40 protein-coding genes and 2 pseudogenes (1 of these 42 cut by a window edge) are annotated in these 57,671 nt (G+C 47.1%); 10 read left to right on the top strand and 32 right to left on the bottom strand.

Annotation, left to right across the window (positions count from 1 at the left end):
* Both JRJ22_RS13460 and JRJ22_RS13455 read right to left on the bottom strand, forming a co-directional pair.
* A protein-coding gene (locus tag JRJ22_RS13460) for a ZIP family metal transporter (RefSeq protein WP_054940689.1) crosses the window boundary here: on the bottom strand, nucleotides 1-1,062 show its 5' portion. The gene continues 138 nt to the left of window position 1, outside the view; only the first 1,062 of its 1,200 coding nucleotides appear in the window; its start codon is at nucleotides 1,060-1,062; its stop codon lies beyond the left edge, outside the window.
* A gap of 18 nt (nucleotides 1,063-1,080) precedes the next feature.
* Nucleotides 1,081-2,124 (bottom strand): multicopper oxidase domain-containing protein, encoded by a 1,044-nt coding sequence (locus JRJ22_RS13455; RefSeq protein ID WP_054940688.1) that lies wholly within the window; start codon nucleotides 2,122-2,124, stop codon nucleotides 1,081-1,083.
* Between the two features lie 802 nt (nucleotides 2,125-2,926).
* On the opposite strand from JRJ22_RS13455, the pseudogene JRJ22_RS29235 reads away from it, so the two are divergent.
* Nucleotides 2,927-3,965, top strand: a pseudogene (locus JRJ22_RS29235) (MFS transporter); the annotation flags it as partial.
* Here the strand turns inward: JRJ22_RS29235 and JRJ22_RS13440 are convergent.
* Nucleotides 3,949-4,278 carry a hypothetical protein gene (locus JRJ22_RS13440; RefSeq protein WP_054940687.1) on the bottom strand — a complete coding sequence of 110 codons (330 nt, stop codon included), beginning with the start codon at nucleotides 4,276-4,278 and terminating at the stop codon, nucleotides 3,949-3,951. The pseudogene JRJ22_RS29235 and the gene JRJ22_RS13440 sit on opposite strands and share 17 nt — an antisense overlap.
* Nucleotides 4,279-4,680: 402 nt before the next feature.
* Nucleotides 4,681-5,976, bottom strand: coding sequence for an IS110 family RNA-guided transposase (locus JRJ22_RS13435; RefSeq protein WP_054940686.1), 1,296 nt, complete (start codon nucleotides 5,974-5,976; stop codon nucleotides 4,681-4,683).
* A gap of 290 nt (nucleotides 5,977-6,266) precedes the next feature.
* Between JRJ22_RS13435 and JRJ22_RS13430 the strand changes: the two genes are divergently transcribed.
* Nucleotides 6,267-7,523: a hypothetical protein gene (locus JRJ22_RS13430; RefSeq protein WP_206104891.1), complete on the top strand. Its 1,257-nt coding sequence runs from the start codon at nucleotides 6,267-6,269 to the stop codon at nucleotides 7,521-7,523.
* Between the two features lie 57 nt (nucleotides 7,524-7,580).
* Here the strand turns inward: JRJ22_RS13430 and JRJ22_RS13425 are convergent, their stop codons facing one another.
* The 7 genes from JRJ22_RS13425 to JRJ22_RS13395 all read right to left on the bottom strand — a co-directional run bounded on the left by JRJ22_RS13425 (nucleotide 7,581) and on the right by JRJ22_RS13395 (nucleotide 15,306).
* On the bottom strand, nucleotides 7,581-7,766 hold the full coding sequence (locus tag JRJ22_RS13425; protein WP_054940736.1) for a hypothetical protein: 186 nt from the start codon (nucleotides 7,764-7,766) through the stop codon (nucleotides 7,581-7,583).
* Between the two features lie 236 nt (nucleotides 7,767-8,002).
* Complete coding sequence (locus JRJ22_RS13420) at nucleotides 8,003-8,353, bottom strand: four-helix bundle copper-binding protein (RefSeq protein ID WP_068724072.1); 351 nt, start codon at nucleotides 8,351-8,353, stop codon at nucleotides 8,003-8,005.
* A 915-nt stretch (nucleotides 8,354-9,268) separates the two neighbouring features.
* Entirely contained in the window at nucleotides 9,269-11,698 is a 2,430-nt protein-coding gene (locus JRJ22_RS13415) for a heavy metal translocating P-type ATPase (protein ID WP_206104890.1), read from the bottom strand.
* Nucleotides 11,699-11,778: 80 nt separating this feature from the next.
* Nucleotides 11,779-11,979 (bottom strand): copper ion binding protein, encoded by a 201-nt coding sequence (locus tag JRJ22_RS13410; RefSeq protein ID WP_054940735.1) that lies wholly within the window; start codon nucleotides 11,977-11,979, stop codon nucleotides 11,779-11,781.
* Between the two features lie 24 nt (nucleotides 11,980-12,003).
* Nucleotides 12,004-12,321 (bottom strand): metal-sensitive transcriptional regulator, encoded by a 318-nt coding sequence (locus tag JRJ22_RS13405; RefSeq protein ID WP_054940734.1) that lies wholly within the window; start codon nucleotides 12,319-12,321, stop codon nucleotides 12,004-12,006.
* Between the two features lie 436 nt (nucleotides 12,322-12,757).
* Entirely contained in the window at nucleotides 12,758-14,434 is a 1,677-nt protein-coding gene (locus JRJ22_RS13400) for a methyl-accepting chemotaxis protein (protein ID WP_068724076.1), read from the bottom strand.
* A gap of 431 nt (nucleotides 14,435-14,865) precedes the next feature.
* The gene (locus JRJ22_RS13395) at nucleotides 14,866-15,306 is read right to left on the bottom strand and encodes a hypothetical protein (RefSeq protein WP_054940732.1); all 441 of its coding nucleotides are present in this window, start codon (nucleotides 15,304-15,306) and stop codon (nucleotides 14,866-14,868) included.
* A 179-nt stretch (nucleotides 15,307-15,485) separates the two neighbouring features.
* Between JRJ22_RS13395 and JRJ22_RS13390 the strand changes: the two genes are divergently transcribed.
* Nucleotides 15,486-16,079 carry a hypothetical protein gene (locus JRJ22_RS13390; protein ID WP_054940731.1) on the top strand — a complete coding sequence of 198 codons (594 nt, stop codon included), beginning with the start codon at nucleotides 15,486-15,488 and terminating at the stop codon, nucleotides 16,077-16,079.
* Nucleotides 16,080-16,376: 297 nt separating this feature from the next.
* On the opposite strand, the gene lgt is transcribed toward JRJ22_RS13390, so the two are convergent.
* Together lgt and JRJ22_RS13380 are read right to left on the bottom strand one after the other, a co-directional pair.
* A complete protein-coding gene (lgt, locus tag JRJ22_RS13385; RefSeq protein ID WP_068724081.1) occupies nucleotides 16,377-17,162 on the bottom strand; it encodes a prolipoprotein diacylglyceryl transferase in 786 nt (261 codons plus the stop codon).
* A 21-nt stretch (nucleotides 17,163-17,183) separates the two neighbouring features.
* Nucleotides 17,184-18,290 carry a YncE family protein gene (locus tag JRJ22_RS13380; RefSeq protein WP_232381134.1) on the bottom strand — a complete coding sequence of 369 codons (1,107 nt, stop codon included), beginning with the start codon at nucleotides 18,288-18,290 and terminating at the stop codon, nucleotides 17,184-17,186.
* Between the two features lie 231 nt (nucleotides 18,291-18,521).
* Between JRJ22_RS13380 and JRJ22_RS13375 the strand changes: the two genes are divergently transcribed.
* The gene (locus tag JRJ22_RS13375; RefSeq protein WP_232381133.1) at nucleotides 18,522-19,079 is read left to right on the top strand and encodes a C40 family peptidase; all 558 of its coding nucleotides are present in this window, start codon (nucleotides 18,522-18,524) and stop codon (nucleotides 19,077-19,079) included.
* A gap of 134 nt (nucleotides 19,080-19,213) precedes the next feature.
* Here JRJ22_RS13375 and JRJ22_RS13370 read toward each other — a convergent pair whose 3' ends face one another.
* The 4 genes from JRJ22_RS13370 to JRJ22_RS13355 all read right to left on the bottom strand — a co-directional run bounded on the left by JRJ22_RS13370 (nucleotide 19,214) and on the right by JRJ22_RS13355 (nucleotide 30,030).
* Nucleotides 19,214-20,434, bottom strand: a complete 1,221-nt coding sequence (locus tag JRJ22_RS13370) for an IS256 family transposase (protein WP_068722586.1) — start codon at nucleotides 20,432-20,434, stop codon at nucleotides 19,214-19,216.
* Between the two features lie 1,243 nt (nucleotides 20,435-21,677).
* Nucleotides 21,678-27,740 carry an S-layer homology domain-containing protein gene (locus tag JRJ22_RS13365; RefSeq protein ID WP_206104889.1) on the bottom strand — a complete coding sequence of 2,021 codons (6,063 nt, stop codon included), beginning with the start codon at nucleotides 27,738-27,740 and terminating at the stop codon, nucleotides 21,678-21,680.
* Complete coding sequence (locus JRJ22_RS13360; protein WP_206104888.1) at nucleotides 27,737-28,042, bottom strand: hypothetical protein; 306 nt, start codon at nucleotides 28,040-28,042, stop codon at nucleotides 27,737-27,739. Before JRJ22_RS13360 ends, JRJ22_RS13365 begins: the two co-directional genes overlap by 4 nt.
* 314 nt (nucleotides 28,043-28,356) lie before the next feature.
* Nucleotides 28,357-30,030: a glucuronoarabinoxylan endo-1,4-beta-xylanase XynC gene (locus tag JRJ22_RS13355; RefSeq protein ID WP_206104887.1), complete on the bottom strand. Its 1,674-nt coding sequence runs from the start codon at nucleotides 30,028-30,030 to the stop codon at nucleotides 28,357-28,359.
* 194 nt (nucleotides 30,031-30,224) lie between these two features.
* Here JRJ22_RS13355 and JRJ22_RS13350 point away from each other — a divergent pair, with 194 nt between their 5' ends.
* Nucleotides 30,225-31,178: an AraC family transcriptional regulator gene (locus tag JRJ22_RS13350; RefSeq protein ID WP_206104886.1), complete on the top strand. Its 954-nt coding sequence runs from the start codon at nucleotides 30,225-30,227 to the stop codon at nucleotides 31,176-31,178.
* Nucleotides 31,179-31,231: 53 nt separating this feature from the next.
* Here JRJ22_RS13350 and JRJ22_RS13345 read toward each other — a convergent pair whose 3' ends face one another.
* Entirely contained in the window at nucleotides 31,232-33,208 is a 1,977-nt protein-coding gene (locus JRJ22_RS13345; RefSeq protein WP_206104885.1) for a hypothetical protein, read from the bottom strand.
* Nucleotides 33,209-33,356: 148 nt separating this feature from the next.
* Between JRJ22_RS13345 and JRJ22_RS13340 the strand changes: the two genes are divergently transcribed.
* Nucleotides 33,357-34,214 carry an AraC family transcriptional regulator gene (locus tag JRJ22_RS13340; protein WP_206104884.1) on the top strand — a complete coding sequence of 286 codons (858 nt, stop codon included), beginning with the start codon at nucleotides 33,357-33,359 and terminating at the stop codon, nucleotides 34,212-34,214.
* Between the two features lie 53 nt (nucleotides 34,215-34,267).
* On the opposite strand, the gene JRJ22_RS13335 is transcribed toward JRJ22_RS13340, so the two are convergent.
* The 6 genes from JRJ22_RS13335 to JRJ22_RS13310 form a co-directional block, all read right to left on the bottom strand.
* Nucleotides 34,268-35,887 (bottom strand): response regulator transcription factor, encoded by a 1,620-nt coding sequence (locus tag JRJ22_RS13335; RefSeq protein ID WP_206104883.1) that lies wholly within the window; start codon nucleotides 35,885-35,887, stop codon nucleotides 34,268-34,270.
* A 99-nt stretch (nucleotides 35,888-35,986) separates the two neighbouring features.
* Complete coding sequence (locus tag JRJ22_RS13330; RefSeq protein ID WP_206105124.1) at nucleotides 35,987-37,723, bottom strand: sensor histidine kinase; 1,737 nt, start codon at nucleotides 37,721-37,723, stop codon at nucleotides 35,987-35,989.
* 100 nt (nucleotides 37,724-37,823) lie between these two features.
* Nucleotides 37,824-38,669, bottom strand: a complete 846-nt coding sequence (locus tag JRJ22_RS13325) for a carbohydrate ABC transporter permease (RefSeq protein ID WP_206104882.1) — start codon at nucleotides 38,667-38,669, stop codon at nucleotides 37,824-37,826.
* On the bottom strand, nucleotides 38,666-39,628 hold the full coding sequence (locus tag JRJ22_RS13320; protein ID WP_206104881.1) for a carbohydrate ABC transporter permease: 963 nt from the start codon (nucleotides 39,626-39,628) through the stop codon (nucleotides 38,666-38,668). The genes JRJ22_RS13325 and JRJ22_RS13320 overlap by 4 nt, the downstream gene beginning before the upstream one ends.
* A gap of 171 nt (nucleotides 39,629-39,799) precedes the next feature.
* Nucleotides 39,800-41,875: an alpha-glucuronidase family glycosyl hydrolase gene (locus JRJ22_RS13315; RefSeq protein ID WP_206104880.1), complete on the bottom strand. Its 2,076-nt coding sequence runs from the start codon at nucleotides 41,873-41,875 to the stop codon at nucleotides 39,800-39,802.
* Between the two features lie 94 nt (nucleotides 41,876-41,969).
* Nucleotides 41,970-43,310: an ABC transporter substrate-binding protein gene (locus JRJ22_RS13310; RefSeq protein WP_206104879.1), complete on the bottom strand. Its 1,341-nt coding sequence runs from the start codon at nucleotides 43,308-43,310 to the stop codon at nucleotides 41,970-41,972.
* Nucleotides 43,311-43,573: 263 nt separating this feature from the next.
* Between JRJ22_RS13310 and JRJ22_RS13305 the strand changes: the two genes are divergently transcribed.
* Nucleotides 43,574-43,990 carry a VOC family protein gene (locus tag JRJ22_RS13305; RefSeq protein ID WP_206104878.1) on the top strand — a complete coding sequence of 139 codons (417 nt, stop codon included), beginning with the start codon at nucleotides 43,574-43,576 and terminating at the stop codon, nucleotides 43,988-43,990.
* A gap of 270 nt (nucleotides 43,991-44,260) precedes the next feature.
* Here JRJ22_RS13305 and JRJ22_RS13300 read toward each other — a convergent pair whose 3' ends face one another.
* The 3 genes and pseudogenes from JRJ22_RS13300 to JRJ22_RS13290 all read right to left on the bottom strand — a co-directional run bounded on the left by JRJ22_RS13300 (nucleotide 44,261) and on the right by JRJ22_RS13290 (nucleotide 48,628).
* On the bottom strand, nucleotides 44,261-45,853 hold the full coding sequence (locus JRJ22_RS13300) for a glycoside hydrolase family 43 protein (RefSeq protein WP_206104877.1): 1,593 nt from the start codon (nucleotides 45,851-45,853) through the stop codon (nucleotides 44,261-44,263).
* A gap of 2 nt (nucleotides 45,854-45,855) precedes the next feature.
* Nucleotides 45,856-47,823, bottom strand: a pseudogene (locus JRJ22_RS13295) (YjhG/YagF family D-xylonate dehydratase).
* 46 nt (nucleotides 47,824-47,869) lie between these two features.
* Complete coding sequence (locus JRJ22_RS13290) at nucleotides 47,870-48,628, bottom strand: IclR family transcriptional regulator (protein ID WP_206104876.1); 759 nt, start codon at nucleotides 48,626-48,628, stop codon at nucleotides 47,870-47,872.
* Between the two features lie 97 nt (nucleotides 48,629-48,725).
* Here JRJ22_RS13290 and JRJ22_RS13285 point away from each other — a divergent pair, with 97 nt between their 5' ends.
* Nucleotides 48,726-49,643: a dihydrodipicolinate synthase family protein gene (locus JRJ22_RS13285; protein ID WP_206104875.1), complete on the top strand. Its 918-nt coding sequence runs from the start codon at nucleotides 48,726-48,728 to the stop codon at nucleotides 49,641-49,643.
* Between the two features lie 136 nt (nucleotides 49,644-49,779).
* Here JRJ22_RS13285 and JRJ22_RS13280 read toward each other — a convergent pair whose 3' ends face one another.
* On the bottom strand, nucleotides 49,780-50,778 hold the full coding sequence (locus tag JRJ22_RS13280) for a sigma-70 family RNA polymerase sigma factor (RefSeq protein ID WP_332461383.1): 999 nt from the start codon (nucleotides 50,776-50,778) through the stop codon (nucleotides 49,780-49,782).
* Between the two features lie 125 nt (nucleotides 50,779-50,903).
* Here JRJ22_RS13280 and JRJ22_RS13275 point away from each other — a divergent pair, with 125 nt between their 5' ends.
* A complete protein-coding gene (locus tag JRJ22_RS13275; RefSeq protein ID WP_206104873.1) occupies nucleotides 50,904-51,383 on the top strand; it encodes a ferritin-like domain-containing protein in 480 nt (159 codons plus the stop codon).
* A 17-nt stretch (nucleotides 51,384-51,400) separates the two neighbouring features.
* Here JRJ22_RS13275 and JRJ22_RS13270 read toward each other — a convergent pair whose 3' ends face one another.
* Nucleotides 51,401-52,222 (bottom strand): acyltransferase domain-containing protein, encoded by an 822-nt coding sequence (locus JRJ22_RS13270; RefSeq protein WP_206104872.1) that lies wholly within the window; start codon nucleotides 52,220-52,222, stop codon nucleotides 51,401-51,403.
* 154 nt (nucleotides 52,223-52,376) lie between these two features.
* Here JRJ22_RS13270 and JRJ22_RS13265 point away from each other — a divergent pair, with 154 nt between their 5' ends.
* On the top strand, nucleotides 52,377-53,594 hold the full coding sequence (locus tag JRJ22_RS13265; RefSeq protein ID WP_206104871.1) for an NAD(P)/FAD-dependent oxidoreductase: 1,218 nt from the start codon (nucleotides 52,377-52,379) through the stop codon (nucleotides 53,592-53,594).
* 130 nt (nucleotides 53,595-53,724) lie between these two features.
* On the opposite strand, the gene JRJ22_RS13260 is transcribed toward JRJ22_RS13265, so the two are convergent.
* The 3 genes from JRJ22_RS13260 to JRJ22_RS13250 are packed head-to-tail and all read right to left on the bottom strand — an operon-like array spanning nucleotide 53,725 to nucleotide 57,426.
* Nucleotides 53,725-54,933 (bottom strand): Ger(x)C family spore germination protein, encoded by a 1,209-nt coding sequence (locus tag JRJ22_RS13260; RefSeq protein WP_206104870.1) that lies wholly within the window; start codon nucleotides 54,931-54,933, stop codon nucleotides 53,725-53,727.
* Nucleotides 54,923-56,335 (bottom strand): spore germination protein, encoded by a 1,413-nt coding sequence (locus JRJ22_RS13255; protein WP_206104869.1) that lies wholly within the window; start codon nucleotides 56,333-56,335, stop codon nucleotides 54,923-54,925. The genes JRJ22_RS13260 and JRJ22_RS13255 overlap by 11 nt, the downstream gene beginning before the upstream one ends.
* Complete coding sequence (locus JRJ22_RS13250) at nucleotides 56,332-57,426, bottom strand: GerAB/ArcD/ProY family transporter (RefSeq protein WP_206104868.1); 1,095 nt, start codon at nucleotides 57,424-57,426, stop codon at nucleotides 56,332-56,334. Before JRJ22_RS13250 ends, JRJ22_RS13255 begins: the two co-directional genes overlap by 4 nt.
* Between the last annotated feature and the right edge of the window lie 245 nt (nucleotides 57,427-57,671).

Here is a 57,671-nt window from a genome sequence, read left to right as displayed (position 1 = left end):
TTGAACAATTGCACCGGCACCAATACCGAAGAACAGAGCCGCCAATGTTTGATTAAAGACAAATCCTCCTATCCAGGTACCTACGATTGCTGGAGCCCCTCCTAAAATGGCCAATGCAAGAAAAGTTTTAATAGTCGGTCTTGCCTTCAAGAGTGGAGCTGCTATTCCGATGCCTTCTGTTATATTATGAAGTGTGAATCCGATAATGAGGAATGTACCCAGTGCTGCCTCACCCGCGGCAAAGGCTGCACCAATCGCAAGACCCTCACCGAGATTATGGAGACCGATCCCGCCTGCTATTTTGTAGGAAACTTGCTTGCCATAATTACGCTCAACTGTATTCTTCTTAATATTGGTCTGATCAACTGCAAGTAAAAATAAAAAGCTGAGTAGAGCTCCAAACCATACGAGTCCCGTTCCTTGAAACACGCCTGGAGCCTCCACTCCCAATTCTAATCCCTCTTGAATCGTGTCAATGGCAAGAAAGAACAACAAACCTACAGTAAATGCCAAAACGCCCTGAATCCCCTTAGAGGAAAAACGACGCATAAATGGATACCACATCAAACCGAGACCAACTGGAATTACTCCTACGTAAATTCCGATTAACGAGTATTGCATAAACCGGTTGCTATCTGCCTCAGGCGTTTTCATGGCTGCCGCTACATCACCTACAAAGATTAGACCGTTTTCTGTAATGAGCTTTATTTCATGCGGATCGCCTTCAACCCATGGATAAGGGACATAGACTGTTGCATTTCCCAACCGTTCAATAGTTGAGCTTGGTGTATAAGAGGCATTCCAAAACGAGCCGTCCACTACAACCTGTGCAATAGTTAGTGGTTCAGGTCCTGAATTCAAAACCCTCACCTCAAATCCCTCATCTGTCAGTATTATACGTTCGATATTCAATACTTCAATTGGAGCAGCTTGCTGTTCATCAACACCTGTTCCCCAATTGCCAAAAACGTAGATCATCCCTGCCAAGAGCAACAGCGGTAATATCCCCAATAACCACACCGTTCCGTAATTTCGTTTTTTATTTAATGGTTCGGTCTGCACAATATACCCCTCCTAATGTCACTCAACTTCGAAAAAACCCATCCATCCGAGCTCAGTAAACTCACTCTGATGGGCATGAAACATGTATCTACCTGGAGTTGGAAAGGTAATCTCAATAATGCCCCTTTCGCCTTGGCATTGCATGATCGTATCCGTAAACAACGGACGCGCGTCAGGATCAGCACCAGTGGGGTAATAGTGAAAATAATTGGAATGCAGATGAAATGAATTGATAGGATCGAATTCCGTCAAGTTGCTCAAATAAATCCGAACTAATTCTCCAACCTTTACTTTAATCGGTCTGGATTGATAAGCGAATGCGTATCCGTTCACCGTGTATACTTCATTTTCCCCATCTAAATCCAAATCGAATCCATTCATGACCATGCTTAACTCTTTTGCCTGTTTTCGTGGTTTCTTTGGATCAATAATAAAATGACCATATAATCCCTTATGAATATGCCTCGCAAGAGGCGGTACGTGACAATGATAAGGCTGCAATCCAGCGGGTTTGGCTTCAAACTCATAGACGAATTCTTTCCCGGTAGGGACAGGCTCCAAACCGTCCATATTAGTTGGATGTATGCCATGCAGATGTATGGAATGCGGATGCGCTGATCCGTTCCCGAACTTTATTCGAATAATGTCCCCTTCTGTACATCGTAAGGTTGGGCCAGGAATCGTACCGTTGAATGTCCATCCCGGAAAATTAATACCTTTTGCAATTTCCACCTCTGCATCCCAGGCAAGAATATTATATTCCCTAATGGTTCTGCCATCAGGCGCTTTACTTACTACCCCATAATCGAATGCGGTTAGCGCTTTAACCGCTGCTTCCAGCCCTGGAGTTGAATCCGTTCCTGGATCATAACCGTGAACCATCCCCTGATTCATTTGACTTTTCAAAGTGTGATGCATTTCCTTCTTATCCATGGCATTAGCTGTCTTGGTGAATAATGAACTAGTGTTAAAAAAACTAGTTCCTAACACCCCCACTACTCCTGCTGCGCCCATTTTCAAAATACTTCTTCTTGATAAGTTCTGCTTATTATTAGAAGACATTCCTATTCACCTCCGAGTTAATTTAAGTTAAAACCTTTCCTTAGGGCAAAATGGTTTAAATTAAAATCATTTTACCCCTAATCTAAAAATGTTTCCTTGAGGAAACATTTATCTTGGTTAGAATATATGATACAGTGGGCACTTTGTAAAGAATTATTTTTGTTGGATTGTCCTTATCTTATATAGGTTGCTTGACTAACAGAAAAGAGTCGACCAATTGAATTGATCGACTCTTTTCGTACATTAATAAACTCAAGCCTAGTGAGCTAGCAATAAGTTTTGTCACTTTAAACCTTACCATCATTAACCAATCGCCATTACTGATATCCCATAGCTGTTAATCTACATGACTTCGAATTCCTTGCTGCAAAAAAGGCTTTACGAGTCCGACCGATACTAACTTTTGAAGTTCCTTATATATCTGAACATTGGCAGCATAGGACTTCCACTTATAAATTCATACGAAGGATCAGGTTTATGTTCTTCTTCAGGAGAATTAAACCAAACTCCAATTTACCTTAAAACTCCAGCACCCTTTAGTTCTACTGCCGCTCATATGATCTACTGGCCGTCAGTACAGTGCCCTCTTCCCTTCTCCTAGTTGTGCAATATTACCACCTGATAAATTTACAACTCCATATCCATAAAAATACAGTAGTGCTACATCATTTGAACCACTAAATAATTTGTGAATAGATTGCCTCACTTGAGCTTTGTTAAGACCACTGGTGAGTTAGTAAGTAATCAGATTGAATAATTAGGTGTCCCGTCACTTCACGATTCAATACACTTGACATCTCGATTACTGGTCGGACAACTTTCCCAACGTTATGGACGACGTCTGGGTCTTGCTAGTGGGTTCTTGACCGGTGGCATAGGTGCCGTTGGAGTTGTGCTTGCAGTATATACGAATAATATTGTATTTTTCTTCCTTTCACAGCTCATTTATGGTGCAGGAACTGCAACAAATTTACAGGCACGTTATGCAGGTACAGACCTAGCGAGTTCCACCAAGCGTGCGACAGCGGTTAGTATCGCAATGGTATCAACCACCCTTGGTGCTGTCGCAGGTCCAAATCTGGTTGAACCTATGGGCCGCTTTGCTGTGGCACTTGGAGTCCCTGCTCTGGCTTGCCCTTTTATTCTTGGAGCTGCAGCCTACATTCTTGCCGGTTTAGTGCTTTTAGCTTTTCTTCGTCCTGACCCTCTTCTCGTTGCAAATGCAGTAGCAGCCAGAAAAAAGTAGATGGGGCGATCTCTCAGAAGAGCACTCGGGAAGCCTAGCCAAGAATAAGCGCGGAGTAATCGTTGGGGCAACCGTAATGATTTTAACGCAGATCGTCATGGTTGATGACAATGACACCTGTACATATGAGACATTATGGGCATGGGTTAAGTGAGGTCGGGCTGGTGATTGTCATCCACATTGGTTCTATATATCTTCCTTCTTTAATCACAGGGATTCTCGTAGATAAGATTGGACGAACTGCAATGGCATTTGCAGCTGGCGTAACACTTTTTGGCGCGGGTATTCTTGCTGCTGTTGCCCCTGCTGATTCTTTGTCGGTTCTGATCATTGCTCTTGCTTTGCTTGGATTAGGATGGAACTTCGGTCTAATTAGCGGTACAGCACTCATTGTGGATTCAACGACTCCATCCAATCGCGCAAAAACACAAGGTTCTGTAGATGTCTTGATTGCTTTGGGAGGAGCATTTGGGGGAATAATGTCCGGTATGGTTGTGGCCATTCCAGCTATACGTTACTGTCATTTGCAGGTGGAATTCTCGCACTACTGCACATTCCGAGGAGTTACTTCTACTCTTTTACACAAACTTCTTGACGCTACCTAATAAACGTTCTCTTGTCCATCCAAAGCAATAACAAACAGGTACATCCAACGCATCGTCTTTTTGGAACACCGAGACTTTGAGCATATCTTTGCCAAAGGTCTGCACATCGCTAAAATAGACAACTTCACAGACTGAATTAGTACAAAAAGTGTAAGTCGATTCAGTGTGAATAGTTTCTAAAGCTCTTGGTTTAAGCAATGCTTTGAGGGTAATCAATTGAACACCTTTCCCCTTTTGTTTGCAAACAGGACATTGAGTAGGCGTTGTTGGCTTTTTGAGAGGTGTCTGACAACAGCCAGCCATTCGTTATCACTCCCACTATAAATTAATATTTTCTCTCGTTTACTCACTCGTTCTTAGATTTTCAGCCATTGACTTGATGAGGGCTGGAGAAGTCATGTAAGGATGACAATATTTTCTGGTGGAGCCGGTGGCGGGAATAGAGATTGGGGAACCTTGTCCCCAGCCCATGGATACTTCCACTGATCGCACTTTGGATATCCACACCTTCTTTTGACGGCTTACCCTCCCATGTCACGCGGGGTCGTTGCCCTTACATTCCTTCGTTCTGCCTCTCAAAAGGTGGACGCCGTTTCTTGCTCCTTTACAGGGTCTTTGCCCTTATGGTGAAAAACCTACGGCTGCTCCGTGCTTCCATTGTCTTTGGTCATTTCAGTCCGGTGAGAAACGTGATTTCGGTTTTTCTTAAGCTGCCATCTGTAACTGGGCCTGACGTACCGGCCCTAAAACGTCGTTTGCATCGTACGGAATTTGCTTGGTGCCCAGCGTATGCAGGACACGTATGAGTTTCCCACACAACGCCACAATGGATTGCTTTTTCTTCAGTGGATTCTGACTTCGTTTGGTGAAGTACTGGTGCAGCGCCTTAAACTCGGCGTTCTTTGCTACCATGGGCATCACTGCCCGGAACAGCAGGGCCCTTAGCCTTGCGCGTCCACGTTTGGTAATGCTGGATTTGCCTTTTTTCTTTCCTGAACTGTTCTCTTTGAGATTCAGTCCGGCGAGCCGAATAATCTGCTGTCCATGCTCGTAACCGCTCAGATCCCCGACTTCCGCCAGGAACCCCGCCAAGGTGACCACGGCCACGCCCGGCACGGTGAGCATCTCCTCCGTTCCTGGGATTTGAGAAAGTAGACGCTCCACCTCGGCCAGAATCTCTTCGAGTTGTCTTGCGAACATTTCGTACTGTTCCAGAAGCATTTTAATCTCTATTTTTGCTGCAGGAAGTCCTTCGGTTAGACCGATGGAACTTCTCGCCGTTTCCATGAGGTACTGAGCTCGTTTGGCTCCTACGGCTCGTTTCACGTCTTTCTTCCACCGCTGTACAATGGCCTCTGTGCCCATCTCTACGACTTCACCTGGCGTTGGAAACTCGCCAAGCGTAATGCGTGAAGCCTTGCCTTCCCAGTCTTTAAATACCTGCGTGTACTCCGGAAAAAAGCGATCCAGCCAGTTCTGCACCCGCCTTTGCACCTGTCCGAAGTTCACCATGATTTTCTCCCGAAGATTCATGAGAATCCGCAGGTCGGCGTAAACGCTCGTCGGCAGTTTAGGTTCGCTGTACTTCCCGTTTCGCACCAAATCAGCAATGACTTTGGCATCTTTATAGTCGTTTTTGGTGGGTGAATTGTCTTCAAGTTCTTTACTTTTGTGTACGTGATGGGGATTCACAATGACCAAAGGAATGCCCTGCCGCCCTAAATATTCCGCCAGTGTAAACCAGTAGTGTCCGGTGGGCTCAATGCCGAAGAGGACGTCGCTCTTGGCATGCTCCCGCTGAAGCTCCTTCATCCACTGAACCAGTTGCTCTAGCCCGGTACGGGTATTGGAGAACACACAATCCTTCCCCAGTTCAATCCCGCGAAAATCGATAGCGCGGGCCACATGGGTTTCTTTGGCGATATCTGCGCCGACCACAAGGGTATTTTCGGAAATTCGAATGATTCGTTGATTCTGTTTCTTCGATTGTTTATACTTCATAGTGAGCGTACTCCTTTTAATTCGGGCATGAATGTGACTGCATTCGAGACCCAGCATACAGGAGGCGCTTTTTTTGTTCAAACCTCAATTTAATTCATTACAGGAATGGCTCCTTTAATATTAATGTTATTTGTTTTCTTTGATGTAGCCTAAGGATACCAACTGACTTTGGGGAAAGTATGTAGAATTGATGGGCATAACATGTTTTTATAACGAACAAATCGCACAGCAACTCTGTTAAATCGACATTATAATCCTAGATATGATTTGAATATGGGGGCGACTTCGACATGAACCGAGAGTTACAGCAGCTTATTTTGGATTATAAAACTGATCAGGAATCGGTATACCACACCTGGTTTTTAAACAACAGCGATCGGTTAAAGGCTTTTCGGACCATTAAAACCGGTGTGAACGATGTTATAAAAGCGATTGAGGCACGAGTTTTTGGAAACGACTTTGAGGGCTCTCCACTGGAGGATGTTCTTGCGGCGATTTGTGAACAAAAACAAGTTTTTGAAGGTGCTGCACACGCGTTTTACTGGAAACCTAAACTGCGTATTCCCGACATTTATGAAAATGAAGAGAACCAGCTGGCTTTTGGCCGTTTTTTGAAGGCCGTGTTACAAGCCTCTGACGAAAAACAATTGTTGACCGAGATTGTGAAACTGGATCAATACCATATCAAAGGCCTTGGTCCTGCGGTAGCTAATATCTTGTATTTTTTGCATCCTACACTTTTCCCCCCGTTCAACACAGCCATCGTGAATGGGTTTAACTCCCTGCTGGATCGTAAGATAAAGCTCGGCTCCTGGCCGGCTTACTTGGAGATGCGCGAGACATTGATGGACATCAACACGGCTTACCGCTCATCCTTATCCAAGGACCTGGGCGCCATTTCCGGCTTATTGTTTGAAATAGGCACCGGGCGCTTGATTGTTAGCGGGAATGCTGAGGCGTTTCTTCAAGAGGAGGAAAAGAAACGGGAAAAGGGGCGGTATAAGCGGCATCTGGAGGTGCTGAATGATACTAACGAAGAAAGTGAACATTCCGAAATGCAGCTGTATTTGGCGAGACTGGGACGGTCCTTTGGGTACAACGTCTGGATCGCCCAGAACGATCATCAGAGACAATGGCAGGACGAGCCTCTAGGGCGGTATTCTCTTTCTGTATTTCCAGCCATGGATCTCCCTAAATCTATTGCGGATACAATCGCTTTTATCGATGTTCTTTGGCTCAATGAACATAATGAGATTGTATCGGGATTTGAAGTTGAAAAGAGCACCTCCATCTACTCCGGCATTCTCAGGCTGCATGACTTATCATTATCCGTAGGAAATGCAACGTCCAGGTTGTATCTGATTTGCCCGGATAAACGGGAAAAAGAAGTGCGTGCACAACTGCTTCGTCCTTCTTTGCAACAAACGCAGTGCGGCCCTATCTCATACATTCGTTTTTCGGATTTACGAAACGACTGTAACGCCATGTGCAAATACGGAAAATCGGTTGAAGCGCTCGACGCCATTTCGAACATCTGTACTTGTTAAAGCAAAAAGGAACTGATGGGATCAGTTCCTTTTTTCATAATGATCATTTTATAAAACTTAGCGTAAGCTGGAAAGTTCTCGTTTTAATTGTTCATTCTGTACCGCTGCCTCGAAATAGTCTGCGTGAATGGTCCAATCCGTTTCTATTTGTTTAGAGATTACTTTATTCACTGTCTTTTCCCCAAACAAAACCGATCCTATACTTAACGGCACTATATATACCCGATTCCATGACCATGCCATTGCCTTATTCCTCCTCTGAATTCTTAAATGTGTAATCTTTGATTGACTTTATTTTAAGAGATTAATATGTAAGATTCGTGTTCTTTATTTGAGTTTTGTGTGTGATTTTGCTCATAAGGGAGAAAACACCCTCCAACTGCTTAAATAAAATCCGATGCACACCAATACACCTAACCTAAAAAAGCAGGGTATCTCTTGAATTCGAGATACTCCTGCTCGATGTTTCATTGCACTCGTTACGCTCTTGCCATCTGCCGGCAAGCTTCTGCACATTCGCGGCAGAATTTTGCGCATTCTTGACAATGGGCATCTTTAAACGCTTCACAATCTTTGGCGCATGCTTCGCAAACCATGGCACACAGCTCGCAACTTGCCTTCGCAAACATACTGTCTCTGCTCATTAATTGAGCTGCCTGAAGGCAGATTTCTGCGCAATCGTTCAGCATCTTGATCATTGAGGTTCTTGCTTGAACATCAGTCTCTTTTAGGCATGCTGAAAAACATTCTTCGCAAGCCTGTGCACATTTTAGGCAGGCTTCAATACAATGCGTATAGTGCTTTGGAGTAGCGGAGTTGGCAAGTAACATTTTCATTCCCTCTCTTTTCATTATTTGAATGTTGTTTGATCGTTAGTTATTATCTAAATAAAGACGCAAATATATACACGTACATGTCAGGAGACTTCGCTTTCTAATAATGCAATTGAATTGCTCTATGGACCAGAGTTATACGTACTCAGATTAACGAATCTAAGCATTACCTTTGACTTACTATGAAACTGAGCCATCTAGGGGGGAGTAGCTTAAAATCTTATCTGTAAGCTGCTAAAGATATTCCTAAAAGGTGTTAGAATCGCAGATAACGATGAATTAGTAAAGACAGCTTATTAGCTTACAGAGCGAATGATCCCCTGATTGAAATTTACTTTATGAATGCTATGCACGACAAACAGCGTCATGCCTCGTTATTCTAATTTATGTATAGTGGTTTCTGACCGCAGACCTCAGTATCGGCCGGCAACATATGGGATGTGCTCATTGACAACTAGCACTTTTCCCCGTATGCCGTACAGTTAACCTTGGGCCGCCTCAACGGGAATTATCTCAGAAAGAGGGAAACTGGGATTGGCCTCTCATTAAACTCAAAAGTGATTTGATTTCGATCTCAGAAGGGTAATCCTAACGTAATCCGAGGGGTACTGCCATATTCCTCGTAAGCTGTTGAACCCGTAGAAAAACCGTTCGATTAATTTTTTTCAAAGGACACTCGCTAAATATCATGGGTCTCCATCGGGTATGTTTGCGTAAACAACCGGACTTTCGTTTTGAAATAGTGCTCCAATGAAAATTCAAACGTACTTACTCCTTAGTTAGATAGATCACACCACATTACAACCACAAATTGTAGTTGTTAAAAATGATAAGGGGAGACGATTGAAATGGCATGATCCATGATTGGATTATACCCTTCTTCTCTTTCTCCCCATTATTAATACAATAAGTTTACAATTTAACACGCTGCAACCGAAGCGCATTCAGAACCACGGAAACCGAACTTAATGCCATAGCTGCTCCAGCAACCCAAGGTGCAAGTAAACCAATCGCTGCTATCGGGATACCGATAGAATTATACGCAAGCGCCCAGAACAGGTTTTGCCGGATATTCCCCATTGTTTTTCGACTCATATAGATCGCATCCGGGATACTATTGAGATCTCCTCGCATGAGCGTCACGTCAGCAGCTTCCATCGCTACATCGGTTCCTGTTCCCATCGCCATCCCAATATCTGCCATGGCAAGGGCGGGAGCATCGTTTATACCGTCTCCAACCATAGCAACTTTTTTCCCTTGAGCCTGCAATTTCTTTACTTCATCTGCTTTACCTTCGGGGAGAACTTCAGCCAATACACGAGCAATTCCAACCTGCTTGGCAATTGCTTCAGCTGTTCGCTGGTTATCACCCGTAATCATAATGACTTCGATCCCCATGTCCTTAAGCCGTTTAACAGCCTGTGCCGAGGTTTCCTTAATGGTATCTGCAACCGCTACTATACCGGCATACTGCTGATCTACGGCAATCAGCATGGCTGTTTTGCCTGCCTGCTCCAGCTGGTCCATCTTATCTTGCGCATGATTGATGGACACTTGAAACTGAGCCATGAGTTTTCTCGTACCCACAAGAACCTCCTTGCCCATCACATTTGCCTTAATACCATGCCCAGGTATCGCTTCAAAAGTGTCCGTTCTCGGCAATTGGATACCCTTAGCGATAATCCCAGCAACTATAGCTTCAGCCAGAGGATGCTCGGAGTTCTTCTCTGCCGCGCCGACAAGGGCCAGCAGATCTGTTTCCATCCAGCCGGAAACCACGACGTCAGTCAGTTCCGGTTTGCCTTTTGTCACCGTTCCGGTTTTATCTAAGATGATGGTATTAATGCGGTGGGTAGCTTCTAGGTGTTCACCGCCTTTAAACAGGATTCCCGACTCTGCGGCTCTTCCTGAACCTGCCATAATGGAAGTCGGTGTCGCAAGTCCCAGGGCACAAGGACAAGCAATGACGAGTATCGCAATCGCAATCTCCAGTGCGTTTGCAAACTCTCCTGGCGTAATCCAAACAAACCAAGCGATAAACGCAAGAACCGAGATCGCTACGACGATCGGAACAAATATACCTGAAATGGCATCTGCTACACGTTGAATAGGAGCTTTGGAACCTTGGGCCTCTTCAACCACTTTAATAATCTGAGCCAGGGCCGTTTCTTTTCCGACTTTGGTCGCTTGAATTCGAAGTACTCCGTTCTTGTTAATCGTTGCACCAATGACAGGATCTCCCGTTCTTTTCTCAACCGGCAGGCTTTCTCCAGTTAACATAGCCTCATCTACGGAAGAAGCCCCCTCCACCACCTCGCCGTCAACCGGGATTTTCTCCCCTGGTTTTACGATTACGATGTCACCGGCCACGACTTCTTCGACAGGGATAGTCATTTCCTGTCCATCGCGAACAACCAATGCCGTCTTGGCTTGAAGACCCATCAGTGTTTTAATCGCTTCAGACGTTCTTCCTTTGGCAAGAGCCTCGAACAATTTCCCGAGGATGACCAGTGTAATCAAGATAGAGCTGGTCTCATAGTACATTTCCGGTCCATGAGCCCCCGCACCGGCTTGAACCCATTCGAGCGTCAAATAGAGGCTATAGAAGTATGCTGCCGAAGTCCCGAGGGCTACCAGAACGTCCATATTGGCACTTTTATTACGCAGCGCTTTATACGCACCAACATAGAAATGGCCACCGATATAAAATTGAACTGGTGTAGCCAAAATCAGTTGGAACCAAGGGTCCATGAAAATCATAGGCATCCAAATCCAAGATAGGAACGAGAAGTGGCTGATCATGGACCATAGTAATGGTAAAGAGAGAAGGGCTGAAATGATAAACCGTCTTTTTTGTTTAGAGATTTCTTTTTGTTTATGTGCGGAGGCGTCCTGCTGCCCTTCCTTCGGCATGGCCTTATACCCGAGTTGCTCCACCTTTTTTTGCATGTCTTCCAAAGTAACAGTCGCTGGGTCGTACTCGACCCGGGCTGTTTCAAGGGCAAGATTAACATTCGCCGTTACAACACCGGGCATTTTGTTTAATCCCTTTTCAATCCGATTGGCGCAAGCGGCGCATGTCATCCCAGTGATTTGGAAATCCGTGGTTTGCTTTACAGTGCCGTAGCCTAAATGTTCAATCTGTTCTTGCATTTGCGGAATGGTTGCACGTTTGGGATCAAACGTCAAAGTCGCCCGTTCCAAGGCGAAATTCACATTTGCTTCCGTCACCCCATCCATTTTTCTTAATCCTTTCTCGATCCGGTTGGCACAAGCAGCACAAGTCATTCCTGTGATCTGTAAGGTTGTTTGCTCCTCACTTTTAGATATCGTTGAACTCATTATCTATCCCTCCCTCATACCCCCAGGGGGTACATTGTGTTGAAAAAAAGGAGCCATCTTGACGATGGCTGCTTACGGACTTAGACGACATCGTAACCTTGCTCTTCGATGGCATTCTTTATGGCTTCCAAGGATACACTAGATTCATCAAAAACGACCTCAACTGTCTTTTTCTCCAGGTTCACTTTTGCATCAGCCCCAATGTTTTTAACGGCTCCTTCAACACTTTTTACACAATGTCCGCAAGACATTCCTTCTACATGTAATGTTTCGTTCTTCATCTTTCATTCCTCCATATCGTTTGTTTATTTCATTAATTTATTCATGGTAACCAGAATCTCATCAATCACTTCATGTTCGCCGGATTGGATTCGTTCAATCACGCAGCTTTTCATATGACCTTCCAGAACCATTTTCCCTACGCTATTGAGAGCCGACTGAATCGCCGCAATTTGATTTAGAACGTCATCGCAATAGGTATCTTTTTCTATCATCCCTTTAACCCCACGAATTTGACCCTCAATCCGGTTTAACCGGGTCATTAGATTGGCCTTCGTTTGATCAGAATGATGACTTTTTCGATGATGTCCATGAGATGCAGTCTGTTCCACTGATTGTTCCATTTGCCTCACCTCTCACCATCAATATACCATACCCCCCTACTGTATGTAAACAGGGGATTAGGAAGTACTTCATCTCCTTTTTTAGTCTGTTCATTTAACCTCTTTGTTTATGCACCTGTATATAACCTCTGCCTTTTGTAATTTTTGCAGAAACTGTGGTTAATTACAGCCCACAATGATCCTCAGTTTGATCACGATAGACGAAGTCACGGTCTTCGGAAACCCTTGAAATCATGTAAATGATAATTGGCTTTTAGCTGAGATAATTATAGTGTGCCTCATATTGATAAGCTTCGCTTGATCGTCTTTCTAATGGGATAGGAATTTGACTTCCTGAACGGCACCATCAAATAAAGACTGTCAAGCCCGTGGTATATATCAACGGGCTTGTTCTATATATCATTAAGGTAAGTCTAGTGATTGGCCGTACATGATGCTACAGTTTGAAGATACGGATAGACTTTAGCAATTGGTCAACCGATTGGGACATGTTTTCAAGAGCCCCTGATATCTGGTTAACCATTTGACTTTGCATATCCGAAGTTTGGACCACACCTTGAATACGAGAAGAAGTGTGTTCGGCAATCGTAGTCACATCCGCAACAGAATCAGAAATGTAGTGAGAATCTGTTGACATTTGTCTTGTTGCTTGATATACATTTTGATTCTGAGAAGCTACATGTTGAGAGGAGATAATGATCTGTTCGAAGGATTTCCCTGCAGAGATTAGGTGCTGGTTCCCCGCTGTTAATTGAGCTAAACTTGTGTTCATCCCTTCGGCTGCTTCACTGGTGATATGTTGAACCTTTTCAATGAGTATTCTTATTTCTTGGGCTGAGTTTTCAGACTGCTCAGCTAGTTTTTTCACTTCATCTGCAACCACAGAAAATCCTCTCCCAGCTTCTCCTGCACGCGCAGCCTCAATGGAAGCATTCAACGACAGCAAATGGGTCTGTGAGGATAAATCGGTAATAACGGTCGCAATGTTCCCGATACTGCCTGAGCTATCCGATAATTGTTGTATTTTACTAGCTACATGTGTGATGGATGTGTTCAAATGGTTGATTACAGAAATGATGCTTAGAAGCCAATCGTTGCCTTGATCCGCATGCACAACCATATTTTCCGATGCACTGGCGACTTGTGATGACCTTTGAACGATTTCTTGTATGCTAATTTGGATATGTTCAACGGCCTCCATACTTTGATTCATGCCCTCAACCTGTTTGGATGCACCTTGGAGTATGGATTGCAAGGTACGATCGATCTCAAGTGATGAATCTCCTACGCCATTGATATGCATTTGAACAACACCAGAAACTTTATGTACCTCATCCGCGGCCTGCTGAGCCTTAGACACTAGTGTATGTAAGTTATGAGTCATTAGATTAAATGCTCTCGAAAGGATACCCAACTCATCCTTAGAAGTGACGGGGATATCTGTGATACTAAGATCGCCATATGCAACTCGTTCCGCCATGATAGTGACTTGTCTTAAGGGTGCGGTTAATTTTCTTGTGAAAAGAGCGGTGAGGAATAAAGCGATAAGGAGTCCGATCATCGTAAATACAATCATTTTTACTTTAAAACGACTAATTGCCTGATTATACATTTCCTTGCCCATACTAATATGGAACGCCCCAATTACAGTTCCGTCTGAGGATCTAATGGGTTCATAGACCGCCATTTCAGTTCCATCATGCGCTTCACCTACATACGACTTTCCACCTAAGACGATGGATTTTACGTTCGACTCAAGTATTATTTCTGTGATGTTCATATTATGGCTACCCTTAGACGATGCAGCTACACCCTTCTCGCCTTTAAAAATTACAATATCATCACCAGTTAATGCTCCAACGAACAAAGCAACGTCATGATTTCCCTCTATAGAGACCTCGCCTTTAAACAACTTCCCATCCTTCAGCGTCCATTCTCCGGGAAATTTAACATCTAGCAGTGCAGTCGCTAACTTTGTGTTAGACACCATCTTTTGTTCTGCGAGGTGGGTAACCTGGGCATTCATATTCGCGATGGCATAAGTACTGAAGGAAACGATGAGTATTAAAATGAAAAGGCTTATATATAGAATCAGTTTGCTGGATAACTTCATTTCGTTCCTCCACCTTTGTTATTCACATGAAGATAGCTCTAATAAGGCTAGTTAAAAAAGGAGACCGCCACCCCAACTTAGGAGTGCGCGATCTCTCAGACTGACAGTTATTGATCAGAATAAATCGGTAAAATCTCACTTGATGCAGTACAATTAGTGTTTTTTGTTTCGCATCATTAAAGGCATAAGTACGAGATGTGAAAGCGGGCATAACAACAATACACTATAGGCAAGCATATTACTTGTTGAACCACTTACATTATTAGCAATGATTAAAATAACGAACAGCACGATCGGAAGTATACAACACATCATCATCATCAGACGATGGGCTGGGCCTTTTTTATGATGATTGTTATGACTGTCATGCTGGTTATGGTTTCCGCAACAACTCATGAAATAACCTCCTTAAACTTTAATCATATAGTCTATTAAATACTTACGCTCTGCCCAGGGATATCTGTCCTATGGTTTCTTTGCATCATTTCATCCATATTGGAATCCCGCATCATCTCATCCATTGTGGTACCTTCCATCATGTCCACCATATCCGGTTTTTTCATCATTTCACTCATGTCTTTATCTTCCATCATTTTTTCCATATCAAGTCCATTCATCATTTCGTCCATGCCTGGCTGCTTCATCATTTCAGACATATCGGTATTGCTCATCATATCCGTCATAACTTCATCGTTCATTGTATCGTTCATGTTCGCCATATGGTGAAAATACGTCTCCTGCTGAGCTACCTCTTGCTTGGAAGAAACATCCCCTTTGGAGATGTCGGAATCAACTCCTGTAGCGTATACTGCGGAACCGATTCCCAACGTCAATATAAAAGCACCCAAGCCAGTTAATAATTTCGCATTCATTTTTCTTTTCGCCTCCTGTAACTCCATGGTACAAGAGATCCTTGTGGAATTTATGTAGCATTTATGGGCTTTTAATGGAGAATACATTTTAATCCTTTCTCATATCACTGTTTGTAGGTAGAGGACACGCTTTACAAGTAGCTTATTCAACCAAACTCACATTAAAAGGAGGGATTAAAGTGTCATCCTTAGGACTTGCAGTTGTTTTTTATATCTTCATTTTGGTCTGGTCTTTTGTCATTATCCTGCGATTTAAGGCGACAGTTACAGAATCGATTCGAATGGTTTCGCCTATGGTAGTCGGGATGATTGTTGGTTTTGGAGGCGGTACTTTGAGCGGCCTCTATATTGCCGGCCCTGTTCAATCTTTGGTGTTAGGTGTCCTTCTAGGGATCTTTTCTGGAAGCATAATAGGAGGACTGATGGGTTTGGGGGCGTTCTTAAACGGAGCATCGTCTGGGATGATGGCCGGATTAATGGGGGTTATGCTGATACAAATGTTTCCTCAATCAGAATGGAAAGATGTTCTATTCTTTTTTATGGTCGTATCCGGATTCTTGCAATTTGCCCACACTTTATTGTTGCAGCGCTTATCTAGCGAGAACGTAATCGAAGGTACTTTTAAGGTCTTGAGTTCACCGCTATTCATGTTCCTCTTCATTTCAACAGTCCTTATGGTATATGTCACCGTTGCAAATCATAACGATCCTGAACAAGCGAAGCCGCTAAGTTTACAAAAAACGATTCAGAATACGAACCATACAAATCATTAATCTTTGAGGATCGGGTTCAATGTTCACATAAGATAGCTACCAGACAGTTTTAAAGTGGTAATATGAAGAGTTGGCCTTATATAAAAAAAAGCCACCATGGCGTTCCCATGGTGGCAGATACAACTGTACTCCGCCATAACTGAAGAACACGGCAGAGCCGGTTTTAATCCATTCACCCCAGGCAAATGACTACTAGTTACTTGCGGAGCTATATCAATGATATCAACACTACCTATATGGTAGATCCAAAATAGCTATGCGATAAGCACAAAGGATGTTCTCTTCCACTCATGCACCTTACACCCTATGTACTGTCTCTTTCACCTGGTTCCTTGTGAAGAAATAAAGGAACACAGACAGAGAAATAACAAGAATACTCATACTCGTCCACTGACCTGCTGTCCAGCCTAACGCATAACGCGGTGAATCTCCACGCAGAAATTCCATAGAAAACCGGACCAGGGCATACATAATATTATAACTTAAAAATTGTCCACCTTTAGGCAACTTTATATTCTTCAAGACTAGAAGAATACCAAAGACGATTAAGTCAAGCTGACCTTCCCATATTTCAGCAGGCCATAACGGAACTGAACCATAGCGCTCGAAAGCTATAGTCCCTTCTGGATAAACAATTCCGAAGCCAGTCCCGGTCGGGGCCCCAAATGCATCTCCATTTAAAAAGCAGGCAATTCGGCCGACAGCTTGTCCAAATATGATTGCCGGCGCTAGAATATCCGCAAGTCCCCAAAAAGAAATCTTCTCTTTCCGCGCATAATAAGCTGCCGCAATAAAACCACCTATTAACGCTCCCTGGATTGAAATGCCACCATTCCAAATCGCGAATATTTCCCCCAAATGTTTTGAATAATAACCCCACTGAAAAAAGAATACATGCCATATTCTTGCGCCGATTATTGCACTAAATATTACGTAGAAGACTAGATTCAATATATGTTTTTGATAGTTGGTCCCTCGAGCTAAATAATATGCAACACCTATCGCAAGTAGCACTGCCAACCCTACTATTACGCCATAGGATCTAATCGAAAGTCCTGCAACTTCGAATAAGATTACTCTCAAATCATTTCCTCCTTAGCCTCGTTATGGAGTAATACTGATACCATTCGGAGTCGCGCCTACGTTGATTGTTGTAATCACTTGATTTGTTTCATTATCGATCACTGTTACGGTGTTATCGAACATATTCGTCACAAAGATCTTGCTGCCATCCGGGTTGATGACTACACCATGCGCCCCTGTGCCTGTCTCAGTCGTTGCTGTTACTTGTTTTGTCACGAGATCAATTTTTGAAATGCTATGTGACGGATTTTCTTCTGTACCTTGGTTCGCTATTATGGCATATTTATTATCAGCAGAAATGTATACCTGAGCAGGGCCATTACCGACAGGCACTTTTGTAATGTTAGAAGAATCCAAATCTACTACAGCGGCTGCATTTTCTGCGTTTAATGGAACGACAAGGATTTTTCCATCACTCGTGATTCCCGTCGTTACAGGTGTATTACCTACACTGATTTTTTGTTTTTCATTCATAGCATCCAAGTCCAACACACTTACCGTGTCTTCGGCCATATTTGCTATAAAGGCATATTTGCTGTCTGTGGATATTCTAAATCCATGCGGTCCCGTTCCGGTTGGAATGGAATTTACTATTTTTAAGGACTTGGCATCAATTACAGATGCATCGTTTCCTTCATTATTCGTAACCAATACATACTTCCCATCATTTGTGAACACAATATGAGCCGGATGAGCCCCGACCTCAACTTTTCGAATTAGTTCGTCTGATGATGTGCTAAAAAAATAAGCATACCCATTCATTTCATGTTCACTTTGCGCGTTCTCTGCTCCCTCTTCCATCTCCCCCATAGTAGGAACCACTGTAACTCCTACCGTTTTCCCATCGGGTGAAATTTGTACGTTATGAACCGAACCGTCAATATCGATCGACTTAATGACTTTGTATGTGTTTGCATCAATTTTAGTAATACTACCACCTTCATCAGCAGTATATAAAATCACTGGTGAGCTATTTTGGGAATTCGAGGTACCGGTAGTAGATTCAGCATTTGTTGCAGTAGTTGCAGATGGAGTCGCATCTGAATTATTCTTTTGCGCCGATCCACAGGCAGTAATGCTAACACTTAAAATGGCTACGGTGAGGACATTCATCCACTTTTTTCTCATATTGTTCATCTCCATGAAGTTTACTTGTTAAGACTTCCCTAAAAATATAGCTAAATGTACATGCCATTTCTCTAAGTGTTTTTAATTTTAACTATCATTTATGTGTTAAGTATGTGTTTTTTGTGGGAAAACATCTTAATTAACATTCCAAATATTACGCCTAAACAATTCTTTGAATCCTGTGATAGGATGACGTCAGTTTCACAAAAAACAAACGAAGGGAAGTCTATCATGAAAAAGAATTTTTCCATTTTATTGCTTTCTACCTCTCTGGCAATCAGTATATTCGGTGTGCAATCGACGACGTCATCCGCAGCTAGTTATACTTCGCAAGAGTCTATAAGTACTGTAAGGAATAGTATCATCTCCAAAGGAATGACATACTTAGGTACCCCGTATGAATTTGGATCCAGTAGAAGTAATACTAGAACCTTTGATTGCTCTGATTTCGTTAGACAAGCCTATCTTGAAGGGGCAGGAATCACTTTACCCTCTAATTCGAGAACTCAAGGTGCCTACATCAAGAGCAAAGGGTCTTATACAACAAATTGGAAAAGCCTAAAGCCTGGAGATATTATGTTCTTTATGTCTTACCGTGGAAATAAAGCTTCAGATTATCAAGGAATTAATAGAAATACATCACGAATTACTCATAATGGAATCTATTTGGGAAACGGAAAAATCCTACAAACCTACTCAAAAAAATCGGGTGGAGTTCGAATCGGTACGATTGAGGGTACTCAATGGGAAAAGCGCTTTCTTTTCGGAGGAAGTGTTTTAAAAAAGTAAGGCTATACTTACTTAAAGGTTGCCGTGCTATGATACAGTATAAAAACTGTTACATTCGCAATGATATGGGGTCTGTCAATAATTTTGTGTAAACTCTTTTAAGCACAGATTCCCCCGAGGGGGAAGTCGCGAATCTAACGCAAGTGTTGACCGACCCTGTCTGGGAAAAAGACCGAAAGCTGGAGCAGCATTTGGCCCCAGTTTTGGACACGGCCTGTCCATTTGCGAGTGACGTCCACGGTGGCGAGATATAGCATTTTAAGCAGGGCCTCATCCGTGGGGAAAATACTTTTTCCCTTTGTCACTTTACGAAGTTGGCGGTGGTAGCTTTCAATCATATTGGTCGTGTAGATCAGTTTGCGGATCTCAGGCGGGTACTTAAAAAAGGTCGCGAGTTCGTCCCAATTTGTCCGCCAAGAACGGATAATGAGTGGGTATTTTGCTCCCCATACCTCCTCAAAACGGTCGAGCTCAAGCAAGGCACTTTCCTCGGTAGCTGCCTTGTAAATCGGCTTTAAGTCGGCGGTTACCTTCTTAATATCCTTGTACGATACGTACCGTGTGGAGCTGCGTATTTGGTGAATAATGCACTTCTGGATCTCCGTTTGGGGATAGCAGGCAGCAATCGCTTGAGAGAACCCGGAGAGGTTATCCACGCAGATAATGAGAATGTCCTGAACCCCGCGATTCTTCAGTTCATTCAGCACACTCAGCCAGAACTTGGAGGACTCATTCTCCCCAATCCACATACCCAGCACGTCTTTGTTTCCGTCCAGATCAATGCCAATGACCATGTAGGCGGCCTTGTTGATAATGGCCCCGTCCTGCTTCACTTTGAAGTGGATCGCATCCAGATAGACAACGGCGTAAACGCCTTGCAGAGGCCGATTCTGCCACTCTTTAATGAGAGGTACGATCTTGTTCGTGACATTAGAAATAAGTGTAGGAGAGACCTCAATGCCATACATTTGTCCCAGATGATCCTGGATTTCCCGGGTGCTAATTCCTTTGGCGTATAAGGCGATGATTTGCTCTTCGATGCCGGTTACATTGGATTGATGCTTCTTGACGACCAAGGGCTCAAACTCACCCAGCCGGTCCCGAGGAATGGTGATTTCCTGTTCGCCGTACTCACTGACTACCGTTTTACGGCTCTTCCCATTCCGACTGTTTGGAGTGAGCTTTGCCTTCACCTCATGTTTTCCATAGCCCAAATGGGTATCCATTTCGGCTTCCAGCATCTCCTGAATCGTCTCTGCAAACAGGTCTTTCAAGGCATTTTGTGCATCTTGTGCAGTGACAAGATTGTTCTCCTTAATGAACTCCCGAAGTTGCTGTTTTGACCAAAGTCCCATGTGTTCTCCCCAACCTTTCTCTTACTTTCATTTTAATGGGTTTGAGAGTTTACACAATATATTTTACAGACTCATGATATGGGAATCTTTATACCTAACCAATACGTTCAATGGATCAAGCAATGGGTCAAACACAGCTTTTCATTCAGTTTATCTTTGTAATAAATGTCTAATTGCTTTTGTATTTCGGGCGTTAACAAGGTAAGTATGAATCTATATTGGTCTGCATTCGTTTTAGCATATGCTGTTTGATTTGATGCCAAATAACAAATTATGATTAGAGCACATTTCAATCTACTGAGTCGCAAGGAGTTCTCCCCTCATTTTTTTTACAATATGCCGTTTCGATATATTTTCGACAGTTTTCACTTTAAACCTAGAAAAGGTTCTAATGACTATCCTTCACACGATTTTATATTTGTAGGAGAAATTAAAAAAAGAGATTACTTTGATACAGTACAAATTTCTTCTATGGCAACACAGCAAGGATACAAAGGAAGGGGTTTTGAAATTAGCAGCTACGATACAATGGCTAAACCATCAGTCTATATTTTCTTTTGAGACAAGTGTTATTTGATATTTATCAAATTGGCAATAGTACCATGTTCTTGTCCACTATCGGCAATGGGATCAAGTTCTTGTCCTGAGTAAAGGACAAGAACTTGATCCCTTAAAACAAAAAACCCACGCCAGGCGCGGGTTCTAATGGGACTATGTTCTTGTTTTCCTACATTTGTTGTTATGTTGTTTGTTTGTTGCCAAGTAACCTAAGCAGAAATCGTTCACATTCTGTTGATAAAAAAGGCCCCTTCTACTGAATAAGAAGGAGCGTAAATATACTTTACCGGATCACAGTTAAGTCTTCAAGCTCTTTTTTTAGACGCTCATTTTGAACCATTAATTCAAAGTAATCGGAATGAAGATTTCAGTCGGATTCCGCCATCTTATTATAGGAATTCTTTTTTTCGTTTTTTCCAAGCACCATAGTCCCCAAACTCAATGGAACAACCACCATCCGTATCCAAGACCATGCCATATTTCTTCCTCCTTTTTAGTATGCTTTCTTCTATTTGTCTTAATTTTAAAAGGAGGTTATGTGGTTAAAATGTTGAAATTGTACGTATTTGATGAAGCTATTAATTAAAATTAATCCCTCTCTCCCAAACAATGTTAAAGTGCATCTAATAGATGTCATTTTACATTGAATGGCATGAGAGGGTTATTTTAACTTATAATTTAATACTTACTCTTGAATTCGGAAAATAATTACAGCCGCTTCCGCTCGCGTAGCTGTTCCGTTTGGATGAATGGACTTGCCGTCTCCTTGAATGATTCCTTCCTTAACCAGAGCTGCTACACTCTCGATGGCATACTTCGCAACCTTAGTGCCGTCTGTATAGCTGTTTAAGTCGCTGGCGCTGCCACTTGAAGTTAATTTATTGGCTGTCTTCATTGCCCTGGCTGCAATGACCATCATATCCTGCCTGGAGATTTCACCCTTCGGATTAAAGGTATTGCCGTCCGTTCCATTAATGATCCCCAGCTTCTTGGCGATCCCAAGCACTTCATAATAGTAGGTGCCTTGACTGACATCCGCAAAATTGGAACCAGCTTCAGCTTCAAGGCCGAGAGCACGCACAAGCAGTACTACAAAGTCCGCTCTAGTGATGTTCTTTCCCGGACTAAAGGCCGTCTCGGATGTTCCTTTTATGACGCCCTTCGCATACAACGCATCTATAGCCTCTGAAGCCCAGCTATATTTGCCGTCAATATCTTTAAATCCGCTAGATGGTACAGGTGCCGGCGTTGATGCTGGCGAAGGTGTTGCGCTCGGTGTCGCTGTCGGTGCCGGTGTAGATGCCGGTGCCGATGTTGGTGTCGGTGTCGGTGTCGGTGTTAGTGTCGGCTCTGGACCCGATGGCCCGCCGCTGTTGCTCAGTGTGGTGACGGTAAGGCGAGGACCGTCAGTGCTCCAGTTTCCTGCCGCATCACCGGCCTGAACCGTGAATACATATCCGGTACCTGCCGAAAGCCCGGACACCTCGTAGCGGTGCGCCGTTCCAGGCAGCGCTACGATCTCCTCAGCTCCCCTGTAGATCTTGTAGCCTGTTACCAACGTATCATCTCCTGCACTGGTCCATGTCAGTGTTAGTCCGGAAGTGGTTATCCCGGAAGCTTCAAGCTTGCTGTCTGTCGGCCATGACGGCGGGGCAGTATCCGCAGCAGGCAGTGTAGCGGCTGAAACGGAAGGTCCGCCGGTGCTCCAATTCCCGCCGGTATCCCCGGCCTCTACTGTAAATGTATACTTCGTATCCGGTGTTAAGCCTTTGACCTGATAAAGGTATACTGCTCCGGATACAGTCTCCGTGTACACGGCATCGGTAACTGTAACCGGTTTGTCGTCAACTCCGTTAGTAATTCTGTAAGCGGAGATTCCGTTTTCGTCGGTTGCTGTTGCTGACCATGTTAAGGTCAATCCCGTATCTGTTACCCCAGAAACTTCAAGTTTACTGCCTTCCTGCCATACCGGCGGTGTGGTATCGGAGGTCGGCAAGGTCGTTAACGTGACGGAAGGTCCGTTCGTACTCCAGTTGCCGGCTGCATTCCCTGCTTCAACCTTGAAGGTATACAAAGTATTCGGAAGCAATCCGGTAAGCTGATAACGGTATACGTCCCCTGATACAGTAAGCTGATCCCCGCTCACAGCAACCGGTTCTGGATCAGCCCCCGTGTAAATCCGATATCCGGTGACTCCGGTTTCATCTGCAGCTGCCGGCCACGACAAAGTGACTCCAGTGCTTGTAAGATCGGAAGCTTCAAGCTTACTTCCCTCACCCCATGCCGGCGGAACTGCCTCTTTGAAGCTGAAATCGTCGATGTAGTACGATGCCGTAGCGCTGTTAGGGCTTTCTATAAATAGAGTGACATCATCGTGCAGATAACGGTAGGTGCCTTCTAGTTTGACCCAATCACCGGTAGTATTTGCTGTTTGGGTGGAAAGACTGATGTAATAAGGCACAGGAGCATTGACCAGTGCGGTCAGCTTCAGCTGGGCGCTTGCCGGGTCAATCAGCTTGACCCATACGGATGCATTGTATTCATTACCGGCCTTGATCATATCCTTCACATGAACGGACGGGCCGTCGGAGCTGGCTGTTCTGCCGGTTACCTTCAGGGCATAAGCTCCGCCTGGAGTATGGTTAGCCTCTTTGACAGGCGTAAGTGTCACGCCTGCGCTGCCTTTGGGCTGGAAGCCCTGAAGCGTCTGATCCTCAAAATCCCTTACGGCTTTCATACCCGCCGCAATGGTTAACGGACTGATGAATACACTGGCTCTGCCCTTTGACAGCGTCAGTGAGAATTCCCCATTCTGATAGGCAAGAGCAGCGTTCACTCCAAGCGCCTTCAGCTCTGCATGGTTATTCAGATATTCCTGCGCTTTAATCTTCAGTGCTGCTGCCTCATCACCGGCAGTATCCGGAACTGTAATTCGGGTGCCGATCAGCGCCGCTGCTTCTTCTACCGCCAGCTGATCCGGACTGACCTCGCCGGCCCCCCCTGATGTCTTGATCAGATTCACATTGGAGAAGGTTACCTGGAAATCGGTAGAGGCACTGGTATTGGTTCCGTACAATTGTACTCTTGCATCCTTAAAAAATTCAGGGGTATAGGTTGACGGACTGCCCATAGCCGTCCAGCTGGAGCCGCTATTGGTTGAAAAATACCCTTGAACCACATTCCCTTCTTTTACAATACGGAGGAAATAATTCACCCCGCTCAAATTGGTCTGATTGGTGTTGTTGGTAAAGGAGGTGCTGCCTGTTTTGCCCGAATTATTGACTTTAATATTCGTGCTTACCTTTCTGGCATTGATCCGGTAGAACTCGCCGCTTGAAACCCGGCTGATGCCAAGTCCGGCCTGCGAATTCTCACCCATGGACGAATCATTCAGCGGTATATCCACAACCAGCTTTGCTGTCAGCGTCCAGTTGCCTTCAGCAGTACCCGGAAACTGCAGCATATTATGGCTGGCCGGATATTCAGTATCGCCTTTGAGTGTCTTAATCGTGGCACCTTCAGTGCTATAGCTTAAGGCAGTCTGCGGATCCGCCGGATTCATAATTTCCCAGCCTGCCGGAAGACCCTCTGCAAATGAAATCAGTTCGTTTGTACTGAAGTAAATTTTATACGTCTTAACCTTTTCACCTTTTATAAACCGGACTACTGCTGTTCCCTGCGCACTGTCTGCCTGTGAAATACTAATAAGTTCTGAAGGATCACTGGAAACTGCCTTAACCTCCGGTATGGCATTTCCGGACACAGTATAGGTGTATTCATATTTGGCAGGATCGAAATTGGAAGGCTGAATGCCGTCGATAAAGATACTGTATGACGCTACCAGTTCTGGAGTCAGCGACAGCTGATCTGCATACAGGATGTTGGCATCCTTTGCATAGACTGCCAGCACTACCTTGGCAGTACCTGCCGGTTCGTCGTAGGTAAACGGCCGGTTTGGCGTCTCATGCCAGTCTGCGACCTTAACGTCTACAGGCTGGAAGGAGCTTAAAGCAAGTGGTCCGCCTTCCAGGATGCGTCCGTTAAACTTGCCATTGTTCCAATAAGCAGGATCACCAGCCTCACGGGCTGCATACGGCTCAGGCATATCCCGGCCATTAATCGGGGTTATGCCCAGCTGATTGCCGTTCTGGTCATAGTACACCAGCGCAGCCTCCACATCACCGGGATTCTCCGCAGCGAGATCATAGCTCTCCGGCCGGCTCATCATCGAGAGGAAATAGCCCTTGAAATTATAGCTCTCTCCCTTGCTGAGCTTACCGGTAACATCCTGCCACATGCCGTCATACTGCCCGGCAGCGTCGATGCGTCCCGTTATTTTTCCGGATCCGGCAACCTTCGAAGTGGCATTGTTTTTCAGGTAACGGGACAGGCCCGAATAGCTCTGGATGATATCAGCCGTTAACACCGGTCCAGTGACAGCCTGTTCAAAGGTTCCATTGTTGTAGCGCCCAGTGGACCAATGCTCTGTATTGGAGGCGGTAGCTGTATCGAAATCTCCATTCTGCAGAAGGTTCCCCGGAATGGCTACTGTCGAATTATTAGCGGCAATGCTCCAGTCGGAATCATTTGCTCCGAACAGGAAGCGGTCAACGGTGATTGTACCGTCAGCTCCGTTCGGTTCGGCAACAATGTACAGATCCTTATGGCCATAGGCGCTCAGATCACCCGTATCAACCATATCCTGATACTTGCCGTACATATCATTGGCCGGTACTATGATCTCCGCTACACGTGTCCCCTTGGACAGGACATCGGCTTCGCTGCTCACTGCTGTGCCTAACGGAAGAACATAAGCGACAAGCTTTCCTCCCTCTACTGATTTCGTCTGGGCAGTCAGATACAGCAAATGCCTGCGGACAACACCGCCGTTAGCGGAGCCATCGGCAAAATTCAGGTTTTTATAGGCGAGGTACCGGCCATCAGCCAGTGTTACGGCTTCATTGTCCCGTCCCGCATTTCCCGCACTGTCTCCTAGCACATTGTTATCATTGCTTTCTGCTTCCAGGGTAGAGAAAATATCACGCTCTCCGTCTAGTCCGCTGTATGTGGCGAATGTCCCTTGTGACGGAACGATGGTAACAATGCTGGCGGATGGGATGTTAATAACGAACTTGCCGTTCGTAACCGGAATCGTCGCCAGCTTCTTCATATTTTCGCTTCCGGAAGTACGGAACACAGTTACACTATTGGTACCCGCTGGAAAGTCCTTCAAGCTGAATTCTAGCGGCTGAATGCTGTCATCGTTTTTGGCATTGGAAACCGTAATCGAGTAATCATTGGTATTCGGGTTCTTGAACCCGGTAACATTGATATCAGCTGCCGGATTACGCGTCACATCAAACCGGACATCGCCGGGATTCATAAACCGGGAGAAATGCCCGTAGCCGTAAAAGCGCTTGAACAGGCGATATTCACCCGTTAATGTACTGATACGCCCCGGCTCTTGCTGAGAGTTGGTAGTGACAAAACGGATCAGGTCAGAGCCGTCTGCACCGTTGCTATCCCACATGCTCCACCAGACAAAGCCGTTAAAGCCCGGATTGCTGTTGAACATATTGGTCATAAGATTCGACCAGCGTACAGCGTCATTAATATTCTGATTGCCGTACCGCTGAGTATAGGCACCGGCCGACCCGTCAGCGGTATCCTGATTCATGAACTCGGCCTGCCAAAGTTTATATTTGGTCAAATATTCCGGGTACTTGCTCCCGTCTCTTGAATAATCCAGCGGGCTCTGGGAAAAGTCACCCGTGTGATACAGTTTGTTTTCATCTGTACCTATGCCGACCGTACCGTACAAGTGGGTCGTAAATACGTCGAGATACGGATTTTTGTCGAGTGCATTATCAGGGTCCGTCTGGGAGAATACTTCCCCTCCTCTGCTGAGCGAGGCACCGAGATTGGTGCCGTCTACTGCTGCGAGCTGAGGAATGAAGTCTATCAGCTTGCCGTCAGGATTCTTGATATCATAAAGGGCTCCGCCCGGCTGCATGGACTTCTTCAGAGTCGGGCCTATATAGCCGTTAATCAGCTCGGTTACATAGGAAGCGGTCCCGCCAGCAAGATCGACCTCGTTAAAGGGGTTGATATGTGTGATTGGAATTCCCCATTGCTCCCACATGCCGCGGATATAATTAACGAGATAATCGGCATAGGCCTGATAATAGATTTTTACCGGTTTCCCGTCTATAGTAGCCGTATCGTTACGGATGATTTTGCTAGGATTATTAGTCGAAGACTGGCTCATCCAGTAAGGCACAGTCCAGGTACAGGCATAGAATTGCTTAACACCGTATTGCATGGCCTGCCGCATGGTCCATACCTGATCCACATCGAACAGCTCTTTGCGGGTACGCGGCGAATTCTTGATAACAACCGGAGCTTCCCCCGGCGCGCTTAGAAGATTGGTCGGGCCGCCGTCATCATTGCCGATCGGCTGATTCCATGAAGGATAATCCCAGACGAAATCCTGTACCGGTACCAGCGTACCGGGAGCATGCTCAGGTTCAACAGGCCAGATACTGTCGGTGTTGCCGTCATAGTAACGGTTCTCAGCTTCGATTTTATACCCGTATTGTCCTGCTGATCCCCGCATCGGAATCGCATTGCCTTCAACATCGAAGCCGGGTTTGCTGACATCTGCCAGCAGCCCTGTTAACGGGTTGAATCCCGGACTGGCCGCAGTGGCTCCTGTAGTGGTTAGACCGCCGTTATCGCCGATAATCACCCAATATCATGGCCTGTGCCTTCCTTTTCACTGAAGGTCAAATCCAGCAGATGTCTGACCTTATCCTGATGACCAGCTGTAGCCAGCTGCAGCATATGGATGGAATCCGTATACGCATAAGCTGCCCCTACACCATCCATCGTCTGGTAGGTCTTGTACCAATCGGCGGTTACCTGTGCCGGAGCCGCTTCTGCCGCAGCAGCCTGAACCGGGTTGGAAAACGGCACCGGGACAATAACGGACAGCGCCAGCGCGCCGGCCATTGAAACCGCAAGTGTCTTTCTCCAGATCTTTTTCCTCATTATGTATGTTCCTCCTCAGGAAATTTTGTATACGCTTACATCGCCTTTCCTGATTATAGCTTATCAATTCAAAAATGGAATTTGTATGAGAGCAATGCACGAAACATTTTAAAATAACACTATAATGCTTCAAATTTGCACAAAATGCTTACTACCTTTCTCCAGTTGTGTAAGGATAAAAATGAACATCATGATCCTGGAAGGGAATTTCAATTATTACGCGAAAAAATCCCGGTCAGCATACCGCACTTATTCAAGCGGGGTCTGCAAACCGGGATTCTCAGAAATTAGAAATATGCAATTGTCGGGCTAGTTCATTGATTGAGCGTAACTGTAATGCTATCCACATTAGGTCCTTCAGTACCGGTAGTGACCACTTTGAGCGTGTTGATTCCAACATTCATCGTAACCTGAATCGTTTTCTCCCCCCAGGCTGTCCAGCTACCGGTTGCTGTAAAGGCAAGATTGCTGATAACCTTGGTGCCATTCACATAGACATCCAGGTTTCTCGTGCCTGACTCCAGTGCATAACGGAATTTTACATTTTTACTGCTGGCAGTAGCACAGTAGATGCTGTTCCACTGAATGGCCGCATCCGTTGCTGCATTAAAATTGACGTAACCGCTGCCGTTATAGCCCGAGTTGGTTGTTTCCGTTACAGCAGCAGTCAAGGTTGTTCCTGCTTCGGCTTCATAAGTGGTTCCGGTGCCGCTGCCGCTTCCCAGTGTTGCTACAAAGGTTGTCACACTCTGGGCAGGAAGCTGGGCGGCAAACGCATTGTTGATCACATTGATTGCTGCTCCTGCAGCCACCTTTCTGGTGGCATCGGTGACCCATGGGGATACGCTTGAAGCCGTCCCGTTCTGCAGGACAAAGTTCTGATTAACCGCTGAGGTGCCTTTGTTAATAGCTACAATGACAACCTTGTTGTCCCCCTTGTAAGCCGAGGTGTACACATTTGTGTCGGGATTCTTGGTTGCATCCACTCTTACATAGCCCGGACGGATAAATTTGGAGAACTGCGCCATACTGTCCCCTCGTTTGCTGATGGTGCCGTCCTCATTCATCGGGCCGTACTGACGGCGGATGTACCACCACACATAGGCCTGGAAATTCGCTTCGGTCATTGCGTTATGCATATGGTAAGCGACTTCCAGTGCCTCAGGCCAAAGGTTGGCCGAGTTGTTATTGCTGTTGGGATAGTAAACCTCCGTCATCCACAGCTCCTTCCCTGCCCCTTTTTGCTTAAAGAGCGGGTAAGGGAAATTGCTGAACGAGGTACCGTAAGTATGTGTACCCAGAATATCCATATTGTCAAGGGCCTGCGGGTCATTCAGAATCGGGTCGGACATATTTTTGAGATAGGAGAAGGATTCGGGAGCGATCACCCGGCAATTGATGGAGCCGGCATTTTCTTTCATGAATTTAAGCATTTCTTCAGGTGTCCACCAGGTCCAGGTATGGGCATAATCCGGTTCATTCTGTACAGAAATCGCGTAGAGGTCTACTCCGTTATTCTTCATGTACGTAACAAAATCATTAAGATGCTGCGCATAGGCAGCATACTTGTCATACCGGAGCCGTTTGGCTGACTCTCCGTTGCGGGTAAAAGTTTCCGTCATGTCACTTGGAGGGTTCCAGGGCGAAGCAAAGACTGTAGCTCCTTTGGCAATAGCGGCCTTTGCCGTATCTACTTCCCTGTACCAGTTATTCTTGTCTTCGTCTACATAAATTCGCAGAACAGAGAAGCCCAGCTGGTTCGCACCATTGCCGAACTCAGTTTCTCTCTGTGCCGGTGTCAGGTCCCCAATCCAGGCCGGAAGATTGATTCCCCCAAAACCGCGTATGACCTGCTTCTCCGCCGACAGATTAACTGTGACATCACTTGCAGCCGAAGCTTTGGGAGGTGCAGGAGCCAGTACAGCCGTCGTCATTACAGTTACAGCTGCCAGTAAGGTACACATTGATTTTTTTACACCAGTTAACATTTATCCATCTCCTCATCACTGAATATGTCACTGCATCAATGAATCCTGTACCACCCCCAGTCTGATCGAAGCGGCTGTATTAGTCACATAGCTTGTCTTTCCTGCTTGCAGTACTTGCAAGCGCTTCCTTTTACTGTATTATATTAGGTGTTGACGTTATAATCCTTGCAGTAAAACGATTTGTTATTGCGCGGATGCCACTTATCCCAAAGATCTATAGAAAAGGATTGGATGCGATGCTGCAGGATACCGGCCACATTTTCACACCGATTAAGGAAGAGCTGCTCTGCTTTCACAATACGTCCACTACAGAGCTGATCGATCCGACGCTCCCTTATCACCGTCATGACGCTTATGAAGTTTATCTGTTCCTCAGGGGCAACTCTCTGATGTATCTTGAACAAGCCTGCTACAAGCTGGTGCCTGGAGATTTGATCGTTATCAGCCCGGGCGAGCTGCACCGGTGTATCTGCCTGGATACCCAAACGTATGAACGGATCGGATTGAATATCAAAAGAACAGCACTGGAAAAGCTTTCAAGCCAGCGTACCAGCTTGTCCGCCTGTTTCGAGAACCATGCCTTTGGACAGAACAATCTGACCCGGCTCACACAGGAGCAAGTGGTATTTTATACCGGATTAGCTGAGCAATTGATTAGCTGCCTAGGTTCAGACGAATATGGACAGGATGTTCTAGCCGAAGCCTACGCCACCCAGCTGCTTGTATATATCAACACCCTGTACCGCTCCTCGACGCATAGTCCGGACGATATCATGCCTGATCTGGTCAGTAATACGATGTCCTATATCAAAAGCCATCTGGCAGAAGGCATCACTTCCGGACGTTTGGAGCAGGAGTTTCATTACAGCAGCAAATATATCAGCCGGCTCTTCCGTGAGCATACCGGACTTACGATACGTTCCTATATCATTGATCAGCGCGTATCACTCGCCAAAAGTCATCTCGCCGCCGGCAAATCCGTTGCGGAAGCCTGTGAGCTCTCCGGGTTCAGCGATTATGCCAATTTCATCCGCAGCTTCAAGAAGACAGCAGGCATCTCTCCCGGCAAATATAGGGCCAATGTGTATTCAGAGCGGTACCGGAATGAAGCAGCCGCTCTTGCCGGCAGAAAAAAAAGATGGAGCTGACCCTTGCTGTGGTTAGCTCCATCCTATTATCTTCCGTCGATCCGGGAGAGCGGTTATTGAGCCTCCGCTTCCCAGTAATCGCCGACCAGACCTTCTAATACACTGCCGCCGGCCCATGGCATCAGACAGAACCAGGTGCTCGCCGGAGCACCATCGCTGTAAGTTTCAGTTACCAGCCCTTCAGAATGACAAAACCGTTCGGACATCCAGCCTCTTTTGCCATAATCAAATTCGTTATCGTAGCGGTTATAGGTCTGGCAGCCCCAGCCCACTGTATCCAGCATCTGTTGCCGGACATAAGGATCATCACGCTGCTGTACATAGTAATAGAGTTCATCAACAAGATTGCCGGACATCGGATGAATATGCGGATTGGCAACCGAAGTAACACTCCCCCCGCAGCTGGACCAGCCAATTGTACTTAGCGGTGGCACCTTAACCGGTGAGTTATAGGCGAACTTAAAGCTGAATTCATAATCGATTGCATCCTTCATATGCTCCAGGAACAGCTCCTCCCCGGTTATCGCATGCAGAAATCTGACAGCCTTAATATAGGCCAGAATGCCTTCTGAATCTGCCGCCTTATCCGCATCAAGCGGAGCCCCGTAGCATTCCATCCGCTTCACATAAGCTTCGTAGTAGTGCTTCTCGCTATGCTTCAAGCCTTCCAGACTGGTTTTGTCTCCGGTAAGCCAGCTGTAGTAGGCCATAGCAGCCATACACCATACCCCGCCAAAGGAATCATACTCAAGTCCGGCACCGGTTTTCTCCGACAGTATGGCGGGATATTCCCCGTCTGTGTTTTTACTTTTTTCCAGTATAGGCAGTACCTTGCTGACGAAAAGCATCCAATCCTCATGATGGACATTTTTGATTTTTTTCTCAAATTCATACGCCTTCATAATATAAAATAATGCCTGTGCACACAGGTAGGCAGAATGTCCCGGCGTACGCATTCCGTCAAACCACCAGCCGGATATACTCCATTTCCCGTCCTGACAGGCCTCGTAGGGAAGCCCGGAATCCGGGTTCAGACTATTCGTGATAATGTTCCTGATACAGGAAAGGGCCTGCTCGCGCACGGGCTCCTCTTCAAGCCTCAGTGCAGCCATCAGGACCGGAACAGCTGCGGTCAGACCGCCCGTCCAGCTGATCGAGATTATTTTATTGTAACGGTAGCCGCCCTTCTCCTTGTCCTCATAGACAAAGGTGGAATAGCTCCGGTCCCCGGGCAGCCATGCATCCTGATAAATGGCTTTCGACAGGTCAGCTGCGGCTGTCCGGATATCGCTCCCCCGTCTCGGAGACTGGTGATAACGGAAATAGATCTCCTTCAGCGCAGGGTTGATCCCGAGCTCCGACTCGGCTTCGTACGCATACAGCTCCAATGTGAATTCCACTTCTTCGCCGGCAGCCAGCTCAAAGCAATTGTTATCCAGAGCCGCCCGTTCCTTCACCAGCCGTGATTTGATGAACAGCAGCGGGGCATTCTCATAGCCCAGCGTATACCCGACTGTTCCTTTGGCAAGCGAACACGAATAACCGCCATACTGATAGAACTCACCCGAAAGCTCAGGCTTCCATTCTGTTTTGACCCCATCCCTAATGATAAAATAAGGGCTGGCGCAAAGACCGTATACGAAGCCAGTGTCAAAGGCAAAGGCCGCCGGATGGGATAACCGGTCGCTGCGCACCATCCACCAGGGGGAAGAAGGGCGTGCAGGCTTGCCTTCCCTCAGCCTGGGGAATTCATTCGGAACATTCTGCGGGGCTTCACCGCGGTTTCGGCCGTACATAAATGCAGGCAGGAAGAAGCGCGGATTCTGTTTGGGAAAAGGGAGCTCAACATGAATGACTCCCGACCAGTCTGCGGCAGAAAGGTTACTGACCCGCACCCGAGCCTGCACCGGATCTGCCGCACTGCCGGTTCCGCCCGTAACGGTCACTGATGTACTTAATCCGTGCCGGTCCAGCTCCGTATATTCCGGCTCATCCTGAAATTTGCTTCTAGCTGTTATTAGTAGCTCCACAACAACACGCTCCAGTCTGCTTCATGTCAAAAGCTCTTGTATTAATCAGCCTAACATGTTAGGATATTGTCATTTTATAGTACCTTCAGCGAATAATCATTGCGGGTTCCGCAGTATATATTGCGCGAGAAGATCAGGAGGTTGCAAAGTGAACGATCCTGTCGAGCTTCGATATGATTTTATCCATAAGGATTTCCTTTACCTGCACAGGACCACTACTTACAATATGGGAACCTTCTATCACCGGCACGAAGCTTACGAGCTGTACCTGTTTCTTCGCGGCAACGTCAATTTCTATATTGAAAACAGCTGTTACCGCCTGCAGCCTGGTGATTTGATTGTCATCAGCCCGGAAGAAATGCACCGTTCCTTCAGTCTGGATGAAGCTGAATATGAGCGCATTACGATCAACCTTCAGAAATCCTATCTGCATCGCCTCTCTACTCCGGCCACACATTTATCCGCATGCTTCCACTACCGGCCTGTCGGAAAAGGAAACATCGTTCATTTAACGGAAGATCAGCTGGAGCAGTTTCTGCAGCTTACCCGCTTTCTGGAACAGGCCCTTTCCTCTGATGCGTATGGAACGGATATTCAGGCCAATTGCTGCATCGCTCAGCTCCTGGTGCTGACCAATACTGTTTTTCAGCAGGCCAGCTTCATCCCGGCAGATATTATGCCTGCACTGGTTCGCCAAACAATGGATTATATTGAAGGACATCTGGCAGAGGACATCACCCTGGAGCAGCTTTCCGGCCTGTTTCATTTGAACAGCACGTATATCAGCCGCCAGTTCAAAAAGCATACCGGACTAACCCTCCGTTCCTATATCCTGGACCGCCGCATCGCACTCGCCAAATCCTTGCTGGGAGAAGGGCAAAGCATTACCGAAGCCTGCTATCAATCCGGTTTCAGCGATTATGCAAATTTTATCCGCAGTTTTACCAAGATCACAGGAATATCTCCCGGCAGGTACGCCAAAAAAAACGCAAGTTCTCCAGAGTAGAAGACTTGCGTTGCAGGTATGGATTCAAGTGGATATTCGGTCATTCCGCTGAGTCAGTTTTTTATCAGTTCTGTCGGGTTCATGCCGGTAATCTTTTTGAAGAGTGTGCTGAAATAGGGAATGTTCCTGTAGCCGACCCGCTCCGCCACCTCATACACCAGCATGTTCCGCTCCATTAAGAGCTCCCGCGCTTTCTCGATGCGTACCCGGGTCAAATAGTTGTTGAACGTCTCTCCGGTAATATTCTTGAAAATGATAGACAGATGATTCCGTGAGATAAATACTTTATCCGAAAGCTCGGCGAGGGTGAGCTCATCTGCATAATGCTCGTGAATATAACTGGTCATGAAATCGACAACCTGCCGGTGCTTGCTGCTTCCCTTCCATTGCCTGCTGCTGCAGATTTTGCTGATTTTGTCCATGAGCCAGCTGGCCAGCTGGTCCGGTACAATAAGGCCGCTGATCTCCTTGGCGATCTGGTCATTGGTGAACAGATCGTCCAGAACAAATCCGGATTCATATAGTGAGTAGGCTATAATGCCCCACAGCTCGCTCCCCAGCATCTGTACATATCTCTGGGAAATTCCTTCTTGCTTTTTCATCTCCGTTATATAATCCAACACAAGGTCATGGGCTTCTGCTTCCTGTGAAGCCTTCATTGCTGCTGCCAGCTTATACGAAAATTTCACAGGAAAGAGGGCAACTTTTACCGGCCCGCTGCTGCTGCTCTCCCTGTATCTGTACACCTCATGACCCGAAGCAGACCGCAGCGCAGTCTGGTCCATAGCCCGGAACGCCTCCTCCGTCGAGTCGGAGAGCCTTGTCCAGCAATCCTTTACTCCACCGATTCCTATGCGGGTGACAAGCTTGAGATAGCTGCCTATACTGTCGGTCAGCCGGATACCAAGCTCATCAAGCCTGTATTCCAGCTGTTCCTGCAGCTCTGCTTCCGGATGGATAATCAGTAATGCCCTGGTACTATGCAGCTCCGTGTATTCCAGATCCGGAAACAGCCTGCGGGCCACTTCACATGCGATATTGCTGACTGCAAAGCGGAACAGATTCCAGTCCGAGACGGATAGACACTTGGCCCGTTCATCCCGGATTAGGTCGATTCCGATGGTGACATGCCTGCGTTCCTGCCAGTACTGGTAGGTCGGCGGAAGACGCATGCTGTCCCTGTACGCAGAGTCGAGCGTACCTACAGCAGCTGAGCGGACCCACTCCTTTTCTACAAAAGGCTCATACAGCGTCATTTTGGATTCAAGCTCCCACTGGCGGATCCGCTTTTCCTCCTCAGCCTCAAGCTCCTGTATGACCTTGCCCAGAATGGATTTCAAGGTTGGCAGGCTGATGGGCTTGGATACATAGTCGGTCACCTGAAAGCGCAGGGCCTGCCTGGCATGTTCGAAATCGGAATAGCCGCTCAGGATAATGATTTTGCCCTGGAAACCTTCCTTTCGGAGCTGCTCCATCATATCCAGACCGCTCATGACCGGCATATACAAATCAGTGATTACTATGTCGGGCAGAGTTCGGCGGATAACCTCCAGGCCGTCCTCACCGTTCATAGCCTCTCCAGCCCATTCGGCTCCAAGCTCATCCCACGGTATGGCATTTTTCATTCCCTTCAGAACCTGACGCTCATCATCAATGATTGCGATTTTCCACATTGCCGTTCCTCCTTAACTCCTTTAGCGAAAGCACGCCTCCAAAGGAAGCGCTTACGACAAATTAGCATAGCACTGGCCCTATAACAGTCTGCCAGTGTATTATTCCTTACTGGCTGGAGGCTCTGCCAGCAGCGGCAGCGTAATCAGCACTCTTGTTCCGCCTTCTTCACGGTCCTCCAGAACAATGCCATATCCTGCTCCGAAATATCCGTCAATCCGCTCTCGCACATTGCGGATGCCGTAGCCTCCTGTATGCCGATTATGCGGCCTGTCTTCAGGCTGCTTCAGTCCAGATCCGTTATCCTCAATTATAATTTGCAGCTTATCACCGCTCTTCTCCATCACAATAGTGACATAGCCGCTCCGTTGCTTATTAAATCCATGGACGATCGAATTCTCAACGAACGGCTGCAGCGTTAGCTTGGGAATGTATAAGGACTGAAGGTCTGAAGAAGCCTTGATGCTGTAGTCAAGGCCTTCTCCCCAGCGCAGCTGCTGGATTTCAAGATAACAATTAATATGCAGAAGTTCATCAGCAATGGTGATAAAGCTGTTCCCGTTGGACAATCCGATCCGGAACATCCGTCCCATCAGCTCCAGAATCCGGCTTAACTCATGCTGGCCGGCCTCAATCGCCATCCAGTTAAGCTGATCCAGCATGTTATACAGGAAATGCGGATTGATATTGGCCTGAAGTGCTTCAATTTCAGCTTTGCGCTGCTGCTCGTAACGGCGCTCCAGAGAGAGATACAGCTCTTCAATCCGCTCATTCTGCTTACGGTAGCCGGAGAATAAATACCCGAACTCATTCTCATAATCTGAAGGAAGCTCCACATTATCGCCGCCTACAGAATATACGCGCATTGCATTTACAAGCTTTTTGATCGGCTTAGTAAACTGCCTGCTCAAAAAATGGGTCAGCAGCACGACCAGCAGCACTGCACCGATTCCGATCAGACCAATCCATTCCGCCAGCTTCAGACTGCTTGCCGTAATCTGCTTCCAGGAAGTGAATTCGATAAGTGTCCAGATGGAATTGTCCATTCTGGAATAGACGAGCAGCGTATCACGTGATCCGTCTTTTGCCGGAATATGCACATACCCTGAGCTATTACTCCTCAGATCGATCCACTGCGGCCATTCGTCCTGGACCAGCGTATCGCCGATCTTCATAATCTGCCGGCCTTCGCTGTCTGCCATGATCCGGTTGGTTCTGTCGGAATTCCCAGTTAAGATCTTCCGTATTTCGCCCGCTTTGATGTGGATCATCAAGACGCCAAGATAGTCATTCTCATACACTATTTTTCTGAAAAAGCTGAGTACAGGAACATCCCCCTGCGAAGTAGATAGATTATATTCTTTGGACCAGCAGAAGTCGCTTTTCTCCAGGCACCTGATTCCCTCCTGCTTGTCCAGATCCTTCAGACTTCGGAATTGAATATAATTTTGCCGTTCGCTGAAGATGGGGTTATCCATATAGAGGTCTATGCCCTGGATCAGCGGAATCGCATAGGTCAAATTCGCGAGTGCGCCTTCTACACCTGCTCTTCTCCGGTACCTCTCAAATTCATCCTGCCTGTTCAGAAGAAAATTGGTCAATTCACTGTCACGGGTGCTGGACAGGGAAATCTGCTCAATCATCACCAGCTTGGTTGTAATTTCATTATTCAGCTCATCCAGCAGCTGCTGCTGGTAATGGGATGTCGTCTTTACAAGCGCTTTGGAAGAATTACTGTAGCTAGTCCATGCGGTCACACCGATTACAGCAATCAGCACGATGGCAAAGCTATGAAAAAACAGCCGGTCAATTCTATATTTTTTAAAAGGATTAGTCAGTTGCTCCACTTCCCTCCGGCTCCGGTTCAGACAAAATAAACGGTAAAGCAGCGAAAGAGATTCGAGGCTTTACCGTTAACGGATAATTGTTTTTTACATCTTATCCTTTAATTCCCGTAGTTGCAATCCCTTCCACGAAATACTTCTGAAGGAACATGAACACGATGGTTGCCGGAAGGATTGATACAAGTGACATGGCCAGCAGCTGTCCCCATTCCTCGGCGGATTGGGAGTCATTAATCATCCGGAGCGCCAGACCGACCGTATACTTGTCTACTGTGTTGATATACAGGAGATGACCCAGGAAGTCATCCCAGTTCCACAAGAAGCAGAAGATCGTCACGGTTACAATTGCCGGAAAAGCAAGTGGCATCACCACTCTCCAGAAGATGCCGAACCAGGAGCAGCCGTCAATTTTGGCAGATTCGTCAAGCTCTCTGGGAACACCGCGTATAAACTGGATCAGCAGGAAGACGAAGAAGCTGCCGCCTGCCCCGCCTGCGAGCAGATGGGGGATAATGAACGGGAGATACGTATTGACCCACCCAAGCTGATAAAAGAGCGCATACTGGGGAATGATCAGCACCTGTCCGGGCATCATCAAGGTTAGCATCAGGATGGAGAACCAGAAGCCCTTAAGCGGAAAATCCAGTCTTGCAAACCCGAAGGCAACCAGTGTAGTAGATAACAGTGTTACGACAATGACAGCCAGCTCAAGGCCGAAGGTATTCAGATAGAAATCGGTGAACGTATGTCCGGGAACCGAATTCCAGCCATCACTGAAGTTGCTCCACTGCGGAACAGACGGAAAAATGGACGGCGAGTTTAGCTCTGTAGTATGCTTCAGCGATGCGCCGATCCACCAGAGCACCGGATAGACCATCACAAAGCTGAAGAGAATCATGAACAGATGACGAAGCGCCGGCTTTACCTTTAATGTGGTCATTTACGTTTTCTCCCTCCAGTGTCTGTTTCATAGAATACCCAATACTTCGAGGTATAAGAGATCAGCAGCGTAGCGGCGATAATGGCCAAGAGCATAATCCAGGCAAGCGCCGAAGCATACCCCAGCTCGTAACGGCTGAACGCTCTTTCATACAAATACATTGCATACACATACGTAGAATTCATCGGGCCGCCGTTCGTAATAACAAAAGCGGAGGTGAACATCTGGAAGGCACCGATAACAGCCATAATCAGGTTGAAGTAGAGGATTGGTGACAGCATCGGCAGCGTAATTCTGAAGAATTGGGTCACTTTATTGGCTCCGTCTACGGAAGAGGCTTCATACAAATCATTCGGAATTTGCTTCAGGCCTGCCAGAAAAATAACCATCGTTGAGCCGAATTGCCAGACCGTCAGCAAAATCAGCGTGCCCAGCGCCGTATCAGGGCTTGTGATCCAGCCCTTTCCTTCAAAGCCGAAGACTGCGATCAGTTTGTTGAAAACCCCGTCAACCCCAAAGATGTTGCGCCAGAGCAGCGAAACCCCGATACTGCCTCCGATCAGTGAAGGGAAATAAATGGCTGTGCGGTAGATGCTGATCCCTTTAACCGCCTTGCTCAGGATCATTGCCACAAAAAGCGCAGCGATCAGCTTCAACGGCACGGAAGCGAGCACATAAGTGAAGGTTACTTTGGCAGATTGAACGAATCTGGGGTCTGCCGTAAAGATCCGCTCATAGTTGCGGGTTCCGATCCATTTCATTGGCTGCATCAAGGTGTAGTCGGTAAAGGAATAATACAGGGATAGAAATAACGGGTATGCCGTAAGCGTTAGAAACCCGATCAGCCAGGGGGAAATAAACAAATAGCCTGCTAACGGAGCGTTCCATCTGCTTTTGAAATAGGAGCTTTTTTTCGGCTTCGCAGCAGTATTGGCTATGGCGGCTGTGGAACGGTTCATCTGTGGTCACCTCTTGTGGTTAATTTATACCTTAAGTATATAGGCCGCCTATATCCTGCTAAAGGAGGGGAATGCTCGAATTCTTTCAAAATATAACGATAAACGAACCATCTCCCTCTCTCCCCTCTATAAAAAAAGAAGCGGATTGCTCCGCCTCTTTCCCGCAATACATTAATAGATTGTTCTCCCGTGCTGGTCGGGTATACCGCTTTTCCGGAAGAAGTACGTGTTAATCCGATCCCGCCACTCATTACTGTGGGCCGCCTGTTCCCTAAGACGCGCTTCTACATGACTGTACGCCTGTTCATCCACCTGTCCCTGCATAAGCTTCCAGTCAGACAGCAGCCCGTATGCCCGCTCTGCGCCTTCAAAATGCGTGTCATAAATATGCTGGATCACGGTCTTACCCGAATGCAGCACATGCGTATACGGAACATGATGAAAGAACAGCAGCAGGTCATCCGGACAGCTGTCAAGGGATTCATACAATTCCATATTGGCCTGCGCATATTGGGCTGTATACCCCGTACCTGTAGCTGCTGTGCGGTCAACACCAATCCCGTGGCAGTCTGCAAAATGATAGGTGCCCCACATGGAGTACTCATATCCGTCCACATTAGGCCCGTAATGATGGTCAGGGTTCACCATAAACCCGACACCTAGCGGGGCTGTGTACGATTCATAGATCTCCCAGGATTCCATGAAGGTTCTTAACAGAATCTGAAACGGCTCTTGGTCTGTAGCAAAGCCAAAAGTCAGGGTAATCCATTCCCCGGCAATTTCATCGGCAGACAGCCCAGGGTTCCAGGATAGGCGTCCGTAACCGTATAAATTAGCCTGTGCAAGCAGATGGCCCGTCCAGTTGCTGTCATTACCTATGTTTGAGACGGCTGCAAAGCCGCTGTAAGGATTGCCGTGAACGGAACCATCCACAATGCGCCGGACAGTCGTCCCCTCCCCTTGGAGCTGTGTATCAAAATCCAGGATTTCCTTCCACTGGGGCACCAGATAGCACACATGGCGCTGCTGGCCGGTATACTCCTGGGCAATCTGGAATTCAATGACCTGATTCGTCTGCGGCATAGCCCCCAGCAGCGGGGAGACCGGCTCTCTTACCTGAAAGTCAATCGGCCCATTCTTGATCTGCAGAATGACATTATCCATAAAGCGCCCGTCCAAGGGCTGAAAATGATCATAGGCTGCCCTTGCGCGGTCGGTGCCACGGTCACTCCAGTCCTGCTTGCAGTTGTAAACGAAGCAGCGCCAGATAACAATGCCGCCATATGGCTGCAGCGCTTCAGCCAGCATATTGGCCCCGTCTGCATGATCTCTGCCGTAGGTGAACGGCCCAGGCCTGTTCTCCGAATCGGCTTTGACTAGGAATCCCCCGAAATCAGGGATAGCTTCATATACAGCAGATGCTGCTCTTCGCCACCACTCCCGGACTTCAGGGTCCAGGGGATCTGCCGTCTCAAGACCGCCGATCTCCATTGTGCTGGCGTAATTAATACTCAGAAACAGCTTGATGGCATAGCTGCGGAAAATGGCTGCCAACCTCGTCACATCCGGCAGGAAGTCTGTGAGGCGCCGGCTTTCGGTCTGGTGGACGTTCACATTATTGATCGTTATCGCATTGATGCCGGTGGAAGCCAGCAAGCGGGCGTAATCCTGAATTTGTTCAAGATTGCCTGTGACCCGGTTATTCTCGTAAAAGACAGATTGCCCGGCATACCCCCGCTCCACACTCCCGTCCATATTATCCCACTGGTTGATCATGCGCAGCTGATTGGCCGGATTCTCCAGAATATTCAACTGCCGGACAGAACCTCCTGTCCCCATAATCCGCAGCAAATGGAACACGCCATATAATACACCTGCAGGGGTAAGCGCCCCGATAACAATACTGCCGGTCTGGCTGTCGGTTTGAATGGCGTAACCCTCCGCTTTAACAGCAGAGCTTACCTCCGTACTGAAGAATCCGTCAACTAAAGAGCCTGTACCGAAGGTTCCAATAATGATACTTGGGGACGCCGCCATTGTCTCCGAGACCAAAATCTCTCTTCCTGTAATTCCCTTAAGACCTTGAGCCAGCTCGTCCGCAGCCGTACGAAGCACGGTATCGTCCAGGCCAGCGGCAACGATCCGATTGTATTCTTGATAACGTCCCGTCCCTCCAGCCGCAGGCCGGCGGTATTGCAGCCAGGCCAGATATCCGTCTCCCGGATGATAATGCACAGTATGTTCCATATTCTTATATCCTCCCTCTACTCTCAATTTACTTTAGACGTTCCGAGTAACGGCAAGGCCCGGAACAAAATGCTCCGGGCCTTTCGTTCTGGAACTATTTTTCGTAAGCCTGCGCCGCTTCCTTCAGCTGCTCAAAGGCTTTCTCCGGTGTCACTTTGCCAAAGCTGAGCTGGTCACGTACCAGTACCCAGTCTTTGTCGACGAAGTTGGTCCAGCCGCCGGCTCCAGCCGACCAGGTCTGGCCGTCCGGCTCTGTAGCGCGGAGCAAGCCCAAACCAACCTTATCCAGATCACTCATGCTTGCTTCCAGAGCCGTTGCAATTTCCTTGTTGGCCGGAAGGCCGCGGAAAGTCTTGAGAATATTTCCTGCTTCCTGGTCATTTACAAACCAGTTAATGAATTTCTTGGCTTCTTCAGCATGCTTGGAGTTTTCGGAAACGGCCAGGTACATGGATGGCTTCAGCCAGCCGCCCGCTTCTTCCGCACGCGGCATCGTTACCAGGGCATAAGCACCCGGCTTGATGCTGTCCCAGGTACCAAGGTTATTGGAAAAGCTGTACCGGAACAGAACCTTACCTGCTGCCAGCAGGTCCATTTGCGGATCATTTTCCTTATCGGAAGCATTTACATCCGCCGGAGGAACCAGGCCTTCCTTGCGCAGCTCTTCAAATTTCTTGGTCCATTCCAGATAGGCTGCCTGATCGACATTAAAGTGGCCGTCATCTGTAATGACCTGCCCCTTGCCTTTGGCGTACTGGTAGGCCGAGTACATAAAGTAGTTGCCGCCATAGTCCAGGGTGAAATATTGCCCCTCAGGCAGTTTGGATTTGGACTCCTTGGCCAGCGCGAAGAAATCATCCCATGTCCAGCCGTTAGCCGGATTTGCAATACCGAGCTTATCCATGGCTGCCTTGTCGTATACCATTCCGAAGGCTACCGAGCCAAGCGGAACCGCGAACTGCTTGCCGTCAAGCTGTCCGCCGGACAGCAGCTTGGCATCGAATTTACTGACATCCACTTCAGGTGCGAGGTCGGCTAACTGGCCCCGTGACATCCAGTCCGGCATCCAGCCCGGATCAAGCTGAACGATATCCGGTGCATTTTTCGCTGCAGCCTGTGTCGATAATTTATCCAGGTATCCATCCATTCCTGAATATTCCGGTTCGAAGGTAACATTAGGATTGTTCTTTGTGTATAAGTCCAGCGCAGCCAAGGTAGCCTCGTGTCGTGGCTGGGATCCCCACCACATAATACGCAGTTTAACAGGCTCATTGCTGGGTGCTGCCGTCGCCGCTGCAGTAGTGCTGGCAGGCTCGGTAGTAGGCTCTGCCTTGTTTGTGGCCCCATTTCCGTTTCCATTGCCGCCGCAGGCCGCCATCGTTCCCAGCAAGGCCGTCATGGCCAGCACTGTGAGAGAACGCTTCCATTTCAACATCTTTAACCCTCCTAATATATTCTTTAGTATCCCGCTACACCGTAATAGTAACAATTATATACGAGAGTTCATATGAGGGTGATGCACGATTTATTTTAAAATCGCACGAAAAATTGCATGAGGTTCAATTTTTATCATTGCACAATTTTTCAATATTCAGGCTTCCGTACTCATGAGACCAATGAATTCTCGAATCGGCTGTCGTCTATATAAATGAAGGCATTAATGAACACAACCTAATTTGACAAAGAGGTGTTTTGAAAATGGCATTAACATCCGCATTCACGAGCTTCAACCTGCCTGTGAAAAACGTAGAACAATCGAAAGCGTTCTTTACCGGACTCGGATTCGAGCTCAACCCGCAATTCCCCGATAACGAGAATTCGGTAGCCATCGTGATCGGCGACAACCTGCAGGTCATGCTGATCAATCAAGCATTCTTTAATACGCTCACAGAGAAAGAATCTGTCGATACGAGCAAGTATGCGCAGATGACGATCGCACTTGCCTTCGAGAGCCGGGAAAAGGTCGATGAAATTGTGAATACCGCGCTTTCTTTGGGTGGGAAACTGCACGCTGAACCTGAAGATCATGAGTTCATGTATCACTGGGGCTTCGTGGACCTGGACGGCCATCTGTGGGCTATTAACTACATGAACATGGATGCGGCACAAAGTTAAGGGTAATGGAGCGTGCTAGTGTTCAAAAAGAAAGACGCCGGGCATGTTCCCCGGCGTCTTCTTCGTGATGAAAGTAATTAAGCATTCTTTTCAGCTTTACTACGAGTAAAGGGGCTTTCTTCATCCGCAGCAGATTCCTTGAATTTGTTATTGAGGATATTCGCACTGGATGGGAACAGATAGAGGGGAAAAAGAACGGATTAAACGAGGACATCATGATTAAAAAGACCGGTTTCCAGAGACATCTGGTTAACCGGCCTTTGCAGTAACTTAGACTATGTGCTCTTTGTACTCAAAATAATTAAAATCTGCCGGGCGGAATGTCCCTGCCAAGTCCTGTACACACATGCCGATAAAGGTCCCCGTAAATCTGATATATGCCGGGAAATCATCAGATAAATGGCAAATATCGAGGAGCGGACCGATTTTCTCCCAGCTCGCACCACTGTCTGCACTACTGTAGTAGAACTGGGCATTCTCCTGCTCGATGACAACCTTCAGCCGGCAGCTTGCACCGGAGGGCAAAGGTATCCAGTCACACAGAGAATCTTCATACACGCCGTCTACGGACCGGATAATGCCCAGACATTTCCCCAGCTCTTCATCATGGGTAACCGCAAGATAGATATAATCTTTCGTATCATAATATACAATAAGTCCGGCCATCTGCTGGAAATGCTCAGGCTCAAATTCCACTTCGGTTTCAGCACTGCAATCAAACGCCTGCTGGCGCAGGGCAACCAGGCTCTGCCGGTGCATAGAACTCATCGACTCTCTCCCGTGCAGGCGCAGATAACTCGGACGCGCCTTCAACGAGAGCCAGCTCTCATCCGCGGGAACACGCAGGGTACTCCAGCGGACATCCAGCTCGGGAAGGTCAAAATCATCTCTCTCCGCAGGTGCCGGAAACGGGTGGGCTGCGATTTCCGGACCCTGAACGGCAACAGCGGGCAAAGACCCTCCATCCGCCAGCTCCAGCCATCCCTTATCTGTAAACCTACAGCGCTGGATGGCTGTCTCCCGGCCCAGGGTGCAATACTTCTCCTTGACGGGCCGGCCACATAAATGAACCATGTACCATTCGTCCGTATGGGTATGGACGAGGCAGCCATGTCCAGCCTTTTGCAGTTCCCAGTCTCTGTTGCCCGCTGAGGTCAATACCGGATTGCGGGGATCGGTTTCATAGGGACCTTCAATATTCCGTGAACGGGCAACCGTTACTGCATGATTATACTGGGTGCCTCCTTCTGCCGTAATGAGGTAGTACCAGCCATCTCTATGGTATAGATGCGGTCCTTCTGTTAGCTTCAGCTCTGTCCCTTTATAAATCGGATACACAGGTCCAATCAGACGCTGTTGGTCTACAGAAATTTCTTGAAGTACGATTCCTGCGAAGCTGTTCTTATTCGTACGGTGATCCCACAGCATATTGACGAGCCATTTGCGCCCGTCGGTGTCATGGAACAAAGAGGGGTCAAATCCGCTGCTGTTCAGATAGACCGGCTCAGACCAGGGACCTTCAATATTGGTAGCGGTGACCAAATAATTAGGCGTGTCCTTGAACGCGCCTTGACGGCTCTTGACATCCGTGTAGATCAGATAGAAGACGCCGTTATCATAGGTAAGGCATGGCGCCCACACCCCGCCGGAGTCCAGGTTGCCTTCCATATTCAACTGCGATTTGCGTGTAAGTGCATGGGTCAGCAGACGCCAATGGACCAGATCACGGGAATGATGTATGCGCACCCCGGGAAACCATTCAAATGTGGAAGTGGCAATGTAATAATCTTCGCCGACCCTGCAGATAGACGGGTCCGGATGAAAGCCGCGGAGAATCGGATTGTGTATGACATTATTGTTCATGATTATCGCTCCTGTGCTTGCCGGCCTGCCTGGAGGACGGCAATGATTTTGTCGGTATCATAGACACAGCCTTGCCAGGTGCCTCCGCTAGCGGCTTGCAGCGCTGCCCACAGTCTGGTGTCATCAGGCAGATCCGGATCTACGCCCAGGAAAGGATGAGCAGACCGTTCAGCCAGAAGCTTGGCTCCGTCTTCCACAGTGCCCGGCAGTTCGCCGTCGCCCACCAGATGTACACTTCCTTCAAGCTTGACCGTATTGACTATGACCTCTACCCAGTCACCGTCCCTGAGCCTGCCAAGCGGTCCTCCCGCCAGTGCTTCCGGCCCGATATGGCCGATGCAGGCTCCCGTGGATACGCCAGAGAATCGCGCATCCGTAATCAGAGTCACATGCTTGCCAAAAGGCAGATGTTTCAGCGCAGAGGTCAGCTGGTATGTCTCTTCCATTCCGGTTCCGCTGGGTCCACGTCCGACTACGGCGAGGATATCTCCAGGCTGGATGAGCCCCAGCTTGATGCTGCGGATGGCATCCTTCTCTGCTGTAAACACTTTGACTCTTCCTGTATGTCTTTAGACGCCTTCATTATCGAGGACCGAAGGATCGATGGCTGCCGATTTGATAACCGAGCCTTCCGGTGCGAGGTTTCCGGTAGGAAAAGTCATTGTGGAAGCCATTCCATGCAGCTTCGCCTCCTGGGGGCTCATGATTACACTGTCGGGATCGATCCCGTCGGCTTCTCTCAGACGGGATCGCATTTCCTGCCGTCTTGCTGAGGTTTCCCACCAGTCCAGGTTCTTTCCAAGCGTTCTACCTGTCACTGTAAGGACTGTATCATCAATAAGTCCCAGCTGGCGCAGATGCAGCATAACTTCAGGAACACCTCCTGCAAGGAAAACACGGATCGTCGGATGTGGAACCGGTCCGTTGGGCAGTACACTGACCAGACGTGGTACCATGCGATTGACCTCATTCCAGTCTTCAACGGTCGGAACCCGCAGCCCGGCGGCATGTGCGATTGCGGGCAGGTGAAGCAGCAGATTGGTGGAGCCGCCGAATGCAGCGTGAACGACCATGGCATTGCGAATCGCCCGTTCGGTCAGTATATCCTTCATCACCAATCCGCTGTGCTCCATTTGCAGCAGCGCGCGGACAGATTGTCTCCCCATGTTCTTCCACACTGGCTGGCCAGATGGGGCAAGTGCAGAATGGGGAACAGACATGCCCAATGCTTCGGCAACCACCTGTGCCGTAGCTGCAGTCCCCAGGAATTGGCATCCTCCTCCTGGAGTTGCGCAGGCGCGGCATCCAAGATCAGCTGCATCTTCCAGCGACAGTTCACCATTACTGAATCTTGCGCCGATGCTCTGCACTTTACCGGCATCCTCCCCCTGATTTGGCGGAAGGGATACGCCTCCCGGAACGATAACTCCCGGCAGCTCACGCATACCGGCCAGGGCCAGCATCATAGCAGGCAGCCCTTTATCGCAGGTAGCCACACCCAGAACCCCCTTGCGTGATGGCAAGGAACGGATTAGACGGCGCAGCACAATAGCTGCATCATTCCGGTAAGGCAGGGAATCGAACATGCCAGTGGTTCCCTGGGAACGCCCGTCGCAGGGATCACTGACATAGCCCGCAAACGGAATCCCCTGACGTTCTGTAATCTCGTGGGCTACTTCTTCCATCATTAATCCGATCTCCCAATGGCCGGTATGATACCCCAGAGCAAGCGGGCTTCCATCCTCCCGCCGGATGCCTCCCATGGTGCCCAGAATGAGATACTGAGGTGAATTCAGAAATAGCGGATTCCACCCCATACCCGCATTCTGTGACATTCCGAAGATTTCTCCGCTCGGAGCGCTCCGCAGCATGTCGCCTGTTATTGGCAGGCTGCCGGACGGTCCTTCTGCCGCTGTATGTACCTTATGCCCCTCAGCTTCCCGCATAATCTCTTGCAAACTGATCTCCAATTCAAGCCCCTCTTTCTCCCCAATAATGTTGAACGATCTCTGCAGCTTACAGTTGGGACAGCTTCTTTCCCAGCCGGATAACCTCATGAATAGCTTCTTCCTGCTTCTCCAGATAGGCATGGCGCATCATCGAGGTGCTGACTGCCGCAACGGTGTCGCCGGAAACATTTGTCACCGGTGCTGCCACACAGCAAATGCCCTGGATAATCTCTTCATGATCTTCAGAAAAGCCCCTGCTCCGGATATCAGTAAGCATTACTCTGAAATCCTCCCAGTCCGTTACCGTATTGGATGTTACCGTGGGCAATATCCTGTCCGGATACCTCTTCTCAAGCTCCTGCGGCGGGAGCATCGCCAACATCATCTTCCCCATCGCTGTGGCATGGGCAGGAAAGCGCATGCCCGGACTTGATTCCAGTTTCACCAGGGATGCCCCCTCCTGCTTGGCCAGATATATAATTTCATTCCGGTCCAGAACGGACAGCTGGAAGGTTTCGCCCACTGCCTTGACACTATCCACGGACGCCTGCAAGAAACGCTCCACAAGATTGTAATTCCGTTTACTAAAGTCATTAAAGGCCGTATTGAAATATGCTATTCCCGCTCCCAGGACATAGGCGTCTTCTTCATTGCGCTTCACCCAGTTCAGCGTCTCCATCGTCCGCAACAGGGAGAACATGGAGCTTTTATTAATCCCTGTGGTCTCGCACAGATCAGTCATCTTGAATTCTCCGGGATGCCGGGAAATCGCAGTCAGTATCAGATTAGCCCTTTCCAGTGCGGGAACCCAATATTTACGGTCCATCCTACAACTTCCTCTCTCTAATCAACCATTGATAAACTCCAATAGGTTCAATATAATAATCATATGTTTATAATATCAAACTCGGAGGCAAAAACAAATGGATATTGTTCATACAAATACGGGCATCATCCCCCCTGTCCCCACCATACTGAATGAAGACCGGCAACTGGATCGTCCCGGAATGAAGCTCTTGATCGACAGCCTGATCGACAACGGGGTTCACGGCTTGTTCTTCCTGGGAACAGCCGGGGAATTCAACCAGTTTGATGCCAAGGAGCGGGAAGAGATTGCAGAATTCTGCATAAACTGCACCGACGGCCGCCTCCCGGTCTGGATTGGAACAGGCAGCAATACTACCGCCGAAACCATTCGCCTTACCAGGCATGCCGCCCAAAGCGGAGCAACGGGTGTTGTCGTTATCAATCCTTATTACTGCAAGCTGAGCGAAAAAGCATTGTACGCACATTACGAAGCCGTCGCGGAAGCGTCGGAGCTGCCGCTGATGCTGTATAATTTCCCTGCGCTTACCGGTCAGGATTTGAGCCCGTACTTTGTCAGAAGGCTTGCTTCGAAATACCTCCATGTGGTTGGGATCAAGGAAACAGTGGATCAGCTAAGCCATATCCGTCATATGATTCTTCTGGTCAAGGAGGTAAATCCGTCATTCTCCGTCTTCTGCGGTTTCGACGAGTATTTGTTGCCCACTCTTGCGGCCGGAGGCGCCGGTGCGATTGCAGCCAGTGCCAATTTTGCCCCTCAGCTTATGCTCGGTTTGTATCGAAGCTACTTGAATAATGACCTGGCGGAAGTGCTCGAATATCACCGAAAGCTGGTTCGGATCCCTCCGCTCTATGCGCTGGATGAACCCTTTATTCCGACCATCAAGGAAGCCGTTCGATTGTCAGGGATCGCTATCCCCACCTACAGCCATTCTCCGGCCAATCCGTGGAGTCCGGAGAACGAAGAGCAGCTGAAACAAATCTTTACCATGGCAGATATCCCTTATTCAGGCTGACAGCATCACCTCAATGCCCCCCTAAAATGTGGCACAAAGTTAAGATTAACGGAGCGTACTAGGGTTCAAAAAGAAAGACGCCGGGCATGTTCTCCGGCGTCTTCTTCGTGATGATTAGTTTTGTTCGGTATAGGATTCATTGGTCTATTCGCTCAGGCAGCCCAAATCGCGTAAATAATGGCGGGTGAATGAAGTTTTGAACGTGCAAGATTTGATTGTCTTTGGTTTCGATGACATGGATGCCCCAGGGTACTAGGCCAGAGCCCTCTTTATCCGGCATATATTGGGCTAACGCCGGATAACCGCCGTTCACCGTAATGGGCACCAATCGTGAACCTTCGCAATGCCAGCGAGTAAGCGAATAGAAGGCGGACAAATCTTCCTTGCCGCGGATCCACATCTTGAAGGGCGGCATGGACATGCAGCCTTCCTCGTGGAACAACGCGACGAGCGCAGCAATATCGAATTGCTCGAAGGCCTCCACATATCGGGAGAGCAGTTGCTGCTCCGGGTGAACGTCCATGCTGCTAAGCTCATCTGAGCGAAGCTGCGCCCGGTCCATCGACTCCCGGGCTCTTTGCAAGGCGCTGTTCACCGCTGCCGGCGATACCGCCAATGTTTCCGCGATCTGCTTGGAGGACCATTCAAATACATCCTTCAAGATGAGTACCGCGCGTTGCCGCGGAGGCAAGGTCTGCAGGAGAGCGATGAAGCACAGTTTAAGGGTATCTCTGCGGACGAGCTGATCCTCCGGATTGCCCCCAAAGTCGGGAGACGGCCAGATCCAGGCAGAGTTCGGCAACGTGTCGCGCGGCTCGACGATGGCGACGGCCTCGTCGAACAGGTCAACGGGAAGCGCGCGGCGTTTGGATTGTCTCAGCTTGTCCAAGCATAGATTGGAAGCAATTCGATAGACCCAAGTTTTGAACGAGGAATCCTGTCTGAACGTGCTCCAGCTCTGCCAGACCCGAATACTAGTCTCCTGGACGGCATCGTCCGCATCGTCCATGGAGCCTAGCATTCGGTAACAGAACGAGGTTAAGCCCGGCTTCAAGCTTGCAAATAATGGTTCGTCAAATGCGCTTTCGTTCATCGCGGCCTCCCTTAACGATCTCCCCGAAGGGGGTACCTTCATTATAGGCAATGAAGCAGATAGCCTCAAATATGATAAATCAACCGAAACCCAGAATTAATCACACACTAGGCTCTTGTGCATATAATTGAGAGTGAAATTACTTACATTATCGGAGGGCTACGCTCATGAATATGATTTATCCGTATTGGTTCAGACCGCAATTCGTTCCTGTTTGGGCAACCTCAACGCAAGACGCGCTTGAATTAATGAGGACATCAGTTCAAGGGGAACGAAATGATGAACTTTTTTATGACGAGCTTATTCGTCTCACACCTAACCAGAAACAAGCTGGAGTTATTACCTCTATTCGGAACGATGAACGAGGGCATAATCAAATGTTTCGGCAAATGTACAGAGAATTAACTGGACATGAAGTGACAGGAGTTAGCAACGAAGTTCCAGAACATGTTCATTCGTATATTGCAGGGTTGCAAAAAGCTTTTCAAGGTGAATTGTCTGCAGTAGAAAAGTATCGGAAGATCTGGTTCGGCCTACCTTATGGCGTTTATAAGGACACTTTGTATGGTATTATTCTCGATGAACAAAAGCATGCGGCAAAGTATAATAATCTGTTGCTACAGAACTTAGCTGGAAATCAGTGGTGATTCACTTAAACTTCCATTTATGTCCAGGGTTCTTCCTGCAGTCTTCCTTTGGCTGCGCCAATGCTGCCGCCACCCAACAGATAGGTTTTGATTTTTTTCTGTAAGGATGTATGTTCCGGTTGTTCTTGTATTGGAAGATCAGTTCTTCCATATACCCATCTGATAGAGCTGTCATTAGAATGATCTACATGTGTTAATTCGAATGCCTTTTGAAAGTTCACTATATTGGAGTTCTCAGGTAACAATGTAGTCAGGACAGGAGATAGCAGCCAGGAATCACATACCATATCCGACTGACTATACTCCGGATAGTATTCGGCGAAAAATCCTCTGGCTTCCTCATAGGACTTCCGCAAACTCTCCCTCCCCAAATCCGCATCTGAGGGGATATGTATGTTTATTAATTTCTGTTCTTCCTGCTCGATCATTTCATATTCTAGAGCACCAATCCGGAATTCGCGAAGTGAAATCTGTCTTGGAAACCACCAAGCCCAGGTGAATGCATAAGTTCCGTACAGCTTGTAATGTTCCTCTATGAAACGGGTACAAAACTTCATCGTAACTGTAAAAATGCGCTCGCTTATTCCTCTTTTTTCGTACTCCTTATGAGAATCTGCTGCCCTCTGGAGCATAAAGGTGAGCATTTTGCTCCCATCCGGATCCTCTCCTAGAACCCCGGCTATTTCTTTAATTTCTTTTTCCCAGGATGATGGATCATAGAGGGTGGCAGAAAGTGACTCTGTTGTTCTCTCATCGAATTCGCCTGCACATTCAAGCACTTTTCTTTTCATTGGATCCGGTAAACTAATACGTTCACACACTTCTTTTAAAGTCGTCATCTATATTCTCCTTTAGTGATCATTTAGCCGGTAACCTCACCCATCATTATATATGTTTTCCGTAGTAATATCTCTCTGTTATGAATGTTCTGCATCGAGTCACAGAAAAGTGTCCATACTAAGACTCGAAATATGAATAAGGGAGAGGCTTGATATGGACCTGCAAAGTGGAAAATTGTACTGGCCGACAACGGTTGTTACCCCCCCTTCGTATCCGAAGCTCGAAGAAGATATATCCTGTGATGTACTAATCATTGGTGCGGGAAGTTCAGGCGCCCAGTGTGCAAAAATCCTTTGTGAACAAGGGATGACCGTCGTTGTAGTCGACAAAAGAAGAGCCGGAGAAGGCAGTACCAGCAGCAATACCGCTTTGATTCAATATGCCGGAGAAAAAAGTTTTGTATCACTGAGCCACTCTTTTGGTGAAGAGGTGGCTGCGCGTCATCTAAAACTATGTGAGCAGTCTATTACCGACATTGAGCGGGTAAGCCGTCAATTACCCCTTGATCCGGATTTTATAAGACGGGACAGCCTGTATTACGCAAGCTCCAAGGAGGATATTTCTGAATTAACCGAAGAACATGCTCTTCTTAGGAAATACGGGTTTAAAGTAGATCTCTGGGATGCTCAGCGGATATCGGGTCATTATCCTTTTCAAAAAGAAGCAGCACTGTACTATCATGACGATGCAGAGATGAATCCGCTTAAATTTGTTTACGGGCTTCTTGAGAAAGTAAAGTCACAGGGCGGATTGATTTATGAAAATACGGAAATAACAGGCAGGCGTTTCGAACAGGATTATGCCCTGTTTTACACCAAAGACAAGCGAGTAATACGGGCCAGACATGTCATCATCGCAGCCGGTTATGAAGACAGCGACTTCAAAACCGAAAAAAATGCTACGCTGTCAAGCTCCTATGCCGTTATTACGAAGCCAATCACCGATTTTTCAAGCTGGCATAAAAGAACCTTGATATGGGAAACAGCACGCCCTTATGTATATATGCGTACGACCGCTGACAATCGGGTTATTATTGGAGGAATGGATAAGGATACAACTTACGCTGAAACAAGGGATGCTAAAATCCTTGCAAGCAAGGACAAGCTCCTTCGCGCGTTTAACAATCTATTCCCGGACATTCAGGCCATACCGGAATACTTTTTAGGAGCCTTTTACGGAGGAACACATGACGGACTGCCTGTCATCGGCCAATACGAGACCTATCCTCATTGTTATATCCTGATGGCTTATGGAGATAACGGAACCGTATATAACGGAGTTTTAGCCAAAGTTGTTTCGGACAAGATCCTAACCGGATCCAGCCCGGATTTGGAAATCTACCTGCAAAGCAGACCTCTTGTAGGAAGCTAGACGGTGATCAGGATAACGTTTCCCTTTCTAAGAATAAAAGCGATAGGTAAGCCCGGTAAGGGCTTTCTTATCGCTTTTATTTTCGTAATCTCATTAAGATAACTTGTATTCCCGTACAAATTGGTCAAGTTCACTGCCCGGCATCCGGTTTGTTTAACCTCTTAGTTTTCAAGTCTGACCGGGAAATGGAAATTCTGCTGGAAACCTCGATTTCAGCTTCTTTAAAATGACCGTTCCAATCTTTCTTTGCAAGCTTATACTGGGAATTGTGATGCCGGTTCATATATTCACCGAATCCAAAAATGTCCACACCAAACTTTTTTTGTACACGGCTAATAGTGGACTTAACCTGTTCGTTCAGGTAATTAGACTCCAGCTGTTCCAGTCGTCGATACCCTGCCGCAGTATCAAGTGGCAAATCTGTATCAATGCTGCTCACATGGCCTTCTCCTGCAATGGATAATTTCACATGCGGGCGCCCGTTATTCAATGTTACATCCATGGCTGTGTGTATCGGGTTCATCCGAATCGTTGCGATACCTTGCTTGTTATCAGCCGGAAATGCAAAACTCGTTCCTGTAATTTTATCTCTAATCAGGTTTAACAATCTTGTATCTGGCACCGAAAGGAAACCCATGAGCTTGTCGCCTCTGAACACGGCGGAACCTGCACATTTGACGATTGCTTTAGGAATAGATGACGTTGTAGCTTTGCTGTTGTCGCTATTGTTGACGTCCCCTTCTACAGAAATTGCTGCGAGAACAGGCTCCCTTCCTTCATTCAACATTGCATCTGTATAGTTATACAATGTACTTTTCGGAGTGCCGCCCCAAGAACGGTAAAAATGAATGATCTGCATTCTGAGTTTCCAGCTCGCATATTGACCACTTGGGTACATGATCTTCAGTACATCTGATGCCGGTGTATCTTTGGCAATGAGTAACAGCACGTCCTCGCGCACGAAGCGGGATCGCTGAAGAACATCAATAATCTGATCTAATCCCTTCCGCGCAATGCTTGCATCAATGATAACCATATGAATATGAGAGAAGATGATTTTACGTTCAACCATCTCATTCATCCGGGAAGATGCTTCACTGATTGATTTTCCTTCCATGGTATATAGTAGTGTAGGCGGCCCTCCACTGCCGTTTTGTACTCTTTGCGCCTCGGCGGGATTTAACACTTCCATGGTGAGCTTTAACATTCCATTCTTCCCAGGCTCAATCGCCATTCCGGTTAACATCGAGGACTGGTTCACCTCCACCCAATCCCAGCAGCCGCTTTGAAGCAGACATAGGATAGCCGCCATAACTAGAATTAAACCTTTACGCAGCATTTCGCTCCCCCTTTTTTGCGCGCTTCGTAAGACTGGATGTTAGATAGGGTATCCCGAAAGGTTCGATACGCGATAAGTGAATCAACAAAAACGCACCTGAAAGGAAGACGCCAAACAAACCAAGGATGGAACCGAGTACGATAAGCCCGTATCGGAATAAACGTATTCTTGCACCAAAGCTGTAGATTGGGGATACAAAGCCTGAAATAACCGTTAACGAAACAACGATTAAGCTGACATTTGATACAAATCCCGCCAAAACAGCAGCTTGTCCAAGTACCAGCGCGCCTGCAATCGAGATGGATTGTCCGATAATGCGCGGCATGCGGGTTCCGGCTTCTCTAAGGATCTCAAATGTGATCTCGAGCACCAAAACCTCAAAAACAACCGGGAATGGAATTCCTTGCCGCTGGGCGGCTATGCTCGTGAGCAGCAGGGTCGGAATCAGCTCCTGATGATAACAAGTGATTGAGATATAGAGCGCCGGCATACAGAGTGAGATCAGAAAGGACAAATATCGCAGGTACCTGATAAAAACACCGAAGGAGAACCACTGGTAGACATCCTCAGGTGATCTGAAGTAATCATTAAATAGTGAGGGAAGCATTAGCACGAACGGACTACCGTTAACGATAATGGCGACACGCTTATCCATCAAACCATTACAAATATTATCTGGCCTTTCACTGGCATAGACTGTCGGAAACAACGAAATTTCTTTGGACTGGAACAGGGTGTCAAGGTTACTGGAAGCGAACAGACTGTCCATTTTTCGCTCTTGAATTTTATCGCGGATTTGATTCAAGACGTCCTTTTCAACTAAGTCATCTACATAGGAGAGGTAAATAGACGTCTTTGTCATCTCGCCAAGTTCATATTTCTCAAAGCGCAGGTTTGGGTTCTGAATCTTCCTCCGGATTAAGCTGATATTCGTATCCGCTGCTTCGGTGAACCCATCCTTAGGGCCAATGGCTACACTCTGTGTAGTCGGCTCCGTAACAGCGCGTGTTTCAAGTTCCTTGATATCAATCATTAACACTTCTGTCATACCGGAGAGATATAAAGCGGCATAACCTTTCATTATTAAGTCTGTGAAATGCTCTGGGTCATTGGAAGCCTCCATGGTTAAACCCGGCAAATACTGTTCTCGGATTCGATCAAGCCACTGGTTCTTTTGGAGTTTATCCACGGGGCTCGCAGCGTGAGTGAGTGGTTTTATTACATTATCCATTAGAAAAGCAGTATTTGTCATTGAGGTCAAATAGCTAAACACCCCTATTTCTCCAAAAATCCTAACCGTTACGGATGCCAAATCAGAGGTTCCTCCCAAACGCCGTTCGATTTCCTCTTTTACAGACTCCATATTAATTACGGTACTTGGCTTTATTTCATCTGTAGTCATAATTCTTCTCCCTTCAGGTTACGAATCCAGACAAGAAGCAGAGTAGCAGCCGGAATAGCCAGCTGCATCGGTATATGCAACCAGTAGATGACATGTTCCAAACCTTCCTCGATATGTTCACCATAATTGTTCGTAACTAAAATGGAATAGCCGCCAATAAGGAACGCACATGGTAATGTGAACTTTCTAGAGCTTTTCTTAAATACTAAACCGGCACCCTTCGTGCCAGCGTATAAAAAGATCGAACATTTTACAAGAACACTAAAGAAGATAATAAACGCCACCAGCGCATCCATACGGGTAATAAAGTCGCCAATGTTGATTTGTCTTGCTGCGTCCAATAATGCAAAGACCGAGAATTTCATGTTCTCCTTCCCGAGTGTACAGATCTGCAGGAGGCTAGAGAAGGTTAGCACGAAGCAACTGCAAATCATCGCGGCTAATCCCAGTTTCCGAAATCGTCTTGGGCTCCCGAGTCCATTCACAAATACGAGAAACACGATAATTTCTCCGTAGGGAAACCATATCGTGCTTCTCCATGTAGCATTAATTACAGGTGAGACCCCTTTGGAGAGTAGCGGAAGAATGCGTTCGGTGTCCAATGATCCACTGAAACCGAGAAAAACCGCAAGCAGGAGAAAGAAAAAGAGAACCATACCCAAAACAGGGATGGCTACACGGCCAATCGTAGATAGTCCTCCGGCTGAAGCATAAGCAATGACTAGAATGAACAAGAGAATGAGCAATTCCTCAGGGGTACTCCCAAGAAGTGTTGTCTTGACTAACTCAATCATGTCGCGTATGTTCCGGGAGGCGATATATAAAAAATACACGGTATAACCTAATACAAGAACCTGGCCCAGTAAACGTCCCCATATTTTAAATAAAAGCGAATATAGGTCGTTACTCTTACCAGCCACTAACAGTCGGGTATATAACATGAATAAAGCGCAGGAAGGAACAAGGGTAATGAGGTCTACAATCCATGTGTCCTCTACCAACCGGGGAGTTCCAAAAATAATGGAGGTACCCAGCAGAAAGACAGTCATGATTGTAAATGTGTGAAAGGGTTGAAGGCGGGTTGTCTTCATTGAGGTCTCACCCCCTTTTTCTCGACAGCATGAAGACTAAACGCCTGATTAAAGCCGAGTTTTTCAAGTCGGTCCCCCCAGCCGTTAAGAGAGCAGCCCCAAGAAACCAGCGAAATGAAGAATTAGTAGGAATGAAGTATAAGTGTAGCAATGCAGATTGGAATGAAAAACGATATACTAATACGTCAAGGAACACCACCAGCATTGTCCCCATAATCGCTAGAATGAAAATGCCAAGAAAAATC

This window comes from Paenibacillus tianjinensis (assembly GCF_017086365.1).
GTDB classification, from domain to species: domain Bacteria; phylum Bacillota; class Bacilli; order Paenibacillales; family Paenibacillaceae; genus Paenibacillus_AQ; species Paenibacillus_AQ tianjinensis.
The sequence above is the reverse complement of the archived record's forward strand: the minus strand, read 5'-3'. Positions and strand labels throughout refer to the sequence as shown.

Bases quoted from the DNA above. Each gene is read 5' to 3' on its own strand.
- JRJ22_RS13455 (WP_054940688.1), bottom strand. From the start codon at position 2,124: ATGTCTTCTAATAATAAGCAGAACTTATCAAGAAGAAGTATTTTGAAA.
- JRJ22_RS13440 (WP_054940687.1), bottom strand. From the start codon at position 4,278: ATGGCTGGCTGTTGTCAGACACCTCTCAAAAAGCCAACAACGCCTACT.
- JRJ22_RS13435 (WP_054940686.1), bottom strand. From the start codon at position 5,976: ATGAAGTATAAACAATCGAAGAAACAGAATCAACGAATCATTCGAATT.
- JRJ22_RS13430 (WP_206104891.1), top strand. From the start codon at position 6,267: ATGAACCGAGAGTTACAGCAGCTTATTTTGGATTATAAAACTGATCAG.
- JRJ22_RS13425 (WP_054940736.1), bottom strand. From the start codon at position 7,766: ATGGCATGGTCATGGAATCGGGTATATATAGTGCCGTTAAGTATAGGA.
- JRJ22_RS13420 (WP_068724072.1), bottom strand. From the start codon at position 8,353: ATGTTACTTGCCAACTCCGCTACTCCAAAGCACTATACGCATTGTATT.
- JRJ22_RS13415 (WP_206104890.1), bottom strand. From the start codon at position 11,698: ATGAGTTCAACGATATCTAAAAGTGAGGAGCAAACAACCTTACAGATC.
- JRJ22_RS13410 (WP_054940735.1), bottom strand. From the start codon at position 11,979: ATGAAGAACGAAACATTACATGTAGAAGGAATGTCTTGCGGACATTGT.
- JRJ22_RS13405 (WP_054940734.1), bottom strand. From the start codon at position 12,321: ATGGAACAATCAGTGGAACAGACTGCATCTCATGGACATCATCGAAAA.
- JRJ22_RS13400 (WP_068724076.1), bottom strand. From the start codon at position 14,434: ATGAAGTTATCCAGCAAACTGATTCTATATATAAGCCTTTTCATTTTA.
- JRJ22_RS13395 (WP_054940732.1), bottom strand. From the start codon at position 15,306: ATGAATGCGAAATTATTAACTGGCTTGGGTGCTTTTATATTGACGTTG.
- JRJ22_RS13380 (WP_232381134.1), bottom strand. From the start codon at position 18,290: ATGAGAAAAAAGTGGATGAATGTCCTCACCGTAGCCATTTTAAGTGTT.
- JRJ22_RS13375 (WP_232381133.1), top strand. From the start codon at position 18,522: ATGAAAAAGAATTTTTCCATTTTATTGCTTTCTACCTCTCTGGCAATC.
- JRJ22_RS13370 (WP_068722586.1), bottom strand. From the start codon at position 20,434: ATGGGACTTTGGTCAAAACAGCAACTTCGGGAGTTCATTAAGGAGAAC.
- JRJ22_RS13360 (WP_206104888.1), bottom strand. From the start codon at position 28,042: ATGAGGAAAAAGATCTGGAGAAAGACACTTGCGGTTTCAATGGCCGGC.
- JRJ22_RS13355 (WP_206104887.1), bottom strand. From the start codon at position 30,030: ATGTTAACTGGTGTAAAAAAATCAATGTGTACCTTACTGGCAGCTGTA.
- JRJ22_RS13350 (WP_206104886.1), top strand. From the start codon at position 30,225: ATGCCACTTATCCCAAAGATCTATAGAAAAGGATTGGATGCGATGCTG.
- JRJ22_RS13335 (WP_206104883.1), bottom strand. From the start codon at position 35,887: ATGTGGAAAATCGCAATCATTGATGATGAGCGTCAGGTTCTGAAGGGA.
- JRJ22_RS13325 (WP_206104882.1), bottom strand. From the start codon at position 38,669: ATGACCACATTAAAGGTAAAGCCGGCGCTTCGTCATCTGTTCATGATT.
- JRJ22_RS13320 (WP_206104881.1), bottom strand. From the start codon at position 39,628: ATGAACCGTTCCACAGCCGCCATAGCCAATACTGCTGCGAAGCCGAAA.
- JRJ22_RS13315 (WP_206104880.1), bottom strand. From the start codon at position 41,875: ATGGAACATACTGTGCATTATCATCCGGGAGACGGATATCTGGCCTGG.
- JRJ22_RS13310 (WP_206104879.1), bottom strand. From the start codon at position 43,310: ATGTTGAAATGGAAGCGTTCTCTCACAGTGCTGGCCATGACGGCCTTG.
- JRJ22_RS13305 (WP_206104878.1), top strand. From the start codon at position 43,574: ATGGCATTAACATCCGCATTCACGAGCTTCAACCTGCCTGTGAAAAAC.
- JRJ22_RS13300 (WP_206104877.1), bottom strand. From the start codon at position 45,853: ATGAACAATAATGTCATACACAATCCGATTCTCCGCGGCTTTCATCCG.
- JRJ22_RS13290 (WP_206104876.1), bottom strand. From the start codon at position 48,628: ATGGACCGTAAATATTGGGTTCCCGCACTGGAAAGGGCTAATCTGATA.
- JRJ22_RS13285 (WP_206104875.1), top strand. From the start codon at position 48,726: ATGGATATTGTTCATACAAATACGGGCATCATCCCCCCTGTCCCCACC.
- JRJ22_RS13280 (WP_332461383.1), bottom strand. From the start codon at position 50,778: ATGAAGGTACCCCCTTCGGGGAGATCGTTAAGGGAGGCCGCGATGAAC.
- JRJ22_RS13275 (WP_206104873.1), top strand. From the start codon at position 50,904: ATGAATATGATTTATCCGTATTGGTTCAGACCGCAATTCGTTCCTGTT.
- JRJ22_RS13270 (WP_206104872.1), bottom strand. From the start codon at position 52,222: ATGACGACTTTAAAAGAAGTGTGTGAACGTATTAGTTTACCGGATCCA.
- JRJ22_RS13265 (WP_206104871.1), top strand. From the start codon at position 52,377: ATGGACCTGCAAAGTGGAAAATTGTACTGGCCGACAACGGTTGTTACC.
- JRJ22_RS13260 (WP_206104870.1), bottom strand. From the start codon at position 54,933: ATGCTGCGTAAAGGTTTAATTCTAGTTATGGCGGCTATCCTATGTCTG.
- JRJ22_RS13255 (WP_206104869.1), bottom strand. From the start codon at position 56,335: ATGACTACAGATGAAATAAAGCCAAGTACCGTAATTAATATGGAGTCT.
- JRJ22_RS13250 (WP_206104868.1), bottom strand. From the start codon at position 57,426: ATGAAGACAACCCGCCTTCAACCCTTTCACACATTTACAATCATGACT.